Genomic DNA, 57671 nt, shown 5'->3' with positions numbered 1-57671 from the left:
GAACGTTGCAGCGACATAATTCCACTTGTATTTTTCGAGTGGATGATCGTTGACCCATACCTGAATCCACTGACCGCCGATCCCGACCTGCATCGACCATGCGCCATGCCTGTACATGCCAAGTGCGAACCCTTCTGCCTTATCCTGATCGGACTGGCTCACGATTCCAGAAAGCTTGTTTCCATCCCCCCATTCATAGCTGCGCGGTGCGACCCAAGCTTCAAGCGTTAACGCGTCACTGACTGGAACAGAATTCTTTGCATTGACCTTGATTTCATTTGAGTACCCATCGAACAGCAAGGCACCGCCTTTTACTCCGCGCGGAGTCCATCTCGGATCCTTCGAGGCCATGTATCTAGCGTTATTAAATACATAATTCACATCGTGTTCAAGATTGCTTAATTCCTCAAGCGCCTTTTTTCCGGCACCTTCATCAAGACTCATGTAGAAAATGGTGCCCGTACCCTGAGCTTGAAAAGCGTCAACAGCAATACTGGCTTGATTGGATTGATCGATAACCTTGATATAGAGCCTCTTATTGTAGTGCTCTTGCATTTTCCATGAAATTTTCTCATTCGCACTGACATCCCCAGTTTTCTCAAGCAACGTGTTAGTGCTTGCATCGTATAGTGCGACGTAGGCATTATCCGGATTGTCAATACCTAAGACGGTGAAGTTAATCGTCCCGGTTCCCTGAAGCGTGAAGGTACCCGAAGTCAAGGAGCCCTGTCCTCCTTCAGAGGACTTGGCATAGAAGCTTCCTTCTTTACCGACCATAGCTTCATCAGTCACCTGAAAAGCATCACCTTCAACGGTCCAGCCTTCAAAATCTCCGGTTTCAAAACTGCGATTCTGGATTTCAGTCGGTATTATGTTATCCGCCATGATCCCATCTTCCGGGACAAGTTCATTGAAGGTGTTGAAGGAGTCCGCAAATACCACTCCCCAATCCGAGAATCCATTATCAACGATCTCCAGATACATATTCTTGCCGATATACTTGGAAAGATCGGCTTTATATTGCTCCATATTCGCGAGTCTCAAGCCCTGTGCTGGATCAGGGAACCCAGACTCGTTAAATTCAGTGTTGCCGTACCTCGCAATCAAGTCTCCCGTATCCGCATCAATAACACTTAAATACACTTGATCTGTATGCTTGCCACCGCCCAACCTGAATGTAATCCAGCCTGTTCCTCCCAGCTCGAAGGTGCTGGAGCGAAGCTTACCTGTCGCTGTCTCGTTATACTTCCATCCGTTTAAATGATAATTTCCTTCCTGGTTGTACGGGATTTGTTCAACCCAATAGGTTGTTTCGTCCGACACGCTGTTCGGGCCGAACGCTTCACCTTCAACAACCGTCCAGCCTGTCATATCCCCGGTTTCAAAGCTTGGATTCTGGATTTGATAGCGTTCAAAATCGGGCTTGATATCTGTGGCAACAATGCCCTCCAATGGCTCTGATTCATGGTACATGAAAAACGCGTCAGCAAATACCACTCCCCAGTCCGTGGATGCATTATCCACGATTTCCACATACAGATCCTTGCCCAGATATTCGGAGAGGTTTGCCTTATATTGCTCCATATTAGCAAGGCGCATGCCCTGAGAAGGGTTTGGGAAGTTAACGTCTGCAAATGCGCTATTACCGTACCTAGCAATCACTTGACCCGAATTCGCTTCCACGATATTTACATATAACTTGCCAGAATTTTTTGCACCGCCAAGCTTAAAGCTGATCCAACCGCTGCCCTTTAATTCAAAGGTGCTGGACCGGAGTACTCCAGTAGCAGCCTCATCAAACTTCCAGCCGTTTAAATGATAAGCGCCTTCCTGGTTATACGGGATTTGTTCCGCCCACCAGGTGGATTCCCCTGATATGCTATTTGTACCAAATGCATTCCCCCTGATAACGGTCCAGCCCGTCATGTCACCCGTTTCAAAACCAGGATTCACAATTTGATAGACTGATTCCGTAACAGACAATCCCTTGTTTTCCTTGTGAAGAGGGGCATCTCCTGCGTTAGTCGCTGGATCAGCGCCTGCCGAAATTACGGGAGCAACAAGCTGGAGAAACATAACCAAAATCACTACTCTGGATATCCAAGGTTTTTTAGTCTTAATTTTTCTCATTCAAGAGCCTCCTACATAATTTTTCATTCGTGCAACTTTGACATCTAATTTCGAGAAGCTCTCCTTGTACAAGGATGAATTGTAACGAATCATGAAAGGAGAACAACTAATTAAAGCGCTTTCAATTAGTAGGATACAAATCTTTATGTCTGAACAAAGCGGTAAGAAGCGCAAAGCGCTTCTGTTACCAAATGGACTGCATATTCCATATTTCAACGGATTTAATCAGTGGTTCGCCATCTCCCCATATCTCTAAACCTAAAGCATCCATTCGGCTCGGATATACCCGGGTCGTTAGGCTTTTCAAACCATTGGCATAGGCTTCGACCATGGAACGATCCAAATAAATATGAAGCTTCAGATTCTCCCCTTGAAGTTCCAGCTTACCGCCTTGAATCCCTCTACACTTTTCACCCGGATTCAGTGTCGTTTTTGTTCGGTCTACCAAGAGCTTAGCTTCATTAAAATCATAATACAGCAGCGTTTCTTCTTCTCCATCCGACGTACACCGAACTTTAATTCCAAGTTGTGCAGAATTACAAGGTTCCAGTTCCACTTGAATCTCAAGCATGTCACCTCGAACATTCCTTAGCGATAAATTTGCTTCAGCCAAAGATTTGTCACGAATCGATAGCAGTTTAGTACCACGCAAAGACTCTAATTCCTGAATCGGCTCTATTCCCAACCGCCCGTCATCCCTCAGATACACACTTAACGGCAATCCACCATTATGGGCCCAGCCCGATTGGTATTCAAGCTCTGATGTCCGATCGCCTTGAGCTATCGTAAATATAATCTTTCTGCCTGTCTTCGGATCCACCATTCCACTCGGCCCTGTAAAATGGAAATCTCCGACATCAATCAGTTCTGGCTCTACTTGATCTGGAATAAATGAAAGATTGTGTTTATCGAGTTGTCCAATCCAATAGAATACTTCGACATCAGCTCCCTTTCCTACCGGACTGACCAATAGGAGATGTTTAATATGACCATGCTTATCGGTACCAAGAGGAAGAAGCACAGGAAGTTCCCAGATAGGCCCAAGATACGGGAATTTCTGAATATCTGCTTGATAAAATGGCCCTTTGTACGTCCAGGTCATCATATCCTTAGAGGCAAACCCAAGCGCTGCTCCACCTTCGCCTTCGATTCCAGACCCGACCAAGGCATACCAACCGTCATCGTCCTTCCAGACAAAAGGATCACGAAAATCTCCGAATGCGCCCATTCCTTTCTCCTGTACGATGAGCGGATCCGGATGTTTAACCCACTTAACCAAATCCGGCTCTTTATCTTGGGAATAAGTGCTCCGGGCAAGCGCCACACTCTGATTCGGTGAAGCACTGTCATTGCCCGCTGTAAAGAACAAGACAGGCAAGCCATCTGCATCATAAGTCGCGCTTCCCGACCAAATTCCGTCAGGTGCTAAGTGATCCTTTTCAGGGGCCAAGGCTACGGGAAGATCACGCCAATGTACCAAATCCTCACTTACCCAATGTCCCCAATGGATATGATAAAAGAACGGCCCCAATGGATTGTGCTGATAGAACAAATGATATTGCCCGTCAAAAAAGATCGGCGCATGAGGTTCATTCATCCAATGAGCAGGTGGGCTGACATGATATTGCGGTCTGTGCCGATCCAGCAACAGAGGTGACCGGTCCAGCTTGATCGTGTCATAATCCACATGCGGCTTGACGCCTCCGTGTGCGGAGTCCAGCACAAGCTGATACGAAGCCGCTACTTCTTCCCTGCTAAGGACTGTGTTATAAATCTTGAGCTCATCCATCATTCCGCTGAACATCTGAAGGCTGAACACGCCTGCCAGCATGCTGCTGTGATTATTCTTGCCAATGAGCAGTTCTGTCCCGACCGCCTCTGCCAACCGTGAACCGCGGGGTAAGCCCGTCGAAGCGATTTCATTACCGTTCAAATACAGCTTAAGTTCACCCCCGTTACCATCAAACACAGCATTCACATAAGACCACTGATTCTTGGGCAGTTCATAGCCGTCCGGCGACCAAATTTCCTTCCATTCCCCTCCTTCCAGCCCAACCTGAAAGGACCAGGCGCCGTGCCGGAACATACCCAGCAGATATCCCTGTTTGCGCTCCATATCATGGCGGTTCACAATGGCTGTCAGTTTGCCTTCATGACCCCAATCATAGAACCGGGGCGCCACCCATACTCCGATACTTAGTGCCGGAAGTGATACCGGCACGGGATTTCTCTCCTCTCCGTGCATGGGATGGGCAATGTATGTTGAGTAACCATCGAAGAGGAGACTGCTTCCCGCCACTCCCTGTGTCCACTGCGGATTGCGCGGTTCGGTAAATTCGGCTTGATTAAATACATATTGAATTTCATTTCGGACTTGGGATACGCTCTCTAGAGCACTTGCTCCGTTTCCTTCGTCAAAAGCCCAATGCATCATCAACCCCAGGTCGTCAGCTTTGCGGCTCATGCCTCATTCCCCCCTACAGTATGCGCCGGTGTGCCAGCCGGATTATGAATGGAGTCAAGAGTATGGATCTGAAGTGAATCTAATCCAATCTGCCCTGATTTCGTGCTAATCTCACACTTCTCAATTGGTGCGTCTGGGAATATCTGATCTGTCAGCACAACCTTCCCTTGATCCGCGTATACTTCCACCGAATTGCGGTCCAGCCAGATATGAAGCTTCAGTCTTCCATCCGCAGCAGCCACAACGGCACCGTGTTTACATCCAAATTGAGAGTGGAAGTCAGTTATGCCTGATTTTGAGCGGTCGATGAACAGCCACTGCTCAGCGGGGTCATATCCGATTATGATTTCGCTCTGACTAGAAGATTTCAGGTGAACTTGCACCTCGCCCCCCGACCGGACATCGATCTCAGCCTCAATCTCTAGCAGATCCATATTTGTCTGCTGCAAAAACGGGACATCCCGCGTAACGGTGACTGCCTGCCAACTCATGGAATCCTTGCGCAGCTGCGCTACTTCCCGCACAGGCATTTGGGTTAGAACTACCCCCTCGTCCATGCTGGTTAACGACAAGGTGCGGGGCAGGGTCATTGCACCTCTCCAGGAACCGGTAGGCGTCTCGTTGGCATACTTCCAATTACTCATCCACCCAATCATTACGCGCCGTCCATCTTGCTCAGGAATATCCGACCAAGTAACTCCCGCATAATTGTCTCTGCCATGATCCAGCCATAAGATTTTGTCAGCAGGATTGTCATTTATAAACGTATTTCCATCGAATTCTCCAATAAAATATTGTGTACGTGATCCTTCCGGACAATCAGGATGATCCCCGATACTTATAATAAGCACCCATTTAGATAGTCCAGTCTCATCAACTGGCAATGCAAACAGATCAGGACATTCCCAAACGCCGTCATGCGAGCCGTCACTACTGCCGAATTCGCCGGTCAGCGACCATTCAAGCAAATTTGTGGATCCGTAGAACCTGGCGTGGTCTCCTGCTACAATAACCATAACCCACCGCTCACTTTGCGGATGCCAGAATACCTTCGGATCCCGGAAGTCTATCAGATCATCCTCTGCTAGGACTGGATTCCCTTCATACTTGTGCCAGGTTTGGCCGTTATCGCGGCTGTAAGCCAAGCTTTGCCGCTGGCGAGGCTGACTCGTCACCGGGTTGATATCCGCATGGGTAAAGATCGCAACAAGTCCATGGGAATCTTCGAATAAACCGCTACTATTCTTCCAGTCCACTACACAGCATCCGGAAAAAATAGCCCCATGCTCATCCGGAAATAAAGCAATAGGTGCGTGCTCCCAGTGAACCAGGTCCTTACTTACAGCATGACCCCAGTGCATCGGCCCCCATTTATTACTGTAAGGATGATTTTGGTAAAAGAGATGATAGCTTCCCTCATAATAAACTAATCCATTCGGATCATTCGCCCAGTTGGAGGGAGGCGAGAAATGAAACCCTGGTCTGAAACGCTCGGCATTATTCTGTTGATCGGACTCTATTTTCTGGTTAATCTCATCTGTCGTCGGCATAGATCCAAGAGCCCCTTTTCGTGTTGTAACTAACGCTCCTCCAGCATTGGCAAAGGTCAGCATGCTAATCATTTGCTGGTCGGTTAGATCATGCAAAGAACTTTCGTTTTCCAGGATTTTATATAACAAGCAGCCAAGAAAAGCATCGCCTGCTCCTGTCGTGTCGATAACATTGACCTCAAACCCCTGTACATATCCATCCTGGCCACCCATACGGTAATAGCAGCCTTTTTCCGCTAGAGTGACGACAACAAGTTTAATATCAAATTGCTGCGCCAATTCCATTGAACCTTTTTCAACATCGCTGGTACCTGTGATAAAAGAAAGCTCTTCTTCCGATATTTTCAAAATATCGGCATAATTCATGCCCCAATAAATATTTTGTCTGGCTTCCTCCGTGCTCTCCCATAACGAAAAGCGGATATTCGGATCGAAAGAGAGCAACACTCCTGATTCCTTGGCTTTGAGAACTGCCGTTTTGGTTGCGCTGCGTGCCGGTTCATGTGTCATGGACAATGAGCCATAATGTAAAGCTTTGCAGGTTTCAATCCGGTCCAGCGGGACATCCGTAGGGTCCAAGAATGTATCTGCTCCCGGCTTACGGAAGAAGCTGAACGATCTGTCTCCTTTGTCATCCAGATGGACAAAGGCCAGCGTTGTGCTCACTTCATTTGTGAAGGATACTTCAGATACATCGACACCGCTGCTTTGCAGTGTTCGGTGCAGCAAGGAACCGAATTGATCCTCCCCGACCTTGCTGATTAATGCTGTTCTGGAGCCTAATCGGGATAGTGCAGCAACCACGTTAGCCGGAGCCCCTCCCGGATTGCATTCAAACTGCTCGTTCCCACCGGCTGAACGACCTGCCGGAGTAAAGTCTATCAATACTTCTCCTATGGCGATAACATCAAGCACAGTTTCTCCCCACCTATCATCTATTTATTTATTTTTTCAAATTTGCATTATAACGATCCAGACCGGTTTGATAGATTTCCAATAATTCTTTTAGGCCCATCTTGTCCAGTGTCTTCAGATAGTTGTCCCATTCCTTATCTGCGCCACCATCCACAATGAATCTTCCTCTTTGAGTATTTACGTACTTAATAAGTTCAGGCTCAATTTTGTTGATTTTATCCAGTTCCTCCGGCTCGAAGAAGATACCCGGATAGTTTTCCTTTTCCATATATGGATTGTAGTATTGCTCCAGATCCTCAGCTCGCTGCTGGGCACGAGGTTCCATATCTACAACTTTTCCGAAGTCTTCAAAAGCAATGACGCCAGGTGCGCCCGATCCCGGAGCAACCTTTTGACGGAATTCACCTGCAGATGTTCCCTCAGGAAGCGGCAGATTGACTAATTTCCCGTTTTGGTCCTTCTTGTACACGATATCCAGCGGACCCCAGTGGATTTGAGAAGCCATGTACGGTTCAAACTGCTGGTCGATCCAGCGCATCGTGATTTCCGGATTGCTGTTCCCTTTGGTAATTACAAAAGATCCGCGACCAGGGCCACCGCCATTGGCGCGTCCAATCGTTTGATCCCCATCCGGTCCTTTCAGCGGAGACAACAGAACATAATCCTTGGCGCGTTCGGTACCGACAACCTCTTCTACTTCCCACCAGACATAGGATCCGAGCGTTTCATCGGTAGTTTTACCTTTGGCCAGATACTGAGCTGCGTCCTGAGTGAAGGATTCTGGGTCAATCAAACCCTGCTTATACCATTTTTCGTGGAAATAGTTCACAGCTTCCTTATATTCAGGCTGTGTCGCGGTGAAAATAACTTTCCCGTCGCGGACGACCCTGTGTTCCAGATTATCCGGAAGTCCAAATGCTCCGAATAGTCCGGCAATATCCATACACCACTGCATATGCATGAAACTTAACGGGATTTCATCCTGCTTCCCATTACCGTTCGGATCCTGTGTTTTAAAAGCGAGCAGAGCTTCCGTGTATTCCTCCAGTGTCTGTGGCACCTTCAAGCCGAGCTTATCTAACCAAGCTTTATTTATAACGTGAAAGAAGGGATTTGTTCCAAGGTTATTTTCCTCCCATGAAGGCAGCCCGTAAATGTGCCCATCCGGTGCCGTGATCGATGATTTGATATCAGGCCGGCGATCGAGAAGCGCTTTCAAATTAGGAGCGTACTGATCAATTAAATTCTCAAGCGGAATAATGGTCCCATCTTTACCGTAATTGATTAACTCGTAATCAGTGAATCCTGCTGCATAAAAGGCATCCGGCAAATCACCACTGGCGAGCAGCAGATTTTTCTTTTCTGCATAATCGGTGTCAGGAATATTCTCCCAATTAACTTTTACATTGGTATCCTTCTCCAGACGCCTGAAAATTTCCATTTCCGAGAACTCTGGTGCCAATGCTGCTTTCGGGGATACCATTCTTAATGACACTGCTTCGTTAACTATCGGAAGACCGGTTTGATTAAAATTCGCTTCCTGATTCTTACTTTCAGCCTGATTATTTGCCCCGTTACCATTTCCTGAGCACCCGCTTACCGCAAGGGCTCCAGCTAGCATTACAATTCCAGCACCTTTGAATAAAGATTTCATTTGTACATAACCTCCCCTTATTTCGTTCCGCAAGCGTAAATCTTATATTCCTTTTCCTCCGTATTCATCTGCTCTTGTGCATCCCCCCCTTCAAGATCCTGCAAGCATCAGCCTTTGATCGAGCCGATCATTACACCTTTAACAAAATACTTCTGCAGGAAAGGATACAATATGAGCAGCGGCAAACTGGATACCATAATGACACCGTATTTGATCAGTTCTGTAACACGCATCTTGGCTGCGTAGGATTCCACATCGATCATCATGCCGGAGTTCACCTGATTCTGGACAAGGATGTTGCGAAGCACCAGTTGTAGCGGATACTTGCTCTCATCGTTCAGGTAAATTAAAGCATCGAAGAACCCATTCCAGAAGCCAACAACATGATACAACACCATTACCGCCAGGATGGACTTGGACAAGGGTAAGACGATACTCCAAAAGAATCTAGTGTTGGAACACCCGTCAATTGAGGCTGCTTCCCACATCTCATCCGGGATAGATGACTGAAAAAAGGTTCTTACAATGATGATATTGAATACACCGCCTGCTCCGGGTATGACAAGTGCCCACATCGTATTCAGCAAATGCAGATCCTTAATCAGTAAATAAGTTGGAATTAACCCGCCGCTAAAGAACATGGTGACCAGCAAGAACCACATAATCGCTGATTTTCCCGCCAGATTTCTACGGGCTAACGGGTAGGCCGCAAACACAGTCACGGTTACTCCAATTAATGTTCCCAGCGTTGCATATAAAATCGAATTGGCATATCCGATCCATATGGAGGAATCGCTGAAGATCCGCTCATAACCGTCTAGCGTGAAGCCTTTCGGAAACAGCCAAACCTCACCTGAGTAGATATAATTGGGATCACTAAGTGATGCAACCAGCACAAAGTACAACGGATATAATACGAGCAGCATAATGATGGTCAACAGAAAGTAATTGATGATGTCAAACCATGCGTCTCCTCTGCTCTTTCGCTTCAATAATGAATTCAAAAGTATTCCTCCTTACCAGAGACTGGTTTCTGTCATTTTTTTGGCAATCCGGTTTACGGTGAAAATCAGAATAATATTAATTAAAGAGTTGAATAGGCCAACTGCCGTAGAAAAACTGTATTGAGCCTTCTGAATTCCCATTTCATATACATAGGTTGGGATAATATTGGAGGTAGCATAATTCAAATCGCTCTGCATAAGGAACGCTTTCTCAAAGCCGATGCTCATAATGTTGCCAAGTGCGAGAATCAGCAGAATAACGATCGTCGGCAGAATGCTTGGAATATCCACATACCATACACGCTTCCATTTACTCGCTCCATCCATAATCGCCGCTTCATGTAGTTCTGGATTGACACCGGCAAGAGCAGCAAGGTAGATAATTGTGGCAAATCCTGTTTCCTGCCAGATACCTGATAGTATATACAGAGGACGAAACCAGCCTGCATCGGCCATAAACAGAATTGGATCTCCTCCGAACAAGGTGATGACGTGATTCACAATTCCGCTATTTGGAGACAAAAAAACTTTAAGCATGCCGATTAGCACAACGGTAGATATAAAGTGCGGTGCATAAATCACTGTCTGTACAAATTTCTTGTACGTCTTACCCAGCATCTGATTCAGCATAATCGCGATTATGATTGGAGCCGGGAAGCCAAACAACAACGAAAGGAAACTGAGTGAGAGCGTATTCGTGATAATGGTCCAGAAGTTATAAGAATTGAAAAAATCTATAAAGTGCTGGAATCCAACCCACTCACTTCCCCAGACCCCCCGACTTGGTGAGAAATCTTTAAAAGCAATTTGCACCCCATACATCGGATAATATTTAAATACGAGGTACAGAATAATGACCGGCAATAAAAACAGGTACAACTCATAGTCACGTTTTAACCTGCTCCACATGTTATGTTTTGGTTTGATCATTGGATGATCCCCCCTACTGGTTGTTGAATTCACGATTATTCTCCCTTTCTTTTATAAGTAATCATTTTTGAAACGTTTCCAATTTAGATTTAGAGAAACCTGGGTTGGTAAATCTATATCAAGAATCAACCGATTAAGCTGATTTTTTTCAATCATTTATAAGAGCTAGGTAATTTAAGTGTTTTTGAAACGTTTCCAATTTAGGGGGAAAAACTTCAGTAAGAATTTCATTACACAAATGCGCTGAAGTTTTCCAATCCAAATGGAATCCAAATGGAATCATGTAGTTTCACCTTGCTTGAAAATAACGGGGATATGATACACTTGCTTGTCTAAAGGTATACCTTCGATTTTGTTATAAAGTAGTCTGATTGTCATGCGTGCCATCTCTTCCACCGGCTGCCTGATCGTTGATAAGATAGGATGAAAATAAGGATTATCCTGAATTCCATCATAACCTACGACTTTTACATCTTCTGGAATGCGAATCCCCTGCCTTCGTGCTTTATCTATATAGTTGGCAGCCAGCATATCGGTAATCGCAAAAATACCATCTACATCGCCATGCTCGTTAAGGAACTCGTTAATAAAGGCATTCTCATCCACTATGGGATCTGGCTTCTCGTAGATGATATAATCAATCCCCAAAGCTTCCGCTTCGTGAATGAATCCTTGTCTACGGTTCATGGTTTCGCTAAAAACAGAAGTGACGCTTCCCATAAAAGCCGTCTTCCTTGCTCCCGCTTTCACAAGCTCCCTTAAAGCAAGACGTCCTCCCTCATAATTATCTGAAGTCACACAGGTAATACTTTTGTTAAAGTGTCTGTCGATGCTTACAATCGGAATGTCATTACTCACATTATTCTCAATATCGTTGTAAGTTATGCCAACAATGCCAGCCACTTTGTTCTGCCGAAGCATTTCCAGATAATACAGCTCCTTCTCAGGCTTCCCGCCGCTGTTGCATAACATAAGCTTAAAGCCTTCTCGGTCCAATTCATCCTCAATGTAATAAGCCAATTCAGAAAAGAATGGATTCCAGATGCTTGGAAGTAGCAGAGCTACCATCTTAGATTTCTGCATCTTGAAATTCCGAGCTACTTCATTTGGGAAATAATTCAGTTCTTGAATGGCTTCCTCTACTTTTTTGCGTGTCTTGGGTTTTACAGCGCCAGAGCTGTTAATGACTCTTGATACCGTTCCTACAGCAACGCCGGCTAAGTTTGCTACATCTTTAATACTTGTCATTTTATACCCCCAAACTCTCTAGCAAATCTATAATAACACCAAAGTGGAAACGTTTCAATAATAATTTTGGAAACGTTTCAATATTTGTAGGCGATAGTGGAATTCATCACAGAATTCCGATAGCTTAATGAAGCATCGTCAGTTAAAGCTCAAAATATCCGCTCGATAATAAATATCAAGCCTGCGCAGCGACAAGCAATAGAAACTTTAATTCAATAAAAAAGAGTGTTTGCATGAGAATAGGGACTGACCCCTGAACGTGAGACAAATCAAAGCACCTTCAAGAAAATGCAACCATGTCGTAAGATATGGAGACAACCTTGGAGGTGTTTTTACGTTGGCAACAAGAGTAAGTTATCCAGTGGAAATAAAGGCAAAAGCAATTGAAATGAGAATAGCAGGCATACCGGTCAAGGAGGTAATGGAGCAACTCAAAATACGAAATGAAACGCAAGTGAAAACTTGGATGCGATGGTATCGTAGCGGCGAGTTGAACCGTTTAGAGCAGCCTGTTGGCAAACAATACAGCTACGGTAAAGGACCTGAGCTGTATCGCTTCCCACTTCTCCCTCAATCTCGTCCGGCTCCGCCAACAAGTGTCGAAGTCCAGGGCTTCACTTATTGCCACGTTGCACCGCAAGAACAGCCAATTCGATCTTGTTAAGCATGAGCCCATATTCATTCGTAATTTCAAAAGAATGCGGCATTGGCAGCTTTTGAAAATAAGGCGAAATATCGGCAACGGACGTAAACCAATCTCCAGGCTCCGGCATTTCTATGGGCTGATCGTTCCACGCTGTACTAAGCTCTGGGCTGTAAAGCGGCTCAGCACCAGGCTTTAACCGTGCACCCAGCAGACGCTCCTTATAAATTGGCTGTGGAGGCTGCTGACGTACACGCGTAAACATATGCGGCGCGTAGTCGGCACGCGAGCCTGTATGCTTAACCGCAGCAGCGAAGGATCTAGCTCCTTCATTGACGCGCGGTACACCGAATAACATCGCATATAAACGTTTGCCGAATTCAATTCTCTCTTCTATATTTTCAAACCGCTCCAAAATAAGACCAGAGAGCCGCAGCGCAAACGCTCCTTCCCCTTTTCCCGGGCCATTGCCATAGGGGAAAATAACCCCGTTCAGCTGAAGCAGCGATTGCAGACCAAAAAATAACGTATGCAGCACCTTCTCTCGAAAAAAGGGAAGCTGTACAACACGCTGCTCGATATAATGCTGCTCATTAACGATTAATGCGATCGTTAGCGGCACCGCGTCGCGATCTCGCCAGTACTGCTTCCAGACCGGCGCCATAAACGAGGATACGCCAAAAGCAGGCAGCAGATGGAACAAGCTCCTCCCCTCGCGCCTGCTCCGTTCATACAAGAGCAGCTGCGGATAAGCATCTTGAAATATCAATGCATTCGCCTGCTCCAAAAAACGAAACACGGCCAACCGCTGTTCCGAGTTCAGCAGCCATGGAAGCCACTCGCCTTGCAAGTCAGTCATATTCCAGCCGCCATTACGGGACACCATATGCGCAAGCAGCGCCCAGTGCAGCTCCGGAGTGCGGAAATACAAAATACGATAGGCTTCCGTTCTCGTCACATTATTCCGATTGGCAGCAGCAGTCTCAGCGCGAATTCGTTCGATTAGCGCAAGCTCCTCTTCATTCCAGCTTGGCACCGCTGAAGCATCAGCAGATTCAAAATGCTTCGACCATGCATACTTCAATTTTGCAACGGAAGAAGCTGAAAGCTGCAGCGGTGTTGCTTCCGCAATCATCGCATCCGATGCGCTCATTGCCCCCCACTTGCCGACTGCATAGTCAAACGCAGCGCTGGGGAGCGCGAGCAGCTGCCCTAGCCAGTAACCGAATGTCCGGCGATAAGACCGTCCCTCATGCTTTTTGTCCATTGTCAGTGCTCCTCCTATCGCGTCGTTGACTATACATTGCTAAACCCTATAGTATCCAGTATCAGCCACAGAGCAGTTCGTCATACTGTGTATGCAACATATGCGATTCGAGCGCTCACGATGTATAATAAAAGCATTAGAAAGGAGATGACAGCCATGTGCGGAAGGTATACACTCACGGTTACGTTGGAAGAGCTGATGGTTAGGTATATGATCGAAGAAACGATGGTACCTTTTCACCGTCCGAAATATAATATAGCTCCGAGCCAGCAGGTGCTGACCATTATAAATGATGGCCAAAATAATCGGCTAGGCGAGCTGAAGTGGGGACTTGTGCCGCCATGGGCGGATGATCCAAAAATTGGTTTCCAGATGCTGAATGCTCGATCAGAGACAGCAGCGAGCAAACCTGCCTTTCAGGCCCCGCTGCAGCGCAAGCGCTGCCTCATCCCTGCCGATGGTTTCTATGAATGGAAAACGACAGCACAAGGCAAACAGCCGATGCGCTTCGTGCTTAAGAACCGCTCCTTATTCAGCATGGCCGGTCTGTACGAGACCTGGATTTCTCCTGAAGGGACCAAAATAAATAGCTGTACGATTCTAACAACTACGCCAAACGAGCTCGTTTCCGAGGTTCATGATCGCATGCCGGTCATTTTGCGGCCCGAGGCAGAGCAGCTGTGGCTGAACCGCGCGGTAACGGACGTTAAGATGATCACTCCACTCCTTAAGCCGTACTCATCGCATGAGCTTGAAGCTTACCCTGTCTCCCTTGCAGTCGGAAGCGTCCGTAACGACGACTCTTCTTTAATCGAGCGCATTGAAGTGGACGAGCAGCTCGAGCTATGGTAGCAGCAAACCAAGCGGAACGATATTCTCGTTGCCAAATAAAAAAAAATCGCTGACCAAAGCGGTCAGCGAAACATCCCCCACAGTTTCAGCAAATGAAACGTGTTGTTCGGGTCAATCTTTTGCGCCATAATGAAAGCAACAATCTGGTCTTCCTGTGTATCCGTAAGCTGCTCCTGCAAAATAACGGACGCCGCTTTCACAAGCCGTCTAACCTTTGGCCGGTCTTGCAAATCGTATTTGGTCACATTTCCTAGCAGGTCCTTAATCCGTTCCTTCACAGCAGGGTTTTTCATTTTGTATTTAACACGCTCGACCAGCTGAGGCTTAATCCCATAGTTTTGGTAACTCACTTCGTTGACACCTCCATCAGGCAATCCAGTCACATCGTTAAACTATATGCCGAAAGGAGGTGAATATTGCCTAGTCTAGCTGTTCTCCTTGAAAAAATTGATCCTGCTCCAGCAAGCTGCGCAATCTAACGAACGACTCATTCGTCCAAAAATCATCTCGTCCTGTTAATTCAGCGGCATCATCCCTAGCAAGCTCCAGCAGCTCATAGTCAGCGACCATGTCAGCCAAACGAAACTCTGGCAAGCCGCTTTGCTTCGTGCCAAAAAAATCGCCCGGACCACGAATCTCAAGATCCCGCTTAGACACTTCAAATCCGTCATCCGTGTCCGTCATGACCTTCATTCGCTCGCGTCCCGTTTCTGATTTCGGATCGGCTACTAATATACAATGCGATTGATGCTCTCCCCGCCCTACACGTCCTCGCAGCTGATGCAGCTGGGATAATCCGAATCTCTCCGAATCCATAATGATCATAAGTGTCGCATTAGGAACGTCGACGCCCACCTCAACGACCGTCGTCGCCACAATCACATGCGTTTCATTTGCGCCAAAAGCACCCATCACGCTTTCTTTCTCCGCAGCTGAAAGGCGTCCATGCAGCAGGCCCACCCGCAAATCAGGAAACGACTGCTGCGTTTGCACATACAGATCAATCGCATTTTGTACATCGAGCTTCTCCGACTCCTCGATCAGCGGGCAGATGATGTAAGCTTGACGCCCCTTGTTTACTTCTTTCCTTATAAAAGCGAGCACACGCTCCATCATGCTGTGCTTCACCCAATACGTCTTAATCGGCTTGCGCCCATGCGGCCGCTCGCGAATCGTCGACACGTCCATATCGCCGAATGCGGTAATCGCCATCGTTCTCGGAATCGGCGTTGCTGTCATCGTAAGCACATCGGGGTTCATCCCTTTGCGCCGCAGCACGCTCCGCTGATTGACACCGAAACGATGCTGTTCATCCACAACGACGAGCCCAAGGCTCCGAAAAAAAACATCGTCCTGAATTAGAGCATGCGTTCCAACGACGATATCAATCATGCCCATTTGAAGCCCCGCAAGCACATCCCTGCGTTTGCGCTCTGTTACACTTCCTGTTAGAAGAGCAACCTCAATTCCGAGCTCTGCGAACATTTTTGTAAGCGAGCGCATGTGCTGATCAGCCAGTATTTCTGTTGGCACCATCAAAGCCCCTTGATGACCTGATTTCACCGCAACATACAGTGCAATAGCTGCCACAACCGTTTTGCCGGAGCCAACGTCGCCTTGAAGCAGCCGATTCATACAGGACGGCCTTCTCATATCGACACAAATTTCATTAACGACCTTCTTCTGGGCATCTGTCAGCTCAAACGGAAGGGTTGCGGCAAATTGACGAATCGTCTCACTCTCAATTCGATGTGCGATGCCATCATTCCGCTTGCGATTAAGAGCCCGATAAGCTTGGAGCTTCAACTGAAACAGAAACAGCTCCTCGTATACCAATCGTTTGCGCGCCTGCAGTCCTTCCTTCGTATCATCCGGCAAATGAATGCGATGCACCGCGTCGCGTCTGGGCATCAAATGATGCTGCTCCACAAGCTCAAACGGCAAAATCTCTTCAATCATCGACCCATATTGCGTCAACGCTTGACGCACGGTCTTCCGCATCCAAGGCTGTGTGATGCTTCCGCCTACCGAATAAACCGGCTGCAGCGTTCCCGATTTGGCCGGTCCGCCGCTGCCAGGAAACTCTGAGTCCGATATCGTCATTTGCAAGCGCTGTTGCTCCCACTTGCCCGTAAGCATAATCTCACGGCCAATGACAAGCTGGTCCTGCAGAAAATGCCGATTAAACCAGACTGCCGTCACGAGCCACTGCCCAACCTCAACCTTGCATGTTAATCTTGATTTGCTTTTTCCATATCGCTGCAGCATAGGAATGCCTCGGACATGTCCTAGAACCGTCACCTTCTCGCCTTCCTTTACATCCGTCAGCTCACGAATGCGATAATCCTCATAGCGAAATGGAAAATAATCAAGTATATCCGCCACTGTTCTCACGCCAAAGGCGTGAAGCTCCAATTCCTTGGGAGCACTCACGCCTTTGATTTGCCGAACAGAAATTTGATCAAGTGTCATTTTACGATCACATCCTGTACATAAACACGGCCGATGTGCCAGGTCCCGTATGCGTGCCGATAACAGCACCTACCGTCGTCCAGTTCATTTCTTGTACATTGAACTGGGCTTTCAATAGCTCACACAAATCCTCAGCTGTGTCTTTACTGAAAGAATAAGCCATAGTCATACCGACCGGCTCATCGCCATACGTTTGTTTCAATAGTTCAATAATACGAGCCATCGCCTTCTTAGAGCCGCGCACTTTATCTACAGCTAGCACAACACCATCTTTGTCCAAAGATAAGATTGGCTTTATGTTAAGAATCGAACCGATCAGCGCTGATGCTTTGCCAATTCGACCGCCCTTTTGCAAATATTCCAGCGTGTCGACTAGAAAGTATAAATTAGTACTGCGCTCAAGACGCTCAATCTCTTCGATAATCCGTTCTTTCGATTCGCCTGCTTGTGCCATTTCGGCAGCTCTCACAACACGTAGTCCGAAACCGTATGAAGCAGATTTAGAATCGATTATCGTAATATCCGCTTCTTGCTCGAGCATGGATTGAGCAATGACAGCCGATTGATACGTACCGCTGAGCGCGGCCGACAAATGAATAGAAATAATAGGTGAATCAGCGTCCTCCGCAATCAAGCGCTCATATACTTCTGAGAACTCGTTTGGTGATGGCTGAGATGTTGTAGGAAGAACAGATGACTGCGCAAGCTTCTCGTAGAATTGTTCGGACGTAATCGTCACGGCATCTAGAAACGTCTCCTCGCCAAACAGCACCTTAAGGGGAACTACCGATATCCCCAAGCGCTTCTTGACCTCTTCCGGAATATCAGATGTGCTATCCGTTACTATTCGGACCTTTCCCATGGCCATTTCCTCCCATTGTTAGAACGATTACATTTACTCCAAAGCAAAAACATACGGATACAGCGGTTGTCCGCCTTTTTGCAATTCAAGCTCCAGATCAGGATACTGCTCTCCGATCCATTCGCATAACGACGCCGTTTCTGTCGCTTCCGCATCCTCACCTGACAAAATCGTCAGCAAATCTCCACCTGCATCGAGCATGTTAGCAATGAGCGATTGGCAGGCTTCGAGCAAGCTTGCTTTGGATACAACTATCGTCTTTTCTTTAATGCCGATGTAATCACCCTCGCGAATATCCACACCTTCAATGGTCGTATCTCGCACAGCCTTTGTTACTTGTCCCGATATAACCTGCTCAGCAGCGTTTTTCATCCATGCGCTATTTCGTTCAGCCGTCTCGTCTTCCTTAAAAGCAAGTACAGCGGCTAAACCCTGAGGTATCGTGCGAGTTGGGATAATCGTAACATTCCGCTCGCTAAGCTCAGCAGCTTGTTCAGCTGCCAAAATAATATTTCCGTTATTCGGTAATATATAGATATGCTCTGCTGACAGAGCCTCGATCGCCTTCACAAAATCTTCTGTGCTCGGATTCATCGTCTGACCGCCAGACAACACCGTATCCACTTCATTTTCGAGGAAAATGTTCGTAATCCCCTCGCCTAGAGCAACAGCAATAATTCCAAACGGCGCCCATTCAAATACTTGACCAGGCGGAACTCCCTGTACGGCCTGCCCTGCAAGCAGTTCTGCTGCAGAATAGTCAACAACGGCTGAATCCTCTGCCTCATGCTCAAGCAAATCACGATGCTGCTCGCGCATATTAAGAATATGAATATCGGTTAATTCTCCGTAAGGAAGCGATAGGTTCAGTACGTCTCCCGGTTTGCGAGAGTGTACATGAACTTTAATAATATCGTCTTCTGTTATGACCAATATAGAGTCTCCATCTTTCCCAAGAGCACGTTTGTAAGCGGATTCATCAAAAAACGCTCCCGCTTGTCCGCTTAGCTTGCGATTGATAAAAAATTCCATATCGTATAAAAATTCAATAGCTTCCGTCGCTAAGCGTGCTTGTGCCGAGATCGGCTCTTGCTTGCGAATTGGTGGCACGATAATAGGAACAGCCACTTCTTCAGGTGGAGCTGCTTCTGACGGCATCGAATAAGTATCAAGCTGGCCATCGATTTCTGCTAGGCTGCGTACGAAACCCTCATAAATAAACACGAGACCTTGTCCGCCAGAATCGACTACGCCAACCTGCTTTAGTACAGGCAATAAATCAGGCGTACGCTGCAAAGCTTCATATGCCTTCTGATGCACCTCGTGCATCAACTCAGCCACGTCACTCGTTCTACGGGCGTACTGAACGGCATGCTTCGCAGCTTCCTTGGCAACGGTAAGAATCGTTCCTTCTACAGGCTTTACGACAGCTTTATAAGCGAGGTCAACACCGTATTGCAAAGCAGCGGCTATTTGCACCGTTCCCGCTTCTTCAAGACCGGCAAGCGACCTGGAGAAACCTCTGAACAGCTGTGACAAGATAACGCCGGAATTGCCCCGAGCCCCCATCAGCAGCCCCTTAGATAAGGCTTCTGTCGTTTTTCCAATGCTGCTTGACGGCTTGCTGCGCAGCTCGCGAACGCCTGAGGACATCGTTAAGTTCATGTTTGTTCCCGTGTCGCCATCCGGCACTGGGAATACATTTAATGCATTAACGTGCTCTGCGTTTCGCTGTAAATAATCCGCGCCGAGCAGTGCCATTGCGGTAAAATCAGATCCGTTTATAAAGCGCTTACTCAACGAAATTTCCCTCCCTGTTACTTAAGTACCCTGACATCCTGCACAATTATATGGACTTCTTCCACTTGTAGACCGATTACGTCGTTCAGCACATATTTTACCTTGGATTGAATGTTATGCGCTACCTCGGAAATTTTTGTTCCATAGCTTACGATGATGTAGAGATCAATATGCAATTCTTCATTTACTCGTCTAACTTCAACGCCGCGAGTCAAATTGTCTCGTCCGAGCAACTCGGCAATTCCGTCCTTTAGCTGTTTGCGTGAAGCCATCCCGACAAGTCCATAACAATCCATGGCCGCAGAGCCCGCAATAATGGCTATGCAATGGTCTGAGACATGTATGGAACCTAATTCTGTGCTTAGCTGCATTGGCATGGAAATACACTCCCTTACTGTATGTATTATGGACTAAGTATTATTGTACTATAAACGGCTCCTTTATAGAAGTCTGTTCAATAAATCCAGTTATTCTGCATGGTTGCTCGCTTTAAAAGCGATAAAGAACATCCTTGTCCTTATATTTAGGTTGAACAGAACCAATGTTTGTGATACGATATTCAAGTGTGTTTAAATGTTATTTCGCTTACGAATGAATTTTTCCTCACGCATAACGAAGCCATATTAATGGAATCCGTTTTGTTCAAGCAAGATTTAAAGGAGGTGTAGTCATGTCCCGCAAATGTTTTCTTACAGGTAAAGCACCTGGTAAAGGTAACAACGTTTCCCACGCAAACAACAAAACTCGTCGTTCTTGGGGCGTAAACGTGCAAAAGGTTCGCATTTTGGTTGATGGTAAACCGAAACGTGTTTATGTTAGCACACGCGCACTTAAAGCTGGTAAAGTTACACGCGTATAATGATGGCAATGGCCATAGACAAAAGCACCTGAGCGCTCAGGTGCTTTTTTTTTTGCTTTTCTACGATCACGGCCGAAGGGTGTCCTGCAGCATCTAGACCTAATTTTTTTGGAAGGTATTCAAAATCGCCTTTACGAACCCGCCCAAAAATTTAGGCAGTTTGATTGTATAAAATTTCATGCCTCATCCCTCCTCAGACACGCTCATCGAATTTATCCGTGACAACATTACTACGCTCATGTAAACATCCTATGCGTCGTCAGTTTGTCCTATTCCATAGTGCGTCTGAGGGAAAAGCCTATTATGCGCCCGTTATTGGCATTGGATTATCTCTTATATATATAATAGCCGCTCCAACGACAGCAATTAGTAAATAAAATACGATCGATAGCGCGAAAAAAGCGATTCGTATTCCCAGCTTTTCAAATCTCCGGAAAAACCGAATGCCCACGTACAATGCGAGCAGCGAGAAGAGATACCGATAAAAATCCGATATCATCGAGAATAGCGCTAGCAGCAGTCCGGCAAGAAATGTATACATCAACAGCCAGAGTGTTGTTTTCAACCGTTCATTCATCGCAGTACCTCCTAGCGCAATACCGCGATTGCCGCGGCTCGGTCTACCTCTGAGAACACGGCGCTTCCTGCCACAAGCACATTAGCGCCAGCTTCACGAATGACTGCTGCCGTTGTTTGATTAACACCACCGTCAACCTGGACATGAACATCATCTAGTCCTTGCTCCTCCAGCATCGCACGAAGCTGGCGCAGCTTCACTAGCGAATAAGGAATGAACTTCTGTCCCCCGAATCCAGGGTTAACCGTCATAATAAGCACAAGATCAAGATCATGCAAAATAGGCTCCAGCACAGAAACAGGTGTTGCCGGATTAATCGCTACGCCAACAGGCAGCCCTTTTTCTCTTATGTAATGAACGGTTCTATGCAAATGCACGCAAGCTTCAGCATGAATAGTAATGCGGTCCGCGCCTGCTGCAATATAATCCTCAATTGAAAGTTCCGGACGTTCAATCATCAGATGCACATCAAAAGGAAGCTTCGTCACAGGCCTGATAGCTGAAATGACCGGCGGTCCAAAAGTTAGATTGGGGACAAAATGACCGTCCATCACGTCGATGTGAATCCAATCTGCTCCTGCCGCTTCGACAGCTTGAACTTCCTCTCCTAGCCTTGCAAAGTTGGCCGATAATATGGAAGGGGCAATAATCGTCATAATTGTTAGTACCTCCGTTTTTTCTCTCTCATCTCCGTCAAAAACAGCAAGTAGTGGTCATGCCTGCTTTTTTCTATTTTCCCGCTCTCAACCGCAGCAAGCACGGCGCAGCCTGGTTCGCTTACATGCGTGCACCCACGGAATTTACAATCGGGAGACAGCTCGCGCATTTCTACAAAACAATAACCTAAATCTTCGATTCCCAGCTCCTGAAAGTCCAGCTGGCTGAAACCTGGTGTATCAGCGACTAAGCCGCCTCCAATTTCAATAAGCTCCACATGCCTCGTTGTATGCTTGCCTCGTCCAAGACGATTGCTGATTTCATTTGTCTCCAGCTTAAGACCAGGAACAATCGCATTAAGCAGTGATGACTTGCCTACGCCTGATTGTCCGGCAAATACAGCCATATGGCCTTTCAGCTTTTCTTGAAATGGAGCAATGCCTTCTCCCAAACGAGAGCTTGTCCCGAACACTTCATATCCAAGTGCTCTGTATATACGATTAACGGAGGCAGCCGCAGCTTGCGCCTCCTCCGTTTCCAAACCGTCTTTCTCTAAGTCCTGCTTGCTTAAGCATAATACTGCTGGTATGCCAGCATGCTCGATATGCACAAGGAACTTATCCAGCAATTGCAAATTGAGAGCAGGCTCTGTAACCGAAAACACAAGAATCGCAAGATCGATATTCGCAACTGGCGGTCGAATAAGCTCTGATGTACGAGGCAGCAGCTCCTCGACGGTTCCTTCACCGTTCTCCGTCAAGCTATACATCACTGCATCGCCTACAAGCGGCGTTAAGCCCTTATTCTTAAAGACGCCTCTAGCGCGGCATTGGACTGTTGCCGAGTCCGACGCCGCATTCTCCGCTCTTACGTAGTAATAACCGCTGAGCGCTTTTACTATCGTGCCTTTGAGATGACCCTCTTTGCTATTATGGCTGTTGCTGCTCTTGCTGCTGCTCTTCTTCAATTGGCTCATCATTGTTTTGGGTAACCTCCGTTTGTGTCGGCGCTTCTGTTTCCTTCACTTCATTACCCGGAATAGTCAAATTGGATGAATTCGTGCCATTGACTATTTCTTTGTACGTAATTGTTTTGATATCAATAAACTGATTGTCTCGGAATACCGTTACTCTGGCTTCCGTATCCGGTGAGACAAGAACGGTAACTACGAAGGTTTCCATTCCTGTAATTTTACGTTTCTCTGATACAATATTTTCACCGCGTGCATCGGAGTATTCAATTCGAACTTCACTTGCTTTGCCTGCTTCCGCCGGTGAAATCATAATATTAAACTTATGCTCTTTCGCATCGGCTGGCGGCCCTGAGCTGACAGTGATTGTAATTTTTTCCCCTTTGGTTACTTTCTCATTAGGTTGGAATGGACTTTGGCTAATGACATGATCCTTCTCATGCAAATAACTCGGAGCATACAAAATATCAGCTTTGTCTAATGTAAGCTCGTATGCTTTGATCAAATCCTTGGCTACGTCAAGCGGCTTGTTAATTAAGTTAGGCATCTCAACGGTCTCGCGGCCTTTGCTGACTACGAATTTAAATTCAACCGATTCAGGATTGTAGGATTCACCCGGTTTTGGCGACTGCTGAATGATCGTATCTGGAGCTTCCTCACTGAAAACAGGATCTTCAATAACGATTTGATCCTCTGTTATCCCAAGTGCAATAAGCTCATCAATAGCGGTCTGCAGCGCTTTCCCAACATAATTATCAATTTCCTCTAGCTCAGGTCCGTCACTCACCGTTAATTGAATAAGGGAGCCTTCCTTCACTCGCATATTCATCTTTGATTGACTTATAACCTGATCCTTCGGAATTTCCTTGTTATGCTCGCGAATGGTTGGATCCTCTATCTTAAGCCCCGCGCCCTCAATCATTTGACGCGCTTCAATTTCGGTTTTGCCTACGACAGTAGGCACGTCTACTTCTGCAACATCAAGCACCCCAAGAAGTTTGATGAAGCCAAATATAATAATCGCCAGTATGAGCAGTGTAACACCTACGACAGTAAGCGGTTTTTTCCAGCTCTTGGACTTTGGCTGCAATTCAACTTCTTTTTGCTGCTCATCATTTGCCGAGCTGACAGGCCGCGCGATCTCTTGTGTTGTTTCTGCTGGCCGAATATCGCCGCGAATAGCAGGCATCACTCGCGTCTCTTCCAAATCATTAACATGTGCGAATGTGATTTTGGGTTCCTTCAACCGATCGGGACGAAGGCAGGTATCCAAATCCAGCAGCATTTCATGTGCTGAATTATAACGTTCACTTGGATTTTTACGCATCGCTTTGAGAATAACATTCTCAACGCTTTGCGGAATATGCGGATTAACGATTCGCGGCTCCTCGAAATTTTCTTGCAAATGCTTCAAAGCTACGCTGATTGGGCTCTCGCCAAGAAACGGCAGCTTAGCTGTCAGCATTTGATAGAGCACGATGCCAAGCGAATATAAGTCAGACTTTTCTCCGGTATTGATTCCTTTGGCATGCTCAGGGGAAAAATAGTGAACCGATCCGATAACCGAGCCTGTCTGTGTAATCGTGGATGAAGTAACCGCCCTTGCGATACCAAAATCCGTAACCTTTACACGACCATTTTTGCCAATTAATATATTATGCGGCTTAATATCACGATGAATAATGTGATTTTGATGCGCGTGATCAAGCGCATCTGCAATTTGCATAGCAATGCGCACCGCTTCATCTGGCTGCAACGGCGCTCGTTCTTGTATAATTTCATTCAAATTATGGCCTTCAATATATTCCATAACGATATAATGCGTATCTTCTTCTTGTCCTACATCATAAATGCTGACGACATTCGGATGAGATAGCGCAGCTGCTGACTGTGCTTCACGACGGAATCGGCGAATAAATTCTTCATCATGCACAAATTGCTGCCGCAGCACCTTCACTGCGACTTTTCTATTTAGCAGCACATCATGCGCTTTATACACAAGCGCCATCCCGCCGCCGCCTATGCGAGTCAATATTTCATAACGTCCGCCTAAATCCTGTCCAATCATCCTTGTCACCCCTCTCGATTCGTGCCAGCTGCTTCTTGGAGAAGTACGACAGTTATATTGTCGTCCCCGCCTGCTTGCAGCGCAAGCGAAATGAGATGATCAGCTTTTGCATCCAGCTCAAGTTGATCCGTCGTGACCGTTTGCAGCATTTCCTGATCGCTCACCATATTTGATAATCCATCGCTGCACAGCAGCAGCACGTCCTGTGCGGACCATTCTACCGCTTGAACATCGATTTCAACTTGAGAATCCGTACCAACTGCACGAGTCAGTACGTTGCGCCTTGGGTGGTGAGCAGCCTCCTCTGCGCTAAGCTGGCCAGACTTGACCAATTCATTCACAAGTGTATGATCATTCGTTAATTGTGTAATGACGCCCTCGGTAATCTTGTAAGCGCGACTGTCTCCCACATGGCCAATAATAGCGTTGTCCTGTTTCACTAAAGCGGCCACGATCGTAGTACCCATATTCCGATACTGCTCGTTCTGGGAAGCAAGCTCAAAGACAGCGTCATTCGCCTGCGAAATCGCTTGTCTTATGAGCATTTTTCCTTCTTGCAGAGACAAGTCCTCTTTAGCGGCGCTTTTCTCCAGCATGCTTCGGAAAGCGTCAACTGCCCTTTGGCTTGCAACGTCTCCAGCCTGATGGCCGCCCATGCCATCAGCTACGATGGCAAGCGTTACTCCATTATTCAGTTGACTTACCCATGATTGGTCTTCATTGACATGACGAACCCGTCCAATATCACTGCGGTTTGCCGTTAACAATCAATCATCACCTCGCCTGAGACTCCATATGTTTTGCTCTTAATTGGCCGCATGCAGCTGCAATGTCATGCCCTTGTTCCCTGCGGATCGTTACACTCACTTTATTTTTCTCAAGTACACGCTGGAATTCAAAGATGTCCTCGCGCGGAGTCCGAACATAATTGCGTTCAGGAACATGGTTTACAGGAATCAAGTTAACATGGCACAACATTCCTTGCAGCACATCTGCCAGCTCCTGCGCATGCTCAGCTTGATCATTAACACCGCCGATCAAGGCGTATTCAAATGTTATTCTCCGGCCAGTCTTCGCAATATAGTTATGGCAAGCTGCCATTACATCAGCAAAAGGAAAACGACGGTTAACCGGCATGAGCTTTGAGCGAAGCGCATCATTTGGCGCATGGATCGATAGCGCCAAGTTGATTTGTGTATTCTCCTCGGCAAACTTGTACATGCTCGGCACGATGCCGCTAGTCGAAACCGTAATGTGGCGCTGACCGATGTTAAGGCCTTTCTCGTGGATCATAATACGCAAGAAAGCCATCGTTGCATCATAGTTCTCGAACGGCTCCCCAGAACCCATAATAACGATGCTAGATACGCGTTCTCCGGTAGCATCAAGCATCATCTGAGCTGTAACAACCTGCGCTACGATCTCGCCCGCAGTCAAGTTGCGTTTCAAGCCGCCAAGCGTCGAAGCACAAAACGTACAGCCGATTCGGCAGCCGACCTGTGTCGTTACACAAATACTGTTGCCGTAGTTATGGCGCATAATAACAGTCTCAATCGCGTGGGCATCATGGAGTCCGAATAGAAACTTCACGGTTCCGTCCTTTGATTCAAACTTTGTAATCTCATTAAGCGTAATAATTTGGAAGTTCTCCTCCAGCTTATCGCGAAGGGCTTTCGATAGGTTGGACATATCTTCAAAGCTCTTTACCCGCTTCACATATAACCAATCAAACAGCTGTCCGCCGCGAAATGCCGGCTCACCATTATCTGTCATCCATTGTTGAAGCTGTTCGAGCGTGTAGTCATATATGCATGGTTTCATTTCATCACACCTGTACCTTTATAGTAGGACGGCTCATAGAAGCTGAACACCGCCATCGATTTATTTTACCACAAACGCCCATGTTCAGCCATAAGCAGCGATTATGGACGCTTTACCATCCTTGCTATGAAAAATCCGTCACTGTCAAAATGCTGCGGAAGCAACTGAGCTTGACCATTAAAATGCTCATCGATGGCTCCAGCTTTCATCAGCTGATCGACAATAGCCTCTGGCCAATTGCGATCCAATTCAAATTCAGGATGCTCCTGCAGAAACCGAGCTACTTGCTGCTCATTTTCTTCCTTCTCTATCGTACATGTACTATAAACAAGCACACCGCCAGGGCGCACTAAATCACATACTGAATGCAATAAACGCTGTTGAATGGCAGCGATATCCGATACATCACCTGCGGTTTTGGTCCATTTGATTTCCGGCTTGCGTCTAATAACGCCGAATCCAGAGCATGGTGCGTCAAGCAGCACGGCATCCATCGATTGCGGTTTGAAGCGCTCGCCTAATTTGAGAGCATCTTCGGTAATCGCTTCAACATTGCGCAGCTTCAAGCGCTCGGTTTGCGTCACGATTAAATCACGTTTATGCGCATGCAAATCATTCGCCCACACCTTGCCTTTGCCGCCCATCAGTTCTGCCAAATGCGCGCTCTTTCCACCTGGTGCCGCGCAGCAATCCAGCACTTGCATGCCGGCTTTTGGCGCTACAACTTCAGCTACCAGCATGGAGCTTTCATCCTGTACCGACCATACTCCCTCGCGGAATCCGTCAGTATCGGCCAGATTGCCTCCGCGATTAATCGTAATACCTGCAGGAGCAATGACAGAAGGCTCAGCTTCATATCCAGCTGCTTTTAGAAGCTCGATCGCCTCTTCACGATTGCCTCTTAGCGTATTAGCGCGAACGCTTGTATGCGGATGCTCATTGCCCGCTGCGCAAATAGCTTCTGCCTGCTCATAACCGTATGCCTTAGCCCAGCGGCTTACTAGCCATTCTGGATAGGAATGCCGCAGCGCAATTTGCATAATTGGATCTTTATGTTTAATTTCAGATGGCTGCAGCTCAGCTCGTCCGCGATCGATACTGCGGAGCACGCCGTTAACCATACCTGAAATACCGGAATGTCCGCGTTTCTTTGCAATCGTAACCGCTTCATTCACAGCAGCATGTGCCGGAATGCGATCTAAGTACAATAGCTGATAAGCACTCATTCGAAGCAGCTGATGCACCCAAGGCTCAAGCTTATTCAGCCCTTTGGATACAAAGCGGCTAAGCCAGTAATCAAGCGTCACTTGTCGCTGAATCGTGCCGTAAACAAGCTCGGTAACAAGCCCGGCGTCCGCTCGCTGCAAACCTGCATCCTGCAATGTGCGATTAAGCTGCAAATTGCTGTATGCACCGGTTTGTGCGACCTTTACTAATGTATCCATTGCCAGCTCACGCGGAGATTTCACCTTGCGCGGCCCCGGCTGCTGTTGTCCATTTTGAGCAGACTGCCCGCCGGCAGCAGGTCGTTTATGACCTGCTTTCGCTCCGGATTTTCCTTTTGCCCGGTTGCTGCTATTGCGATTTGGACTTGGTTTTTGTGTACTTTCCGTCATGCTGCTCCACCATCTCCTAATCGTGTGCCCGCTTCTAATCGTGCACCCTTAAGCCAATCTGCTGCGGTCATCGTTCTTTTTCCAGCGGGCTGAATTTCTTTCAGCACTAGTACGCCTTCACCCGTTTGAACATGAATGCCGCTGCTGTCTGCTGCAACTACGGTCCCTGGCTCAGCAGCAGCATTAGCCGCTGTGGCTGCCGAAGGCACTCCGCAATTCCACACTTTGAACACTTCTCCGTTTAAGTACGTAAAGGCGCCGGCCATTGGCGACAAACCTCGCACCTGATTAAAGATGGCACGCGCAGGTCTTGTCCAATCAATTCGTTCATCATCGCGGGTCAAATTCGGTGCATAGGTTGCTTGCTCATGCTGCTGCGGCTCGGCTTTTACTTCTCCCGCAACGATAGCAGGAAGCGTCTTGCCGAGCAGCTCAGCACCTGCGATGCTCAGCTTCTCAAACATCGTGCCCGATGTATCCTCATCGGTAATTGGAAGCTCCACGACGCTAATCATATCGCCGGTGTCCAGTCCTTCTGCCATATACATAATCGTCACGCCAGTTGAACTCTCGCCATTTATGATCGACCGCTGTATAGGTGCGCCGCCGCGATATTTCGGCAGCAGCGAGCCATGCACGTTGATACATCCAAGTCGAGGGATTTCCAGCAGCGCCTTAGGCAATATTTGGCCGTAGGCTGCCGTTACGATAAGATCCGGCTGCATCTCAGCAACCATTGCAACCGCCTCCGCACTTCGCATGCGCTCAGGCTGGAGCACTGGCAGTCCAAGCGACAACGCCGCTTCCTTTACAGGCGGCGGCGTCAGCGTTTTTTTGCGGCCCTTCGGCCGATCAGGCTGTGTAACAACAGCGACAACATTATATTGCTGCTCAAGGAGCAGCTTCAAAGAGGGAACGGCAAATTCTGGCGTCCCCATAAATACGATACGCATGAAGCTATTCGCCGCCTTTTCTAGCTCTTTCCGAAATGTCGTAGATGCTCTCCGCCAAATCGGTAAACAAAATGCCGTTCAAATGATCAACTTCATGCTGGAACGCGCGAGCGAAGTAACCAGATGCTTGAACGGTAAACGTCTGTCCGCTGCTGTCTTGTCCGGTTACCACAATGCGATCAGCACGCAGCACGTCGCCATTAAGATTCGGAATGCTAAGGCAGCCCTCAGGACCAAGCTGCTCTCCTTCTTGCTCTACGATGACGGGATTAACCATCTCGACCAAACCATTCTCATCGCCTACATCTACTACAATAACACGCTTCGAAATGCCGATTTGAGGAGCTGCAAGACCTACTCCCTCTGCATCGTACATCGTCTCAGCCATATCTTTTAACAGCTTTTGCAAGTTAGCATTAAATTTCGTTACTTCCTTCGCCACTTCCCGCAATACCGGATCTGGCTCTTTTACAATTATACGGATACTCATAGTATTCCCTTCCTTTACGTTCATTAAAATAGTAATAGCTATTTATAATATAACTTGTGGATCTACGTCAATACTGAATTGCACCTGGCGCTGCGGCGGTCCATCCGTAAACGGGACGAGTGCCTTGCGAACAAGGGCCGATGCATCGATACTCCCACGATATTTTATCACACATTGAAAACGGTAGCGATCTTTCATTCTAGAAATCGGCGAAGCTACTGGCCCAAGCACCTCCAGCGCTCGACCAAAACCGCTGCTGAGCGAAATAAGGACGCCTTCATTTTCCGCTAATTCTCGCAGATCAGAAGCAAACCGTTCACTAATGGAAGATAGCAGCGGCAGCTGCTCATGAGACATCGTAACGAGAATCAGTCTGCAATAAGGCGGATAGCCCATTGCACTGCGATGACGCAGCTCTTCACTCACAAAAGCAGTATAGTCATGCTGCTGAGCGGTTACTACAGCATAATGCTCGGGAGCATAGGTTTGAATGACGACTTCGCCTGGCAAATGATGCCTGCCTGCACGTCCCGCAACCTGTGTAAGCAATTGAAACGTTCGCTCCGCTGCGCGAAAATCAGGCAAATTAAGCGATGTATCGGCAGCAATTACGCCAACTAGAGTAACAAAAGGAAAATCAAGACCTTTCGCTACCATTTGCGTACCGAGCAGTACATCCGCTTTACGCTCGCCAAACTGCTTCAGAAGCTTTTCATGCGAATTCTTTTCTGTAGTTGTATCCACATCCATGCGAATAACACGAATGCCCGGGAACAGCTTTGAGAGCTCTTCCTCAACCCGCTGCGTTCCCGTTCCAAAATAACGAATATGCTCGCTTTGACAAGAAGGACATGTGGTTGGGGCCTGCTCGGCATGCCCGCAATAGTGGCAGCGCAGCGCCCGTGATTTCTGATGATAGGTCAATGAAATATCGCAGTGGGGACAAGCTGCAGTATAGCCGCAAGACCTACACATCACAAATGTTGAGTAACCGCGTCTATTTAGAAGCAGTACGGATTGCTCTCCGCGCTCGAGCCTATCAGCAAGCGAGCTGTGCAGCAAGCGGCTGAACATCGAGCGGTTGCCTTCCTTCAGCTCCTCGCGCATGTCGATAACGGCAACCGGCGGAAGCGGTCTGTCGCCTACACGGCTAGGCATTGGCAGCAATGCCGGCTCGCGGCCTTCGTCACGGGCAGACAGCGGCCGGCTAGCCGCTGCAAAGGATTCCAGCGATGGCGTTGCCGAACCGAGAACGACTGCCGCTCCATGCTGCTTCGCTCTTCTGACCGCCACATCGCGAGCATGATACTTCGGACTTTCCTCCTGTTTATAGGAGGATTCATGTTCTTCATCAATTATAATAAGCCCAATTCGTTCAAATGGTGCAAAAATAGCGGAACGTGCGCCAATGGCTACCTGAACTTGGCGGCTGCGAATTTTTCGCCACTCATCGTATCGCTCGCCATTCGAAAGCCGGCTATGCAGCACAGCAACTGCGTCGCCAAACCGTCCTTTAAACCGCTCAACCATTTGGGGAGTCAGCGAAATTTCAGGAACGAGTACAATGGCCTGCTTCTCCTGCTCCAAGCAAAATTGAATCGACTGCAAATAAACTTCCGTTTTCCCGCTTCCCGTTACGCCATGCAGCAGCATCGTCTGAGGCTCGCCCGCATCAACAGCTCTAACGATACGGTCATAAACATCTTTCTGGCCTTCTGTCAGCTCTAGCGGAGTCGTACGTTCAAATTCTCTACCCGCGTAAGGATCGCGCTGCTGCTCTACCTCTCTAAGCTCAAGCAGTCCTTTCTCTGCGAGTGAACGAACACTTGCCGCAGAGCCCCCTGCCAAAGTGAGCAGCTGCTGCAGCGCCAGTGGTCCGCCATGCTCCAGCATAAAGGCAAGAACTTCACGCTGCTTAGCCGCACGAGAAGGCAAGGCTTCCATCTGTTCGCGTACAGCCTCCACATTATCTGGCACATATACGGTCAGCACCTTGCGTACAGCAAGTCGATCGCGAATTGAAGTTTGTTCGACCAGCACACCTTCGCGAAGAGCAGCCTTGACGGCCTTTGCATGCTCAGGAAAACGCTCCTGCAGCACTTCAAGTTTAACAAGCTGTCCACTGCCACCTAGCCACTCCAGCATAGCTGGCGGCAGATCCACTATTGCAGCTTCTTCGTCTTGAATGCCAACCAGCCGTTCTGCCTTTCCCTTCAAGGCTGCCGGAATCATAGCCTGAAGCGCTGTCGTCCATGAGCAACAATATTTATCGCTCATCCATTTCGCAAGTTCAATAAGATCCGGCAATAAAGGCGGAACATGATCGAGCAGCTCTGAAATCGATTTTAATCGATTTATAGCAACATCTGTCGTCTCCGATAATTCCGTGACAAATCCTTGCAGGACGCGGCCGCCAAAAGGAACGCCAACGCGGCTGCCGACCTCAATCCAATCTTCAAAGGCTGCAGGCACTTCATAGTCAAACGGCCGATCCGTCTGGCGGCTCGGCACATCAACAATTACTTTAGCAATCATTAGCCGTTCCCTCCAGAAGACACTAGCCGCCCTGCAATCAACTCCAGCAAGCGATTCGCAACCTCACGCTTAGACAATAGCGGCATCTTCTCCACAAGTCCTTCTGCGCCATATACTTGCACAATATTGGTATCTCCGTTAAAGCCTGCTCCGTCCTTGCTTACATCATTAGCAACGATGAGGTCGCAATGCTTGCGGCGCAGCTTGTCCATCGCATAATGCTCGATCTGCTCCGTTTCTGCCGCAAAACCAACAAGAAACTGCTTCTGCTTGCGCTGTCCCAATGTCTCCAAAATATCCGTTGTACGCTCTAGCTCGAGTACGAGCTTCTCGCCTTTTTTCTTCATCTTCTGATCGCTCACATGTGCCGCTCGATAATCGGCTACCGCTGCCGATTTCACGACAATATCCATATCGTCATAGATGCTCGTAACAGCTTCAAGCATTTGCTGCGCGGACTCCACATGAATGACCTTCACACCTGCAGGAGGCTCTGCTGAGGTACGGCCCGCAACTAAAGTTACATCAGCGCCCATCATCAGCCCCGCCTCAGCAATTGCAAAGCCCATCTTGCCTGACGAGTCATTGGTCAAATATCTTACTGGGTCCAGTCGCTCAATCGTTCCACCCGCGGTAACAAGCAATTTTTTCCCTTTTAGCTTTCCGTTTTTGCTAAACCACGAGTCGATTGCAGCTACGATATCTTCCGGTTCAGCAAGGCGTCCTTTGGCAACATAGCCGCATGCGAGCTGCCCGGTGCCAGGCTCAACAAACATCACGCCGCGCGACGCCAGCAGCTCCAAATTATGGACAACGGCTGGATGCTCATACATATGTACATTCATCGCTGGCGCTATGAGTACCGGACAAGTAGCAGCAAGCAGCGTTGTGCTAAGCATATCATCAGCGTGACCTCCGGCTAGCTTTGCTATTGCATTAGCAGTAGCCGGAGCAATGACGATTAAATCCGCATGATCTGCCAAATGAATATGAGAAACTACCGCAGGATCTCTCTCATCAAACGTATCGATATATACGGGATTGCGAGATAACGTTTGCAACGTGAGCGGCGTTATAAATTTTGTTGCCGATTCAGTCATGATGACGTTCACATTAACGCCCGCCTGCACCAGCTTGCTGCAAAGCGCTGCGCCTTTATAGGCTGCAATTCCGCCTGTGATGCCGAGTATAATTGTTTTTCCTTTTAGCATGGTGTATCTCCCGTCAAGCGTAAACAGCAAAACTCATCCTTTGGCGGCAATAGCCCGTTTCATGATGAAATATAAACTGCTTTCACAATATGTTAACATCAAATTTTATGTTTCAAATGCAAACGGCAGAAGCCGCCCAATGGCAGATAAGCTCGTTACGCGATAAAATGATAAGCCGCATAATAAGTATCTAGCTTATCATGTTATATTATTTGAAATGTGTAACTTTATTTGTCAATGATAATTRCGAATTGTGCTACCAATCCTTGCGTTCCCTTAAGCTTGTAATTTGGGCAACATGATGTTTGCCATGCCAAGCTACAAATCCAAGAAAATAAGCTAATCCAATTTGACTGCCCTTCTCTGGATGATAGAACATTTTTTCGAAATCTGAAGCATTCATTGAACGAAGCAGCAATACCCAGCGTGCATAAATACCCTCTACAATCGCTAAGCTGATATCTGTCGATGCTTGCAGGCTGTCAGCGGTTTCTGCCCAGCGTTCCCCGTTAAAGGGCTTAATCGTCGGATTGAACTCCGTCAGGGCTAGCTTGAATCGTGTGAAACTATTCATCGATGCATCTGCCAAATGATGAACGACCTGGCGCAAGCTCCATCCGCCGCTTCGATAAGACGTATTCAACATGTCTTCATCCAAATCTGCCAAAGCTGCTCTTAGCTGTCCTGGGAGCTTCTCAATCTCTACAATCCATTGTTCACGCTGCTTAACCGTCATTCCCTCGAACGAGTACCTGCCAATTGGATAACGTAATTTGTCCATTCCGTTCCCTCCTGTTCATTCGTCCTGCACCTGCAAACACTGCTTCTATCATATCATATGCGGCAGAAAATTCTAAGTAATCCATTCACATTTCAAGCTGTAATTTATGTTTTATTTCCCTTGATTAAGCGCTGCTTTTCTTAACTGATGAGCAAGCTTGTACAGCTCGGCAATATCATATCTGCCTATTTGCTCGAACCTACCTACTGCCTCATCAATATCCACGACATCAACGGCAATGACTTGCTCGCCGTCTGGCGGATTAAGCGGTGCCTCCACCAGATTAACCTCGCCATAGCCGACTAGCCGCACAAAATGCGGATGCGGAATATGCGGCCTATATGGCTCAGCAGCAAACGAGCGGCATTGAAAGCAGCCAAACAACGTATAAGAAACCAATTCTGCACCAAGTTCTTCTTTCACTTCACGAACAAGGGCGTCCATATGGTGCTCGTTAGGCTCTAAAGTCCCTCCGGCAAGTTCCCATCTTCCGTCATCTAGCTTCATTACTACATATTGGTCGCCAACCGTAGGTATGATGCTAATATTGCTAACAGATTTTTCTGCCACTTCGTAATCAAGAGAGAAACAGTTTTCAACCAAACCCCATACTATACCTTTAGATAATGTTGGAAAAGATTGCAGGCTTATATTCATTTTGATGTACGTCCTTATCGACTATTATTGGTTATTCAYCATTTTCAGAAATTCRAAGATTCCAACTGACATGCCAATCCCTACAAGCACAATAAGAAAGCCAATAACATAGTTCATCCATCCTGAGCGTTTGCGTCTTGGCTTAGCAACGAGCCGCTTGACCTGTTGATCGAGCTTGTCTAATGTCTCTTTTATTTCGCGGAGTTCCTGTTCATCTGCCATCATTCTCGCACTCACAGCCTCTCTTTGAAACGATATGGCCTGCTCAAACTCGCTTATCAACAATATGTTTGTTCTCTTTGATTTCTTTCCTCAGCATTTGGATCTCTGTATTAAGCATTTCCACTTGCTTGGTCAATTTAGACGAGTTTATTGAATCTCGGATAATAAATGACAATAGAAACAAGAAAACAACCATAATTATAATCGTAAAAAGAATGGGATCCACAGGATTGCTCCTTTCAAAAATTGTGAGCATTAAAAAAGAAAAAGGAGTGTAATACTGTCTCCAGTATACACTCCGCTGTTCTGTTTACTATAATAAAACAGATCTTAATCCTCTTTTGTTGCTAGGTTTTCCACTTGGAGAATGTCACCGTAAATTTCTTCTAGCGCCACACCAACATACTTGCGGGAGCGCGGGTTTTTAAGCTCCGACTTGTCTCCGTTGCGAAGCATGCGTGCGCGTCTTGAAGCTGCTACGACAAGCGTGTATTTACTGTCAACTTTTTTCACCATTTCATCAATGGACGGATATAACATCGTTCATTCTCCTCACTCATGCTTTCTCAATTGCGGCAACCATTCCCGAAACGTAAGGTAAATATCTTTCTCTGCGGCAATGCTCTGCAATCATGATGCTGCGAATACGATCGCATGCAGCATCTATCTCATCATTCAATACCGCATAGTCGTAGTGACCGAGCAAATTCATTTCTTCAACGGCCACAGACATGCGATTATTGATCGTATCCAATGTTTCAGTACCACGTCCGGTAATTCGCTGCTTCAGCTCATCCAAAGATGGTGGCAACAGAAATACAAAAATACCTTCGGGAAACTTTTGTTTCACCTTAAGCGCTCCCTGTACCTCGATCTCCAAAATAACATCCTTGCCGCTTTCTAAGGTGCGTTCAACGAAATCACGCGGTGTACCGTAGTAATTACCAACATATTCAGCATGCTCCAAAAGTGCGTCACGCGCAATCATATCTTGGAACTGCTCTCTGCTTTTGAAAAAATAATTCACGCCATCCACTTCACCCTGACGCGGTAGCCTGGTCGTCGCCGACACAGAATAAACCAGCTCAGGAACCTTGTTGCGAAGAACCGAACAAACCGTTCCTTTGCCAACCCCTGAAGGGCCGGACAATACAATTAACAATCCCTTATCCATATTACTCCCCGTACTATTCGTCGTTATCGTCGTCCTTAGTGGATAATCGGTGCGCAACTGTTTCTGGCTGAACCGCCGATAAAATCACATGATCACTATCCGTAATAATTACAGCCCGTGTGCGACGACCATATGTAGCATCGATAAGCATATGTCGGTCACGCGCTTCTTGAATGATCCTTTTAATCGGAGCCGATTCAGGGCTTACGATTGATATAATGCGATTTGCAGATACAATATTACCAAATCCGATATTAATAAGTTTAATAGCCAAGCCTCGTTCCTCCTCCGCCTACGGTCTTCCCTTGTGCATCTGTCTACAAATGTTCAAATACCTTTTATATTTTATAAATGTGAATACGACAAGTTCGCGTTCTTGCCAAATACCGACAGAACTACTGCACTATTGTTGACGAAAAAAGTGTCGGACATACTTCCGTTACAGGCTTTATAAGCCATTATAAACGATTTTAGGCAGCCTGTCCTTACCACGCTGAACATGTGCGGCATCTGTATCCATGATTCATTTTAATTGATTTTTCACGAACGAACAAGCGAAAATGCGAAAACAAGCAAAAAAAGGCTGTTTTCGCATCTATTTTATCGATTTAGTTGTGTACGCTCAGTCTTCTCCCAAACGTATTTGGTAAGCTGAACACCCATATCATAGAACATAAACGGTGTGATTAAATATATGCCATTAAAATGCGGCAAAGCAACGTCGAGCAGCTCCTTTGCAATTTGCACGCCTTCCGCTCGGCCCGCTTCCCCTTCAAGACCCGCCATGCGCTGGCGAACCTCATCAGATAGCTGGATACCAGGCACCTCGTTATGCAAATATTCGGCATTCCGTCCGCTGGCCAGCGGCATAATTCCGATAAATACAGGTACTGACAAATGCTTCGTTGATTCTGCGATTCTCTCAATTAAGCTTGGGTCATAGACAGGCTGTGTCATAATGTAATCTGCACCCGAAGTAATTTTACGCTCAAGCCGTTGGACCGCTTTGTCTAAATGCTTCACATTAGGATTAAATGCGGCGCCTACAACAAACTTCGCTTTTTGCTTAAGCGGCTTGCCTGAGAAGGCTGTTCCATCATTCAACTGCTTAATCATACGAATCATCTCGAAGGAAGTAAGGTCATAAACGGAGCTCGAATCCGGCAAATCGCCAAATCGGGCAGGATCTCCAGTTACAGCGAGCACATGATCGATATCGAGTGCATCAAGACCCATCATATGTGACTGCGTACCAATCAAGTTGCGATCTCGGCAAGCGATATGCACGAGCGGACGAATGCCTACTTTCTCCTGGACAAGCGCTGCTAGTGCAATGTTGCTCATTCGCGTAACAGCTAGTGAGTTGTCAGCCATCGTAACCGCATCCGCCTTTGCTTCCTTCAACGCAGCAGCACCAGCCATAAATTTGCGAATATCCAAATCACGCGGCGGGTCAAGCTCAACAATAACGGTGTGGCGCTTCTGAACCAAATCTACAATGTTAGGCTCCTGCACCGTTTGTTTCAATGGCGCAGCATCTGCTGTATCAGCTGATTTCTCAACTGGCTTTACAACAATTCTCTCTGCTGCAGCCGAATGAACAGCTGCTTGTCCGAGTTGTGGAACGTAGCCATCTAGCGCCTCGGCAATTGCCTTAATGTGCTCAGGAGTCGTACCGCAGCAGCCGCCAATCAAGCGCGCGCCGCGATCTGCAAAGCGCAAAGCTGTTTCTGCAAAATATTCAGGTCCTGCGGGATACGTATATTTGCCATCAATATAGTCGGGTATACCTGCGTTCGGATATACCGATAATGGCAAGCCAACTGGCCCCGTTATCGAGTCGATCGCTCTCATAATCCCATTCGGGCCGCTGCGGCAATTAAATCCAACCATATCAGCGCCCTCTTCTTGCAGCAAATCGAAGGCTCCCTTCATGCCATTCCCGTCCTGCGTGCGGCCAACATCCTCGACTGCAAACTGGCAAATAACTGGAACATTTGACGCTGCTCTAGCAATCTTAAGGGCAAGCAGCATTTCATCAAGATCATAGAAGGTTTCCAGCAAAAGACCATCCACGCCCTCATCAAGCAGCGCATGCATTTGCCGCTGATAGGCTTCAATTACTTTAGCTGTTCGTAAATTTTTCAGCTTGCCGTCTCGAATGGAGCCAACCGCGCCTACAACATAAGCATCATTGCCAATCGCTGCACGAGCTGCACGTACACCAGCACGGTTAATTGCATCCATTTCGTCTTCTAAGCCATATTTCGAGAGCTTCTCAAGATTGGCTGAGAACGTGTTTGTCTCAATTACGCGTGCGCCGGCTTCATAGTAGCGACGGTGAATATTCTCGATTACATCGGGACGGTTCGTATTGATTTCCTCATAAGAAACGCCGACAGGGAACCCCATCTGATATAGATAGGTTCCCATCGCGCCGTCCCCGGTTAAGATACGCTGCTGGAGCGCTTCCCTCAAATCCGGTTTCATTATATTCATACCACCCATCTTACTTTGCTCTTAAAACTCGCCGCAGAATGATACTGCAGCTGGTCCAGACATATATACATGATTATCGGATTCATTCCACTCAATCAATAGGTCGCCGCCTTTGAGTGAAACCGTTGCTGTCCGATCTGTTGCGCCAGTGAGTACAGAAGCAACTACAGTTGCGCAAGCGCCTGTACCGCAAGCTAGCGTTGGTCCTGCACCGCGCTCCCAGACGCGCATATCGGTATGCGTACGGGAGTTCACCGTAACGAACTCAACATTTATTTTGCGTGGAAATAACGGATGTGTCTCAAGTTTGGGACCCCAAGTGCCTAGATCAAAATTCACAGCATCATCAACATAGATGACACAATGAGGGTTGCCCATCGATACAGCTGTAAAACGGAATTCACGACCGTCCACCTCTATCGGATGTTCAACGACTTGCTCCGCATCGATTGTTGTTGGTACGCGTTGGCCATTTAGAATCGGCTCTCCCATATCTACGCGCACAGATGACACTTTGCCATCTTGAACGGTGAGCTGCACTTTTTGAGCGCCTGCGCCAAGTGTTTCGATTGTAATCTCTTCTTTATCGGTTAAGCCATTATCATACACATATTTAGCGACGCAGCGAATGGCGTTGCCGCATTGCTCAGCTTCTGAGCCATCAGAATTAATAATGCGCATACGGAAATCCGCGATTTCTGAAGGCAAAATATAAACGAGACCATCTGCCCCGATTCCAAAAAACCGGTTGCAAAGCTGTATCGCTAATTCCGCAACATTTTCTGGAAGCTGCTGCTCGCCTGCAATCACCACAAAGTCATTTCCCAAACCGTTCATTTTTGTAAAATTCATCTGAATGCCCTCTCCTTGCTACATCTCTAGGTATGATAAAACTATGATTAATTGCTAATAGCATACCGCAAAGCAAGGAGAAAGGCTATTCATAATTTGTATCAAGATTTGTATTTTTTCGTTATCTTGCCGCGGTTTGAGGGCCTAACGGCCATTTCGTTTTACCTTTATTTTTCTTGGAAGTGCCGAATACACTGCCAATTCCCATTAAGAAAGTAGGAATTCCCGCAGCTACAAAGACGAGACACCATTCACGGAAGTTAAGTGGAACGGTTTTGAAGATAGGCTGCAATGCATCGATATAAAGCACTCCGACCATCAACACTAGCGAAGACAATACGGCAAGCACCAAATATTTATTTTGGAACGGATTACGGTGAAAAATGGAACGCGAGCTTCGGCAGTCAAATACATGGATGAGCTGTGCCATAACGAGAGTAGCGAAAGCTACCGTTTGCGCCTTCATCAGGTGAGCAGCATTGTTTGGACCGTCTTGAAGCGTAATCCAGAAAGCGCCAAGCGTACATACACCTATCAGAATGCCTCGGCTTATAATTTTCCAGCCCAGCCTGCGGGAGAAGATGCTCTCCTTTGCCGAACGAGGCTTTTGCTGCATTAAATCCTTTTCTGCCTGATCTACGCCAAGCGCCATTGCCGGCAGCCCGTCCGTGACCAGATTGACCCACAAAATTTGAATCGGAACGAGCGGAAGCGGCAATCCTGCCATCATCGCAAGAAACATGACGAGTATCTCACCAACGTTTGATGCTAATAAATAACGGATAAATTTTCGGATATTTTCATATATGCCTCTTCCTTCTTCTATAGCAGCTACAATTGTCGAGAAGTTGTCATCACTCAGAACGAGCGCGGACGCTTCCTTCGATACATCCGTTCCGGTAATGCCCATCGAAATTCCGATATCCGCTGCTTTGATCGCTGGAGCATCATTTACGCCGTCTCCTGTCATCGCAACAACATGTCCTTGGCGCTGCAGCGCTTTGACGATACGCAGTTTATGCTCTGGCGATACACGCGCGTATACATAAATATTGTCTACGAGCCGGTCGAGCTGTTCATCGGACATCGCCTCCAGCTGCTTGCCGCTCATTGCGATGCCTCCGCGCGGCATAATGCCTAGTTGACCTGCAATTGCTTCTGCTGTCAGCTGATGATCTCCAGTAATCATAACGGTTTTAATTCCCGCACGCCTGCAGTTCGTAATCGCTTCTTTCACTTCGCGGCGAGGCGGATCGATCATCCCAGTCAAGCCAACGAATACAAGCTGACTCTCTACGTCTTCTTCGGTCTCACAAGCGTCGGATGCGCGCAAATCCCGGTATGCAAGTCCCAATACACGAAGCGCTGACTGCGCCATAACCTCGCCTGCTTCAGCGCATTTTCGCTTCAGCGTTGCAGTAAACGGAACGACCTTCCCTTCCCAAAGAACATAAGAGCAATGATCCATCAGTAAATCAGGGGCGCCCTTGGTGCAAATAAGCCGCCCGCCTTGGTGCGATACAACAACTGACATCCGTTTGCGCTCCGAGTCAAATGGAAATTCCTTCTCCCGTTTATAAAGCGGCTCCAATGATTTGGCAGAGGAGCCCAGCTTAGCTGAAAGTACAGCAAGCGCACCTTCAGTCGGATCTCCCTTAAGTATCCACTCTTCATGCTGCTCCTTGTTTCTGCGCTTGCCCGTATCTACAGCTTCTACCTTCGACAGCTGTGCGTTATTGCACAAGGCGCTGACTTGAAGGAGACGTTTAATTGATAAATCATGCTTAATGTCAAGCGCATTGCCAGCTTCATAAATTGCACCATTTGGAACGTAGCCCTCACCGCTCACTTCAAGCTGTCTGCCGCCAATCCAGACATGGGTAACCGTCATTTTGTTTTGTGTCAGCGTCCCTGTTTTGTCCGAGCATATAACGGATGCGCAGCCTAATGTTTCAACCGAAGGCAACTTGCGAACGATTGCCTTCCGTTTAATCATCCGCTGAACGCCAAGAGCTAAAGCGATGGTCACGATTGCTGGAAGCCCCTCTGGAATAGCTGCTACCGCCAAGCTAACACCTGCAAGGAACATGCCGTACGCTGGCTGGCCGTGCAAAATACCTGCAATGACTACCATAATCGTCAAGCCGATCGCCACAACGATTAATATTTTGCCTAACTGCTCTAAACGATGCTGCAGCGGCGTTTCCATCGATTCAGTCTGTTGAATAAGTCCAGCTATTTTGCCCATTTCCGTATCCATGCCTGTACGAATGACGACTGCGCGAGCAGTCCCCCTTGTGAGCATCGTTCCCATGAAGCCCATATTGCGCTGATCACCCAAAGGCAAGTCTTCCTCTGCAATCGTTGCAGCGTGCTTACCAACGGGGACAGACTCCCCTGTCAAAGCGGACTCTTCCACATAGCAGCTATTGGCTTCAAGCAGCCGCACATCAGCCGGAATGCGGTCTCCGCTTTCCAAATAAATAAGATCGCCCGCCACAAGCTCCTTCGCTGGAACGGTCAGTAGTTCCCCTCCGCGAATAACCTTGGCTGTCGGAGCGGATAATTCCTTAAGCGCCCGCAATGAGCGCTCGGCTCGAAATTCCTGCACGAATCCAAGTACGGCGTTGAGAGCGATGATCGCAACAATCGTAATTGCATCTAAATATTCGCCCAGCAAGCCAGAAATCAACGTTGCACCCATTAAAACGAGTACCATAAAATCCTTAAATTGATTAAGGAACAACAAAATCGGTGAGACACGCTTGCCCTCAGACAATTCGTTTTTTCCATTTTCTTCTAGACGTTGCGCCGCTGCCGACGTAGTCAGTCCTTGATCTGGGGAGCTGACTAATGCGTCAATCAGCTCAATTGTCCCCATTTGATGCCATTTCATTTGTTCCATGGTTTAACTCCCTCCTGTATTATGCCGAGCCAAGCAGCTAAGTTGTCGGCCCTTCGGACAGCCTTTATAGGGTAAATGTATTCGGACAGCCCTTAAAATATCCCATAAAAGACTTAAGTTTTTGGCTCAACTATGGCATGATAGAGAAAGACTTACAAAGGAAGCGAGGAACAACACCATGGCATTAGACGGCATCGTCACCCATGCAATTACGCAAGACCTACAGCGCTGTGTCGGAGCGCGTATACATAAGATTCACCAGCCTACCAATCATGAGCTTGTTTTCAGCATTCGCGGAGCCGGCATGCAGGGCAAATTGCTCTTGTCCGCCAACCCAACCTATCCAAGGGTGCACTGGACAACCGGTACGTACGTCAACCCTATGGAAGCGCCTATGTTTTGCATGCTGCTTCGGAAGCATTGCGAAGGCGGACTGATTGAATCCGTTCGTCAGGTTGGTCGGGAGCGTATCATTCATATTGAGGTTAAACATCGGGACGAGCTCGGCGATTTATCGAATAAAACGATTGTTGTGGAAATTATGGGGCGTCATAGCAACATTATTTTGATGGACCCTTCAACCGGCCTCATTCACGATGGCATCCATCATGTAACGCCAGCCATAAGCAGTCACCGCATCGTATTGCCAGGCAGCACCTATACCTCTCCGCCTGAGCAAGGCAAACTTGATCCGCTTTCGATTGTGAACAAGCAGCAGTTTTTGGACGCTTTAAGCGATACGGATGAAGCCGCTCCTCTTTACAAAAGACTAGTCGACAAGCTAAGCGGCTTTAGCCCTTTGCTCGCCAAAGAGCTGGTTCATCGGGCAGGTGCAGATGTGCTACCAGAGGCTGAACAAGGTTCTGAGGAAAGCGTAGTGGCGGTTTGGAAGAGCTTCGCAACCTTTATGGAACAAGTAAAGCAAGACATTTATAAACCTACAATTAAAACCAACGCAGATACCGGCAAGTCCTTTTTCTCTGTCACTGAGCTTACGCATATCGATGGAGAAGAAACGGTATTTCCAGACATTAGTGCCTGCCTTGAAGGTTTCTACGGCAATAAGGCTGAACGCGATACCGTTAAGCAGCGTGCTGCTGACCTTATCCGATTCGTTCAAAATGAAAAAGCCAAAAATATTACAAAAATCAAAAAGCTTGAGGATACGCTCGTTGAAGCAAAGGATGCTGAAAAATATCGGGTGCTGGGCGAGCTTCTTACTGCCTATATGCATCAGATGAAGCGCGGCGACACAACGATTGAGCTCGTCAACTTCTACGATGAGGAGCAAGCTGTAATAAAGATTGATCTTGATCCGCATCTCACTCCTTCTGACAACGCTCAGCGTTATTTCCGGCGTTACACGAAGCACAAAAACAGTCTATCCATCGTGGCCGAGCAAATGGAGCTCGCTCGTACAGAAATTCAATATTTTGAAACCTTGCTTCAGCAGGTCGATAACGCCTCGCTTGGCGATATAAGCGAAATTCGTGACGAGCTCGTGGAACAAGGCTATATGAAGGAACGTGGACGCCGCGGTCCAAAGAAGAAAAAAACGCTTAAACCAACCTTGCTTTGTTATACCTCTTCCGAGGGGGTAACGATGTATGTCGGCAAAAACAACACACAAAACGAATACTTGACGAACCGCCTTGCTTCACCTTCTGACACATGGCTGCACACAAAGGATATTCCTGGTTCTCATGTCGTTATAAAAGGCGGAGACTTTGGCAATGCAACACTTGAAGAAGCCGCTATGCTCTCTGCGCATTATAGTCAGGCTCGCGACTCCAGCTCGATTCCAGTAGACTACACAACGATACGTCATGTACGTAAGCCAAGCGGTGCTAAGCCAGGGTTTGTTATCTATGACAATCAGAAAACATTGTTTATTACACCGGACAAGCGACGTATCAAATCGCTGGCATGTCAGCTGAAATAAACAGCTCTAGCGTTACTGCAACATACTCCGTTGCTGCCTGCATTCTCTTAATTTGCAGCATCCGGAAATTTTCATCAAACAAAAGAGAAAAGGGAACTTCCTTGGATAAGAAGTTCCCTTTTGCTGTATTTCAATAAAGCTTCCTGGCCTCGCTTATTCCTCTATCTAATCCTCAGTGCCTAGCTCCTTGTTCAAGTTATCTGACAAGTATTGAATAATTCCATTCTCTGCATCCTGTGCATATTCCCATACCATTGAACCTGCTAGATCTTTTTGCTTGATGTATTTGACCTTTTCTCGCAAAGCTTCCTTGTCTTCATAACTAATGAAGGTACTGCCGTTAAATAGGTAAGCTGCTTTTGCTTGATCGTCAAAATAACGCCTAAATCCATTTTTATCCAAATATTTATCCTCAATATTTCGATAATGAATATTTACTTTCTCGATATCGATTGGCTTACCCTTGGCAAAAAAAACATCTTCATCACTGTTCACATCTGTCCAGCCATATGAATAAGCTGGGATGCCAAGCAGCAGTTTCTTGCTATCAACTCCGTGATCCAGAAAAGCTCGCACGATCTGATCCACGCTTAGAGTCGCTTTATTCCCTTTATCTTTGTAAAGATTAGCATTAAATCCTGTCGTTTCGGACCATCTGCCGGTGAGATCGTAGCTCATGACATTGATGAAGTCGACATACTTTTCCACGGCTTTCACTTCTACATTTTTAAAATACCAATCTTGTGTACCTGCTGCAAAAGTAAGAATATACTTTTTGTTTCCTTTATGCGGCAGCAGGTTTAACTGTTCTCTTAGCTCTCGCATTAAGCTTGTGAAGTTTTTTGTATCCTTTGGACTCGCCTTTACGGTTCCCCATGCGTCAAAAGCCGGAAACTCCCAGTCAATATCGACACCATCGAGATCGAGCTCCTTGACCAAATCAATAATATTTTTCGTAAATACATATCGATTGCCGTCGAGTGAAGCGTCTGAGAAGCCATCTACGCCGTAACCCCCAACGGCAAGAACAAATTTTGTCTTCGGATTATTGGCTTTGAGCTGCATAATGTTTTGTTTGATCTGCTTGTTCCCTTCTTCTTTTTCATGAAAGAACAAACCAGTACCGGAGATTTTGGCGAAGGCAACAAAGGCGATATCTACGCCCTGCTCCGATAATCTTACATCCTTTGGGTCGCGCCATGCTTCGATATATACCGTTGACAACTTCCGATCCTCTGCGTTTACGCTTTGGTAGAAGTAAATGCCCATACCAACAAGAAGCACAGCCACAAGCGCTTTGGTCAAAAAATTTACTTTTAGCGCTTTCGTTCCTTTTCGCGCAGTTATCGTTTTTTTCCCTTTTACCGTCTTCTTCACATTCACCCCGCTACCCCCTTCCGCCGAATAAAATATGCGTTACCCACCGATTCAAATTAAACACTTTGACAACGATATAACTAATCGAGAAAATCGCAACGATATTAAACAAAAGGCTTAATGTCGTCTCAAGGAATGTTGCATCGATAGCCACATCCCTTGAAACCATCGTATCCACCAAGAGATGGATTAAATAAATGCTGAAGCTTGCCGTAGAGACGGAGCCTATTACTTTTTTAACCTTATAATTTGTTTTCCGGCTAATCATCGTATCTTTTTCCTTAAAAAACAGAAACACGCCGACCGCCATTAAGAAGCTTGTAATGGAATAGTTGCCGTAAAACATCTCGTCCAGCACCCCGCCGTATGAGGACACTACATAAGTCAATATTGGGGTTAGGAAAAAGGACAAGATGCCAAGATTAAACAATGTGTGCTTAACAACGGGACGAAGCTCGACATTAAAGAGATAGTAGCCAAGCACAAAATAACCTAAATTGCCCATAAAAAACGGAATATTCATACTAGGTACATATAGGTGCTGATCGGTTAGGCGTAAGAAGATGTCGGATACTAACCGGTACAAGATACTGACGATAAACCATAAGATTAGAAAATATCTCAGATCCTTCTCACTGCATGAGCGTACGAGCTTCCCGATTAGCGGAACGGTCATATAAATGGCAATAATAGCGTACAAAAACCACAAATGAACGTAGTTTCCGTCTGTTACTAATTTCTTGCCAAAATCGAGAATGAACTCGTACGCGCTCATTTGGCTTTTGAGTATGTAATACTCCTTGTAATAGCCATAAATTAATGACCATGTAAGCAAAGGAATGATCAGAGGCAGTATTCTTTTCTTATAAAATCCTTTATAGGACTTCACTTCGATTCTCAAAATCATGGCACCGCTGATCATAAAAAATACTGGAACTGCAAAACGGCAAATTGAGTTGAACACATTGCTGACCCACCATGAGGTTGTCGTAAAATCATTCGTTCGGGTCAGCAGGGATGCAGTAATATGAAGCACGATAACGGCTACTATGGAGAGAATCCTTAATAAATCAATATACATAATTCGATTATTTTGAACATGGGCTGTGTTGCTCATAATGTCCCTCCAATATTATCTCGAACTTGCCACTGTATTTTGGCTAATGGATGCGACGCCCTTGCGTTCGACAAAACCCCATCCTTCATCATTGTCGAAATATTTGAATGTTCCAATGATGTTAATGTAGAGGAGCACAAATCGGTAAGTGAACAATTCCAACTGACTAAATCCGAACATTTTAATATAATCCAACAACGAATAATTACTGCCATATTTTTTGCACAAATAGAGCGATATCACGATTTGAATTGCATTCACTAACATCGTGACAAGGAATAGTACAATCGCTGCCCATATGCCGCTGCCCGATGTAATGGCGTGCGCCATGTGGAAAATCGTCGTAAATGCGGTTAACGTACCAAGTACGAAGCCGTCTATTGCAAAAAACAAGCTGACGCCGATGCTGAAGCTCCGAGATAATTTCGACCAATAAATGAGGATACAATCCACAAACGCTTTCTGCCAACGAATACGCTGCTTGTAGAAGTTTTTCATATTTTCCGGACATTCGGTGTAGCATACCGCCTCCGGCGCGTAGACCAGTCTTTTTTTGAGTTTATTTGCTTTCATGTACTCGTGGATTTTTAAAGTGATGTCGATATCCTCGCCAACCGTGCTTCTGAACCCGTTCACATCAAACATGAGTTCTTTGTAGAAGGCTCCGAATGCGCCTGAGATAACGACGATGGAGTTAAATAGCGATTGTGTTAATTTGCGGACGTAGAAGCTGTGGATATAACTAATGACTTGGCTCTTTATAATGCCTTTTCCTATAAATTTCTCCATAATGACGCCGTCTTGACGTTCTGCGCCTTGTACGATTTTGACGGTTCCCCCAAGGGCAATAATGTCGCTGTCGTGAAAATATTGATTTACGTATTTCAAGGAATTTACTTCAAGCATACTGTCAGCATCAAGCGTAATAACAATTTCGCCATTCGCATAATCGATGCCAGCATTAAGTGAATCGGCTTTGCCGCCATTCATTTTGTCCATGACGTAGATGTTGGGAAATTTGCTTGAACGGTAAAAACCTCTAATTCTTTTATATTTCAGTTTTTGACTAGCCTTTCTGTAATCATTCCGAAGGTCCAATAGTTCTTGCAGCTTGTTAAAGGTTCGATCTTTAGAGCCGTCATTTACGATAATGATCTCATGATTCTGATAATGCAGACCCTGCATCGCATCGATGCAATTTTTGATCGTAAGCTCCTCGTTATACGCAGGAACCAGGACCGATAACGACTTCTCATCAAGCTCGTTATTGAGCTTTCGCACCTTGCTGAAGAACAACGGAATAACCGTATACAGCAGTTGAAAGATGAGAAAAACAACGGTTGTCGCATACAGCATGTACTGAATAACTATCCACTCCTTCATTTAACAATGGCGATTACGAACCATTGCTACGTTTCTTTTTCTAGTTTCAACCTATCTCATCATTATCAGAATTGTAAAATCTCACCAGTTTTCAATAAAACGAATACATCTGCTATTATCTATCGTTTTCTATCATTTCCTTCGGTTTACTTGCTAAAAGCCAAATGTTTAACTTCCAATCATTTGCAGATTTTGTCGAATTAAGGGTGTTTCTAGTGGAATGAACTGATAGTCCATTTTTTTGAAAGCGTATAACCAACCTCCCTAGTGGGTTTTTTCTTTGCAGCTTCTATTAAATAAAAATCGACAAAATCTATAATTTTCACTTTGTAAATGATTTATGAAATTTATGTTTGCTCGTTCTCGTCACAATTTTGTCATATTTATATTTAATTATGGAGTTAAAAACCATATTTATGATTTATTAATTCAAAAATTGCATAACAACTACAAATATCTATACCGCCATTTTCCAGATGCAAAAAATTCGCCCGAAACCGCAAAAAAGAGGCAATCCAAAGGTTATAAGCCCTTAAGATTGCCTCTTTCATTAACAATTCGTTTCATTGCATAGTAAAGCGTTCGCTTCAAGTCCTCAGATTGGTAAAGTCATCATCCTGAAGGCTGAAGCTGCTTTAGCACGCTTGCATTTACGGTACGGCTGCCCACCTCGCCATGAAATACAACGCCTTGACGCGATCCATGGAAATCCGATCCACCTGTAACGATCAGGTTGAAGTCCGCTGCAAGCTGCCCGTATCTTTGCTCTTCTTCCGGTCCATGATCGGAATGGAACACCTCGATGCCCTGCACGCCATAGCGAACCAGTTCTTCGACTAAAGAATCATTGTTGTATAAACCAGGATGTGCAATAACACTTGTGCCTCCCGCTTCTCTAATCCAGTCAATCGCCTCAAATGGAGTCAATCTCGGTGGATTGACATACGCCGCGGCGCCGGCAGCCAAATAACGATCGAAAGCTTCCTTCATATTTTGAACGAAACCCTTTTGAATAAGTGCAGCAGCAATATGCGGGCGACCAATACTTACTTCGGCTGCTTGGAGCTCTTCCTTCGAGCTTTCACCATGAGCCGCAGCGATAACATCATCCATAGACAGCACAACGCCAAGCTCATTTAATTTAGTTATAATCATTTCATTCCGTTGATCTCTTAGCCCGCGCAGACTCGAAAGACGCGATAACCACTTCTCGTCGTCATTATTCGTGTAATAACCGAGAATATGAATATCCGTTCCTTCTGCCACCGTGCTCACCTCAACACCGGGAACCACCGTAATGTTTAATCGTTCGCCTTCAAGCAATGCTTCAGCTACACCAGCCACCGTATCGTGATCTGTAATAGCAATCGCAGCAAGCCCTGCTTCTTTGGCTAGACGAACATTATCCGCGGGGCTTTGCATGCCATCAGAAGCCGTCGTGTGCGTATGCAAATCAGCAAGTCCGTTCATTAGAGCCATTGCTGCAAATCCCTCTCTCTCAAAAAACTTAGAAAAGTAACAGCTGATATCGGCAATATAGCCGATTTTAAGTATATCGAATAAAACTGTCGTTGGAACTTGGAATCCGACACTTTAATCATTCGAATTAAATCAAGCGCAACTTCATGTTTGACAGAGGAAGATGAAATAAAAGATATGCCAAGGCCTGCTTCAACTGCAGATTTGACAGCGCCAGTGCTGCCCAGCTCCATTACGATTTTCATCGATGCAGGATCTATATTTTTTTTCCTCAGCTGCTCCTCCATGACAAGTCTTGTCCCCGAGCCTTGCTCACGCAGAACAAACGGATATTCCATCGCTTCTTCCAATGTAACCGATTCTCGATCGGCTAATGGATGCGATTGCGATACGATCAATCTAAGCTCATCGCTCATTACCGCCTCCATATGCATATCGGGATGATTGACAGGAGCTTCAATTAATCCGAAATTAAGCTGATGATTCAAAATATCCTCCATAATTTGCGATGTATTCATAACTTTCATACTAATCGAAATATGCGGATATTCCTGTCCAAAAGGACCAAGCAAGCGCGGCAAAATATATTCACCTATCGTTAAGCTCGAACCGAGCTGCAATCTTCCCTTAAGCTGCTTCGTGAATGCTGACATCGCCTGATCTGTATCTCGTATAAGATCGATGCTCCTCTGCGCATAAGGCATAAGAGCCCGTCCAGCTTCTGTAAGCTCGATTCGCTTCGTTGATCGCTGAAGCAGCTTCGTGCCAAAATAATCTTCCAGTGACTGCACTTGCATCGTAACGGCTGGCTGAGTCATATGTAATGATTGCGCTGCAGCTGAAAAACTGCCGCGTTCCGCAACCGTGCAAAATATGTGCAGTTGATGAAAATTAAGCGCCATCGTTCAATCATCCTTTCTTCTGGTGCTTATTATACTATAAACCTTGTACAGAATCTTACAACACGCACAAAAAAAGCGTGCAATCTGTTTTAGGATTGGACGCTCCACTCTTTGATATATAGGTACAAAGTCTCATTTTCTTTTTCTGCTGCTTTTGACGAGAGTCATGCGCCGTGAATGGCGAAGCCACGAATAGTAGGACTTTAGATCCCTTAGCTCGATTGTTTCTGACATGCGCCCAAGGAAAGTTACTATGATCATTTTATGTAGCGGAGTTCCGGTTATATCCGTTTCTGTCATCGAGTCCGCAAATTCAGCAACAAATACGAGATCGTCGTCAATTAAATAAACGTCCTGCTCATTGCGGTAATAAGGCTCGATGCGGCCTTGTTTCAAGCATTCCCATAAATATTCAGCTATATCTTCATAACCGGTTTTCTCGCTTTCTATCCGGTCAAGCCAACGACTTTTGGCATGGTTTGTAATAACGATATCCGCTACTTTTTTGTCACCTAGATCAATATAAAACGACTCATATGTGTTCCATCTTCTCGTCATTCTATCTTTCACTTCGCAACCTACTCCTTCCAAAGAACCAGGGCTTTTATACTATGAATTTAATTCCATTCTATCACGATTGTCCGAGATTACAACAAAAAATTAAAGTCCGACCATATTTGTAAGTTTTTGGCTATTATAATAAAAAAAAGACGTTTCTCAGTGTTATTGCACACCGTGAAACGTCTTTTAGTGCATGTTTTGAAGTTTTTACCAATATTTCCTTCGTTATGCGATTGATTAACTTTACGAACAACGTCATCAGACGAGTGTTTTCGACTAAACCTTTACAAACTATAAAATCTAGTTTTATCTTCGCTGTCTTTGCTGTACTCTGTCTTAATCTCGTTTCGATACGATCGTTCAATCTTCCGTACGTACGAGAGCTTCCCCATCTGCCGCACAGCCTCTTCAGAGCGTTCCGCATTCATATACATCACAACGTAATGCATCTTCCGCGACATATAATGAACCGTCCCGAACCTCTCCAGTGATCTTGCCGCTTTCAAATCACTTACCCAAACGATATAACCTGTTCGATCCGGTAGCATCTTTTCCCTCCTAAAAGGTTTGCGTAGCAAACCTCACTTCGTAAGCATTTACCTAGGTTTGCGTAGCAAACCTCACTTCGTAAGCATTTACCTAGGTTTGCGTAGCAAACCTCACTTCGTAAGCATTTACCTAGGTTTGCGTAGCAAACCTCACTTCGTAAGCTTATGCTTCTTCCTTATTCGCTCTTATGGCTTCTAACTTAACCGCAACCGCCGCTTCCACAGCTGCATGAGCCGCCGCTTCCACAGCTACCGCCTCCGGCAGCTTTTTCATTGCCAGGGACTTTAATATTGTCTGAAACGGACTCCGCTATCGTGCGGGATACATCATAAAGCATTTCATCGACAATCTGCTCGGCCAGCTTGAAGCGGCGAACGCTTTCAATTTCGCTTAGCTCTCGTTCGATTTGCTTCACTTTGTCTTTCGCTTCGTTGTAGTCAGGATGAAAGCGCCCGAATCGTTGGCATTCCTCAAACAGTATCTTCGCTTTATCGAACCGTTTGGTAATTTGCTTCACTTCTTCATCTTCATTCACAGCAGACTTCCAATATAAATATTCGGCAACTTCAGCCGATTGATTAATCGAATCACCTAAATCATAGGCGCAAAGCAGCAGCGACGCCATATCGAGAGAAGAAACGCCGCCTTGCGGTTGCTCCAACTGAATAGCCGTTAAACCTTCAGCAGTTGGCATTTATCCACCTCTTTCCCATTCGCTAAATTCTACACTATCATATCATATTTAATTAGCCAATAGATAGAGATTATATTGGGCTGCCCTGACCTGGTATCACTAAGCACATCTCTTCCCACATATCAGGAGTCAGCCTGATCAGCTCTCGCTGCGGGTCATCACGCAGCAGCCCGACGACGGCCCAGTCGTCGCCTTGCTGCTCAAGCTTCTCAGGCACAAACGAACGAAGCTCTCTTTCCATGCGAAGCTGTACAGGCGTTTGCCATTGCAATGCCTTCTCGATTAATTCTTTTCTTGTTGAATGATGGTATGCACGCAGCTGCTTTGTCCACATGGAAGGCACAAGCTCCATTTCAGAGAACAAAAGCGGTTTTTTCCTAGCCTCTAAATCACTGAGTTCATAATGATGAAGCGGAAAAGCTTCATAAATATAAGAAGGAGCGGGTATTTTTGATTCCTCCTTCGGCAGAAGCTCAAGTAAGCGCGATCCCTCTATATCGATACTAACGAATGGATAATTATATTCGTCATTCGCAAATTCTGTCTGAACCATTTTGCGTGCGGGATATCCTGCTTTTTGCAAACATGCTCGAATCTCACTTATACGAGACTTTTCAACAATGAAATCCAAGTGACCAAGCTTCTCCATCAATAAAGGGGCTACTCCGGAATCATTTTCCACTATTGCCGCCATCTCTTCACTATCGCAGCGCAGCAGCGCAACTTCGGCGAAGAAAGTACGGCTAGCACGGCTCGTCCATACTTCCAACAAAGCGATTACCGTAGTAGGCAAATGATCTCCGCCTGATGCCTGCTCAAGAAAGCTTTGAATGGAGGCTCTTGATCTTCCTTGCTCCAGCGCCCTTGTAATTGATGCTGTTTCAAGACGGTAAACAGAAACCTGCTCATCTGATTTGCGTTCAGCTATAAGCTCCAGCTCCCACCTTATCCAGAAGGGACATTCTGGTTGTACAATCAATTCCCCATTCGGTTGAACGGTAACAACTGCATCAAGCTCCTGTACCTGCATCGGAGGCTCTTTACGTAATGGAGCAGCTGCTTTCCATCTGAAAAAAAACTCATTGTCTACTGCTTGCTGACAATCTACCAGCTCCATCCAGCCTAGATTATGCCATAAACCAAACCAGCTTGGCCTTGGTTGATTTCTATTTATGTTTTGCTCCTGGACTGTATCAGCAACGATCCGATTCTCATGAAGCCACGTATCCACACGCTGATTAGAATACCATTCACCTGCTTGAAGGCTCGTCAACGAGGCAGCCAAATGGGCGTTTCCACCTGCGGCTGGAAGCAGCAGCGCCAAGCACCAATTCATTAATTGATATTCTCTCACAGCCTCATCAAGCATTAGCCATTTTCTAAGCTGGTCATCATTCCATTTCAATGCCCCATTCACTGCTGTTAACAGCCCAAACGCAAAACCCGCTTCCAAAATGAAGGCAACCTGTACAGGATAAATATCTGAGTAGGACCATTTCAGTTCAAATGATTTAAGCCAGCACTCCTCCAAATCCGCAGCCTGCAGCAGCTTAGCAATCGTCTTTTTGGGAAGCGTGCCGTTTGTCGTAAGAGATAAGCCGCTTCGCCCCAATAACGAAAAGGCACTGAGCAGCTGTCTGCCAAGCGGCCTGCAATATGGTCGCATGACACCATTCATTAGTCTTTCCCTCTGATGCTCAGTCAGCGCCTCAGCTTTGTATGGGAATAACATCCTCTGCCATACTGCGAAACATTCTACAGGCATAAAATACAAACTCTCTCCCCATACTTTATGTACCGTGAATAATACGCCCCATTCCTCAAGCTCTGCCAATGCGAGCTGACATTCCGCCCCTGAGAGGCTTGTGTTGTTCCGAAGAACTTTAAGGAGCCGTTCTCCGTCTGCGGGAGCAGCTGCAAAATAACGCAGCATTTCCGTCAATACTTCCGCTGCATGCGGCGAGAGCATAGATACAGCTTCTCGAATTGTCTCATCGTCTACCGCTGCTTCTCCCCATGACAGGCCTCTTTGACCAGCTGTCTTCCATAGCGGTCCCTGCATCATATGATCCAAGCGCTCAGCAGATAACTTGCCTAGCAGCTGTTTCATTTTCATAGAGCAGCAGCCTCCTCAAGCTTATCCTCAACATGCGGCAAACTAAGTCTCTCGTAGTGATACCCTTGCTCCAGCATAAAAAGCTGTCTTTTCATCGCAAATTCCGTTTCCTTCGTCTGATCCGTTACAATGGTATAAAACCATGCGCAATTGTTAATCGCTTTTGGGCGCAGCAATCTCCCAATCCGCTGAGCTTCCTCTTGCCGTGAGCCAAAGCTGCCGGATAATTGAATGGCTACGGATGCATCAGGCAAATCCACTGCAAAATTAGCTACCTTGGATACGATTAACACCGATATGTCGCCTGCTTTAAAGCTGTCATAAAGCATTTGTCGCTCCAATTGCGGCACCTCTCCCGTCAGCAAGGGAGCGCCAATAACTGCGGACAGCTCATGCAGCTGGTGCAAATACTGGCCAATAATTAAAGTCGGTTTGCCTGCATGCTCCCGCAATAGCTGCTCTACAACTTTGATTTTTGCGGGATTTTCCGCAGCCAATCTGAGCTTGGAACGCGCAGAGGCCTGTGCATACAAAGCCGCTTTACTTATATGTAGTGGAACCCTAATCTCCGTGCAAGCTACTGTCGCTATATACTCGCCAGCCTCGGCTGTCTTCCATTGCATGTCGAACTGCTTTGGACCTATTAATGAATATACATCCTCAGCACAGCCATCCTCACGTACGAGTGTCGCAGTTAATCCAAGCCGTCTTGTCGCTTGTATATCTGCAGTCATCCGGAAGACTGGAGCTGGCAGCAAATGCACCTCATCGTAAATAATTAGCCCCCAATCCCGTTCGGAGAACAGCTTCATATGGGTAAAAGGAGACTCCTTGGATTTGCGATGCGTCAAAATATTGTAAGTTGCTATCGTAACAGGGCGTACCTGCTTCAATGTGCCGCAATATTGACCTACATCCGCATCCAACAGCGACGTTTTATCCAGCAGCTCGTCTTTCCATTGTTTTACGGAGGTAGAATTAGAGGTAAGAATAAGCGTTGCTCTACCCAAACGAGCCAATGCGGCTATGCCCACAATGGTTTTTCCCGCTCCGCAAGGCAATACGATTACGCCGCTTCCGCCCTCCACTTTGCCTTCCTTATAAAAAAGCTCAACAGCAGCTTGCTGATACTCCCTTAAGTCAAACAAACGATTACGCAGCGTATGCTTCCTCAGCTCTACCGTAAGCTCCTCGCCCACATGATAGCCTGCTAAATCAATGACAGGATATCCAAGCCGTGTCAGCTCCTGCTTCAAGGCGCCTCTACAGCCTTCATCAAGCTCCCAAGCGGCATTAAGCCGTGCTTTTACCCAGCTTGTTATTGACGGTTGTTCCGAAAGCTCATCCAAAATAGCTTGTTCTCCGTGCAGCATCAGTTTGTTCGATTCCGTAGACAACCACAGCTTGCCATATCTGCTAATCAGTTTGCGAATCATTACCTCCGCTTGAAATGGCAGCTCGTATCTGCTGTATTCTGTTAGCCAACCTATGATTTCTTCCCCAGTAATCCCAGCTGCTGCTGCATTCCAGAGAGTCAAAGGTGTCATTCGATAAGTATGGATCGCTCCAGCTCTTCTAATTGCATCCATGAAGAGAACGAGCTTATCTCTAGCTTGCTGTGCATGTGGCTTGCGTTCATCAAGCAGAACCATTAAGTCTGATTGCACAATTAATGGCCGATCGTTTGGATGCTGCATCATTCTCCTCCTTCAAAAATTCATCAAAACGGCCTTTCAAAAAAACAGCCTAGATCTTGCTCTTCCTCACAGTATGAAGAAATTAACACCATTTTATGCTTTAAGTATCTGGACAACTGCGCGATTTTTATGTTCAAGATGTGTTATAGTAATAAGAAGATTGTATATAAACTGCAAATTGGGGTGGAGGTACCGCATCTATGAAAAGAATTATAATCATTCTCCTCATGCTCATTTGCATGCCGCTTGCCGGCTGTACGGCCATTTCCGAGCTTTCTTCGAACGTTATACAAACCAACCAATGGTATCCGGTAGCTGGCTTTATAGATGGTGATACTTTCAAAATCAAAACAGGTTCTAGTGAAACGACGATTCGACTACTTTATGTAGATACGCCGGAGACCAAGAAACAAGATAGTCCAGCCGATCCATTCGGACCCGAAGCCGCTGCCTTCACTGAGACGCTTCTGACAGAGTCGCAAGAGGTTAGGCTTACCTTCGATAAGGAGCTTAAAGATCGCTACGATCGAACGCTCGCAATCGTGGAGCTGAAGGATGGACGAATATTAAACGAGGCGCTTATCGAGGAAGGTCTTGCGAAGGTACTCATCATAGAGCCTAACGTCAAGATGGAAAACGCATACAAGCAGCTGGAGCAGCAAGCTGAACAAGCTAAGCAAGGTTTATGGAGCAATGACGCCGAAATTAATCACACAAGCTTCCCTGTAAAAAAAGCGGCGCGAAGCGGCATTACGATTGAGGTGGACAAACAAGCCGAGCTTGTCACCATAACGAATACGACGGATGATGCCATTCAAATGAAAGGCTGGAAGCTGGTCAGCGTTCGAGGCAATCAAACCTATCCGTTTAGCCAATATGTCCTGAATGCACAGAAAAGAGTAGTCATTTCCTCAGCAGACGAGGTGCGTTCATCAGATGATGACCTGCTCCTTTGGGGAGCAACAAATATTTGGAACAACAAAGAATCGGACCCTGCAGAGCTCTATAACGAATACAATGAATTAGTAGCCGTATGGGAAGACTAATAACAAACAAGGCTGTCCAAGTGAACTGCACCCCGTCAAGTAGACAATATTAATAATAAAACCTGTTAAACGGCCTTAGTCCTAAACTCCATTGGACTGAGGCCGTTTAGTTTTGCCTGTAATCGTTCGTTATTGTAAAAGTGGATGTAGGCTTCAATGTCCCGTTCAAG

Annotated in this window: 49 protein-coding genes and 1 pseudogene (1 of these 50 running past the window's edge); 5 read left to right on the top strand and 45 right to left on the bottom strand. The window is 46.5% G+C overall.

Annotated features, from left to right (window positions below; genetic code table 11):
* From AB4Z45_RS24795 to AB4Z45_RS24765, 7 genes are all read right to left on the bottom strand, one after another.
* Window positions 1-2130 carry the start of an S-layer homology domain-containing protein gene (locus AB4Z45_RS24795; protein ID WP_441912289.1) on the bottom strand. 3483 nt of this gene lie to the left of the window's left edge, so the window shows 2130 of its 5613 coding nt (coding positions 1-2130); its start codon is at window positions 2128-2130; its stop codon lies off the left edge, out of view.
* 184 nt (window positions 2131-2314) lie between these two features.
* Window positions 2315-4594 (bottom strand): GH32 C-terminal domain-containing protein, encoded by a 2280-nt coding sequence (locus tag AB4Z45_RS24790; protein WP_441912288.1) that lies wholly within the window; start codon window positions 4592-4594, stop codon window positions 2315-2317.
* Window positions 4591-7059, bottom strand: coding sequence for a PfkB family carbohydrate kinase (locus AB4Z45_RS24785; protein WP_441912287.1), 2469 nt, complete (start codon window positions 7057-7059; stop codon window positions 4591-4593). Before AB4Z45_RS24785 ends, AB4Z45_RS24790 begins: the two co-directional genes overlap by 4 nt.
* A 28-nt stretch (window positions 7060-7087) precedes the next feature.
* Window positions 7088-8713, bottom strand: a complete 1626-nt coding sequence (locus AB4Z45_RS24780) for an ABC transporter substrate-binding protein (protein WP_441912286.1) — start codon at window positions 8711-8713, stop codon at window positions 7088-7090.
* 107 nt (window positions 8714-8820) lie between these two features.
* On the bottom strand, window positions 8821-9717 hold the full coding sequence (locus AB4Z45_RS24775; protein ID WP_141501059.1) for a carbohydrate ABC transporter permease: 897 nt from the start codon (window positions 9715-9717) through the stop codon (window positions 8821-8823).
* A gap of 12 nt (window positions 9718-9729) precedes the next feature.
* On the bottom strand, window positions 9730-10647 hold the full coding sequence (locus AB4Z45_RS24770) for an ABC transporter permease (RefSeq protein WP_441912285.1): 918 nt from the start codon (window positions 10645-10647) through the stop codon (window positions 9730-9732).
* 279 nt (window positions 10648-10926) lie between these two features.
* Window positions 10927-11895: a LacI family DNA-binding transcriptional regulator gene (locus tag AB4Z45_RS24765; protein WP_441912284.1), complete on the bottom strand. Its 969-nt coding sequence runs from the start codon at window positions 11893-11895 to the stop codon at window positions 10927-10929.
* Window positions 11896-12232: 337 nt separating this feature from the next.
* Here AB4Z45_RS24765 and AB4Z45_RS24760 point away from each other — a divergent pair.
* Window positions 12233-12442: pseudogene (locus AB4Z45_RS24760) on the top strand (helix-turn-helix domain-containing protein); the annotation flags it as partial.
* A gap of 67 nt (window positions 12443-12509) precedes the next feature.
* Here AB4Z45_RS24760 and AB4Z45_RS24755 read toward each other — a convergent pair.
* Window positions 12510-13805 carry a DUF2515 domain-containing protein gene (locus AB4Z45_RS24755; protein WP_441912283.1) on the bottom strand — a complete coding sequence of 432 codons (1296 nt, stop codon included), beginning with the start codon at window positions 13803-13805 and terminating at the stop codon, window positions 12510-12512.
* Window positions 13806-13961: 156 nt separating this feature from the next.
* Here AB4Z45_RS24755 and AB4Z45_RS24750 point away from each other — a divergent pair, with 156 nt between their 5' ends.
* Complete coding sequence (locus tag AB4Z45_RS24750) at window positions 13962-14657, top strand: SOS response-associated peptidase (RefSeq protein WP_076268280.1); 696 nt, start codon at window positions 13962-13964, stop codon at window positions 14655-14657.
* A gap of 62 nt (window positions 14658-14719) precedes the next feature.
* Here the strand turns inward: AB4Z45_RS24750 and AB4Z45_RS24745 are convergent, their stop codons facing one another.
* From AB4Z45_RS24745 to AB4Z45_RS24725, 5 genes are all read right to left on the bottom strand, one after another.
* Window positions 14720-15007: a stage VI sporulation protein F gene (locus AB4Z45_RS24745; RefSeq protein ID WP_441912282.1), complete on the bottom strand. Its 288-nt coding sequence runs from the start codon at window positions 15005-15007 to the stop codon at window positions 14720-14722.
* 70 nt (window positions 15008-15077) lie between these two features.
* Window positions 15078-17129 (bottom strand): ATP-dependent DNA helicase RecG, encoded by a 2052-nt coding sequence (gene recG, locus AB4Z45_RS24740; RefSeq protein ID WP_441912281.1) that lies wholly within the window; start codon window positions 17127-17129, stop codon window positions 15078-15080.
* Between the two features lie 7 nt (window positions 17130-17136).
* Entirely contained in the window at window positions 17137-17991 is an 855-nt protein-coding gene (locus AB4Z45_RS24735; protein WP_441912278.1) for a DegV family protein, read from the bottom strand.
* A 33-nt stretch (window positions 17992-18024) separates the two neighbouring features.
* Window positions 18025-19752 carry a DAK2 domain-containing protein gene (locus AB4Z45_RS24730; protein WP_441912313.1) on the bottom strand — a complete coding sequence of 576 codons (1728 nt, stop codon included), beginning with the start codon at window positions 19750-19752 and terminating at the stop codon, window positions 18025-18027.
* Between the two features lie 56 nt (window positions 19753-19808).
* Window positions 19809-20168, bottom strand: a complete 360-nt coding sequence (locus AB4Z45_RS24725) for an Asp23/Gls24 family envelope stress response protein (protein ID WP_076268275.1) — start codon at window positions 20166-20168, stop codon at window positions 19809-19811.
* A gap of 293 nt (window positions 20169-20461) precedes the next feature.
* On the opposite strand from AB4Z45_RS24725, the gene rpmB reads away from it, so the two are divergent.
* Window positions 20462-20650 carry a 50S ribosomal protein L28 gene (rpmB, locus tag AB4Z45_RS24720; RefSeq protein ID WP_053375639.1) on the top strand — a complete coding sequence of 63 codons (189 nt, stop codon included), beginning with the start codon at window positions 20462-20464 and terminating at the stop codon, window positions 20648-20650.
* A gap of 99 nt (window positions 20651-20749) precedes the next feature.
* On the opposite strand, the gene spoVM is transcribed toward rpmB, so the two are convergent.
* From spoVM to AB4Z45_RS24615, 21 genes are all read right to left on the bottom strand, one after another.
* Window positions 20750-20830: a stage V sporulation protein SpoVM gene (gene spoVM, locus AB4Z45_RS24715; RefSeq protein ID WP_010345573.1), complete on the bottom strand. Its 81-nt coding sequence runs from the start codon at window positions 20828-20830 to the stop codon at window positions 20750-20752.
* A gap of 121 nt (window positions 20831-20951) precedes the next feature.
* Window positions 20952-21227: a hypothetical protein gene (locus AB4Z45_RS24710; protein WP_441912277.1), complete on the bottom strand. Its 276-nt coding sequence runs from the start codon at window positions 21225-21227 to the stop codon at window positions 20952-20954.
* Window positions 21228-21238: 11 nt separating this feature from the next.
* Complete coding sequence (gene rpe / locus AB4Z45_RS24705; protein ID WP_430055067.1) at window positions 21239-21883, bottom strand: ribulose-phosphate 3-epimerase; 645 nt, start codon at window positions 21881-21883, stop codon at window positions 21239-21241.
* 5 nt (window positions 21884-21888) lie between these two features.
* Window positions 21889-22863, bottom strand: coding sequence for a ribosome small subunit-dependent GTPase A (gene rsgA / locus AB4Z45_RS24700; protein WP_256710896.1), 975 nt, complete (start codon window positions 22861-22863; stop codon window positions 21889-21891).
* Window positions 22814-24922, bottom strand: coding sequence for a Stk1 family PASTA domain-containing Ser/Thr kinase (gene pknB, locus AB4Z45_RS24695; RefSeq protein WP_441912274.1), 2109 nt, complete (start codon window positions 24920-24922; stop codon window positions 22814-22816). The genes rsgA and pknB overlap by 50 nt, the downstream gene beginning before the upstream one ends.
* Before the next feature lie 5 nt (window positions 24923-24927).
* Complete coding sequence (locus AB4Z45_RS24690; RefSeq protein WP_076268271.1) at window positions 24928-25689, bottom strand: Stp1/IreP family PP2C-type Ser/Thr phosphatase; 762 nt, start codon at window positions 25687-25689, stop codon at window positions 24928-24930.
* Between the two features lie 7 nt (window positions 25690-25696).
* A complete protein-coding gene (rlmN, locus tag AB4Z45_RS24685) occupies window positions 25697-26743 on the bottom strand; it encodes a 23S rRNA (adenine(2503)-C(2))-methyltransferase RlmN (protein ID WP_076268270.1) in 1047 nt (348 codons plus the stop codon).
* A 101-nt stretch (window positions 26744-26844) separates the two neighbouring features.
* Complete coding sequence (gene rsmB / locus AB4Z45_RS24680; protein WP_441912273.1) at window positions 26845-28359, bottom strand: 16S rRNA (cytosine(967)-C(5))-methyltransferase RsmB; 1515 nt, start codon at window positions 28357-28359, stop codon at window positions 26845-26847.
* Entirely contained in the window at window positions 28356-29312 is a 957-nt protein-coding gene (fmt, locus tag AB4Z45_RS24675; protein ID WP_339208835.1) for a methionyl-tRNA formyltransferase, read from the bottom strand. The genes rsmB and fmt overlap by 4 nt, the downstream gene beginning before the upstream one ends.
* 4 nt (window positions 29313-29316) lie before the next feature.
* Window positions 29317-29802 carry a peptide deformylase gene (gene def / locus AB4Z45_RS24670; RefSeq protein WP_218639590.1) on the bottom strand — a complete coding sequence of 162 codons (486 nt, stop codon included), beginning with the start codon at window positions 29800-29802 and terminating at the stop codon, window positions 29317-29319.
* Between the two features lie 42 nt (window positions 29803-29844).
* Window positions 29845-32337, bottom strand: a complete 2493-nt coding sequence (priA, locus tag AB4Z45_RS24665; RefSeq protein ID WP_441912272.1) for a primosomal protein N' — start codon at window positions 32335-32337, stop codon at window positions 29845-29847.
* The gene (coaBC, locus tag AB4Z45_RS24660) at window positions 32337-33548 is read right to left on the bottom strand and encodes a bifunctional phosphopantothenoylcysteine decarboxylase/phosphopantothenate--cysteine ligase CoaBC (RefSeq protein WP_441912271.1); all 1212 of its coding nucleotides are present in this window, start codon (window positions 33546-33548) and stop codon (window positions 32337-32339) included. The genes priA and coaBC overlap by 1 nt, the downstream gene beginning before the upstream one ends.
* 256 nt (window positions 33549-33804) lie before the next feature.
* Window positions 33805-34329: a YfiT family bacillithiol transferase gene (locus AB4Z45_RS24655; RefSeq protein ID WP_441912269.1), complete on the bottom strand. Its 525-nt coding sequence runs from the start codon at window positions 34327-34329 to the stop codon at window positions 33805-33807.
* 111 nt (window positions 34330-34440) lie between these two features.
* Window positions 34441-34986 carry an NUDIX hydrolase gene (locus AB4Z45_RS24650; protein ID WP_441912267.1) on the bottom strand — a complete coding sequence of 182 codons (546 nt, stop codon included), beginning with the start codon at window positions 34984-34986 and terminating at the stop codon, window positions 34441-34443.
* 24 nt (window positions 34987-35010) lie between these two features.
* On the bottom strand, window positions 35011-35271 hold the full coding sequence (locus AB4Z45_RS24645) for a hypothetical protein (RefSeq protein WP_441912266.1): 261 nt from the start codon (window positions 35269-35271) through the stop codon (window positions 35011-35013).
* Between the two features lie 267 nt (window positions 35272-35538).
* Window positions 35539-35748 carry a DNA-directed RNA polymerase subunit omega gene (gene rpoZ / locus AB4Z45_RS24640; RefSeq protein WP_053375625.1) on the bottom strand — a complete coding sequence of 70 codons (210 nt, stop codon included), beginning with the start codon at window positions 35746-35748 and terminating at the stop codon, window positions 35539-35541.
* A gap of 16 nt (window positions 35749-35764) precedes the next feature.
* On the bottom strand, window positions 35765-36382 hold the full coding sequence (gene gmk, locus AB4Z45_RS24635) for a guanylate kinase (protein WP_441886903.1): 618 nt from the start codon (window positions 36380-36382) through the stop codon (window positions 35765-35767).
* A gap of 13 nt (window positions 36383-36395) precedes the next feature.
* Window positions 36396-36656 (bottom strand): extracellular matrix/biofilm regulator RemA, encoded by a 261-nt coding sequence (remA, locus tag AB4Z45_RS24630; RefSeq protein WP_005548256.1) that lies wholly within the window; start codon window positions 36654-36656, stop codon window positions 36396-36398.
* A 326-nt stretch (window positions 36657-36982) separates the two neighbouring features.
* Window positions 36983-38872, bottom strand: coding sequence for a bifunctional homocysteine S-methyltransferase/methylenetetrahydrofolate reductase (locus AB4Z45_RS24625; RefSeq protein WP_441912265.1), 1890 nt, complete (start codon window positions 38870-38872; stop codon window positions 36983-36985).
* Between the two features lie 30 nt (window positions 38873-38902).
* Window positions 38903-39733, bottom strand: coding sequence for a diaminopimelate epimerase (dapF, locus tag AB4Z45_RS24620; RefSeq protein WP_441912263.1), 831 nt, complete (start codon window positions 39731-39733; stop codon window positions 38903-38905).
* 121 nt (window positions 39734-39854) lie between these two features.
* Window positions 39855-42638 carry a calcium-translocating P-type ATPase, SERCA-type gene (locus tag AB4Z45_RS24615; protein ID WP_441912262.1) on the bottom strand — a complete coding sequence of 928 codons (2784 nt, stop codon included), beginning with the start codon at window positions 42636-42638 and terminating at the stop codon, window positions 39855-39857.
* Between the two features lie 178 nt (window positions 42639-42816).
* Between AB4Z45_RS24615 and AB4Z45_RS24610 the strand changes: the two genes are divergently transcribed.
* Window positions 42817-44580 carry an Rqc2 family fibronectin-binding protein gene (locus AB4Z45_RS24610; protein WP_441912260.1) on the top strand — a complete coding sequence of 588 codons (1764 nt, stop codon included), beginning with the start codon at window positions 42817-42819 and terminating at the stop codon, window positions 44578-44580.
* Between the two features lie 165 nt (window positions 44581-44745).
* Here the strand turns inward: AB4Z45_RS24610 and AB4Z45_RS24605 are convergent, their stop codons facing one another.
* From AB4Z45_RS24605 to AB4Z45_RS24560, 10 genes are all read right to left on the bottom strand, one after another.
* A complete protein-coding gene (locus AB4Z45_RS24605) occupies window positions 44746-45849 on the bottom strand; it encodes a glycoside hydrolase family 18 protein (RefSeq protein ID WP_441912312.1) in 1104 nt (367 codons plus the stop codon).
* A 118-nt stretch (window positions 45850-45967) separates the two neighbouring features.
* Window positions 45968-47074, bottom strand: coding sequence for an acyltransferase (locus tag AB4Z45_RS24600; protein ID WP_441912259.1), 1107 nt, complete (start codon window positions 47072-47074; stop codon window positions 45968-45970).
* A gap of 15 nt (window positions 47075-47089) precedes the next feature.
* Complete coding sequence (locus AB4Z45_RS24595; RefSeq protein WP_441912311.1) at window positions 47090-48439, bottom strand: glycosyltransferase family 2 protein; 1350 nt, start codon at window positions 48437-48439, stop codon at window positions 47090-47092.
* 630 nt (window positions 48440-49069) lie between these two features.
* The gene (locus tag AB4Z45_RS24590; RefSeq protein WP_441912258.1) at window positions 49070-49936 is read right to left on the bottom strand and encodes a PHP domain-containing protein; all 867 of its coding nucleotides are present in this window, start codon (window positions 49934-49936) and stop codon (window positions 49070-49072) included.
* The gene (locus AB4Z45_RS24585) at window positions 49927-50838 is read right to left on the bottom strand and encodes a selenium metabolism-associated LysR family transcriptional regulator (protein WP_076268257.1); all 912 of its coding nucleotides are present in this window, start codon (window positions 50836-50838) and stop codon (window positions 49927-49929) included. Before AB4Z45_RS24585 ends, AB4Z45_RS24590 begins: the two co-directional genes overlap by 10 nt.
* Window positions 50839-50970: 132 nt before the next feature.
* Window positions 50971-51396 (bottom strand): hypothetical protein, encoded by a 426-nt coding sequence (locus AB4Z45_RS24580; protein WP_372238996.1) that lies wholly within the window; start codon window positions 51394-51396, stop codon window positions 50971-50973.
* Window positions 51397-51683: 287 nt separating this feature from the next.
* Window positions 51684-51947 carry a YlbG family protein gene (locus AB4Z45_RS24575; protein WP_053375618.1) on the bottom strand — a complete coding sequence of 88 codons (264 nt, stop codon included), beginning with the start codon at window positions 51945-51947 and terminating at the stop codon, window positions 51684-51686.
* Between the two features lie 200 nt (window positions 51948-52147).
* A complete protein-coding gene (locus AB4Z45_RS24570) occupies window positions 52148-52642 on the bottom strand; it encodes a YlbF family regulator (RefSeq protein ID WP_076268255.1) in 495 nt (164 codons plus the stop codon).
* Window positions 52643-52712: 70 nt separating this feature from the next.
* Entirely contained in the window at window positions 52713-54758 is a 2046-nt protein-coding gene (locus AB4Z45_RS24565; RefSeq protein ID WP_441912256.1) for a helicase-associated domain-containing protein, read from the bottom strand.
* Complete coding sequence (locus tag AB4Z45_RS24560) at window positions 54755-56458, bottom strand: DNA repair helicase XPB (protein ID WP_441912254.1); 1704 nt, start codon at window positions 56456-56458, stop codon at window positions 54755-54757. Before AB4Z45_RS24560 ends, AB4Z45_RS24565 begins: the two co-directional genes overlap by 4 nt.
* A 197-nt stretch (window positions 56459-56655) precedes the next feature.
* Here AB4Z45_RS24560 and AB4Z45_RS24555 point away from each other — a divergent pair, with 197 nt between their 5' ends.
* Window positions 56656-57501: a thermonuclease family protein gene (locus AB4Z45_RS24555; protein WP_441912252.1), complete on the top strand. Its 846-nt coding sequence runs from the start codon at window positions 56656-56658 to the stop codon at window positions 57499-57501.
* A 65-nt stretch (window positions 57502-57566) separates the two neighbouring features.
* Here the strand turns inward: AB4Z45_RS24555 and AB4Z45_RS24550 are convergent, their stop codons facing one another.
* Window positions 57567-57659 (bottom strand): IS3 family transposase, encoded by a 93-nt coding sequence (locus tag AB4Z45_RS24550; protein WP_441880815.1) that lies wholly within the window; start codon window positions 57657-57659, stop codon window positions 57567-57569.
* Window positions 57660-57671 lie beyond the last annotated feature (12 nt).

The sequence above is a fragment of the Paenibacillus sp. MCAF9 genome, assembly GCF_052114265.1.
Lineage (GTDB): Bacteria > Bacillota > Bacilli > Paenibacillales > Paenibacillaceae > Pristimantibacillus.
This window is presented reverse-complemented; position numbering and strand designations above follow the sequence as displayed.

What these genes read in the sequence shown, in the direction of transcription:
- AB4Z45_RS24790 (WP_441912288.1), bottom strand. Translation starts at nt 4,594, where the DNA reads ATGAGCCGCAAAGCTGACGACCTGGGGTTGATGATGCATTGGGCTTTT.
- AB4Z45_RS24780 (WP_441912286.1), bottom strand. Translation starts at nt 8,713, where the DNA reads ATGAAATCTTTATTCAAAGGTGCTGGAATTGTAATGCTAGCTGGAGCC.
- AB4Z45_RS24770 (WP_441912285.1), bottom strand. Translation starts at nt 10,647, where the DNA reads ATGATCAAACCAAAACATAACATGTGGAGCAGGTTAAAACGTGACTAT.
- AB4Z45_RS24765 (WP_441912284.1), bottom strand. Translation starts at nt 11,895, where the DNA reads ATGACAAGTATTAAAGATGTAGCAAACTTAGCCGGCGTTGCTGTAGGA.
- AB4Z45_RS24755 (WP_441912283.1), bottom strand. Translation starts at nt 13,805, where the DNA reads ATGGACAAAAAGCATGAGGGACGGTCTTATCGCCGGACATTCGGTTAC.
- AB4Z45_RS24750 (WP_076268280.1), top strand. Translation starts at nt 13,962, where the DNA reads ATGTGCGGAAGGTATACACTCACGGTTACGTTGGAAGAGCTGATGGTT.
- recG (WP_441912281.1), bottom strand. Translation starts at nt 17,129, where the DNA reads ATGACACTTGATCAAATTTCTGTTCGGCAAATCAAAGGCGTGAGTGCT.
- AB4Z45_RS24735 (WP_441912278.1), bottom strand. Translation starts at nt 17,991, where the DNA reads ATGGGAAAGGTCCGAATAGTAACGGATAGCACATCTGATATTCCGGAA.
- AB4Z45_RS24730 (WP_441912313.1), bottom strand. Translation starts at nt 19,752, where the DNA reads ATGGCACTGCTCGGCGCGGATTATTTACAGCGAAACGCAGAGCACGTT.
- AB4Z45_RS24725 (WP_076268275.1), bottom strand. Translation starts at nt 20,168, where the DNA reads ATGCCAATGCAGCTAAGCACAGAATTAGGTTCCATACATGTCTCAGAC.
- rpmB (WP_053375639.1), top strand. Translation starts at nt 20,462, where the DNA reads ATGTCCCGCAAATGTTTTCTTACAGGTAAAGCACCTGGTAAAGGTAAC.
- spoVM (WP_010345573.1), bottom strand. Translation starts at nt 20,830, where the DNA reads ATGAAATTTTATACAATCAAACTGCCTAAATTTTTGGGCGGGTTCGTA.
- AB4Z45_RS24710 (WP_441912277.1), bottom strand. Translation starts at nt 21,227, where the DNA reads ATGAATGAACGGTTGAAAACAACACTCTGGCTGTTGATGTATACATTT.
- rpe (WP_430055067.1), bottom strand. Translation starts at nt 21,883, where the DNA reads ATGACGATTATTGCCCCTTCCATATTATCGGCCAACTTTGCAAGGCTA.
- rsgA (WP_256710896.1), bottom strand. Translation starts at nt 22,863, where the DNA reads ATGATGAGCCAATTGAAGAAGAGCAGCAGCAAGAGCAGCAACAGCCAT.
- pknB (WP_441912274.1), bottom strand. Translation starts at nt 24,922, where the DNA reads ATGATTGGACAGGATTTAGGCGGACGTTATGAAATATTGACTCGCATA.
- rlmN (WP_076268270.1), bottom strand. Translation starts at nt 26,743, where the DNA reads ATGAAACCATGCATATATGACTACACGCTCGAACAGCTTCAACAATGG.
- rsmB (WP_441912273.1), bottom strand. Translation starts at nt 28,359, where the DNA reads ATGACGGAAAGTACACAAAAACCAAGTCCAAATCGCAATAGCAGCAAC.
- fmt (WP_339208835.1), bottom strand. Translation starts at nt 29,312, where the DNA reads ATGCGTATCGTATTTATGGGGACGCCAGAATTTGCCGTTCCCTCTTTG.
- def (WP_218639590.1), bottom strand. Translation starts at nt 29,802, where the DNA reads ATGAGTATCCGTATAATTGTAAAAGAGCCAGATCCGGTATTGCGGGAA.
- priA (WP_441912272.1), bottom strand. Translation starts at nt 32,337, where the DNA reads ATGATTGCTAAAGTAATTGTTGATGTGCCGAGCCGCCAGACGGATCGG.
- coaBC (WP_441912271.1), bottom strand. Translation starts at nt 33,548, where the DNA reads ATGCTAAAAGGAAAAACAATTATACTCGGCATCACAGGCGGAATTGCA.
- AB4Z45_RS24655 (WP_441912269.1), bottom strand. Translation starts at nt 34,329, where the DNA reads ATGGACAAATTACGTTATCCAATTGGCAGGTACTCGTTCGAGGGAATG.
- AB4Z45_RS24650 (WP_441912267.1), bottom strand. Translation starts at nt 34,986, where the DNA reads ATGAATATAAGCCTGCAATCTTTTCCAACATTATCTAAAGGTATAGTA.
- rpoZ (WP_053375625.1), bottom strand. Translation starts at nt 35,748, where the DNA reads ATGTTATATCCGTCCATTGATGAAATGGTGAAAAAAGTTGACAGTAAA.
- gmk (WP_441886903.1), bottom strand. Translation starts at nt 36,382, where the DNA reads ATGGATAAGGGATTGTTAATTGTATTGTCCGGCCCTTCAGGGGTTGGC.
- AB4Z45_RS24625 (WP_441912265.1), bottom strand. Translation starts at nt 38,872, where the DNA reads ATGAAACCGGATTTGAGGGAAGCGCTCCAGCAGCGTATCTTAACCGGG.
- dapF (WP_441912263.1), bottom strand. Translation starts at nt 39,733, where the DNA reads ATGAATTTTACAAAAATGAACGGTTTGGGAAATGACTTTGTGGTGATT.
- AB4Z45_RS24615 (WP_441912262.1), bottom strand. Translation starts at nt 42,638, where the DNA reads ATGGAACAAATGAAATGGCATCAAATGGGGACAATTGAGCTGATTGAC.
- AB4Z45_RS24610 (WP_441912260.1), top strand. Translation starts at nt 42,817, where the DNA reads ATGGCATTAGACGGCATCGTCACCCATGCAATTACGCAAGACCTACAG.
- AB4Z45_RS24605 (WP_441912312.1), bottom strand. Translation starts at nt 45,849, where the DNA reads ATGGGCATTTACTTCTACCAAAGCGTAAACGCAGAGGATCGGAAGTTG.
- AB4Z45_RS24600 (WP_441912259.1), bottom strand. Translation starts at nt 47,074, where the DNA reads ATGAGCAACACAGCCCATGTTCAAAATAATCGAATTATGTATATTGAT.
- AB4Z45_RS24590 (WP_441912258.1), bottom strand. Translation starts at nt 49,936, where the DNA reads ATGGCTCTAATGAACGGACTTGCTGATTTGCATACGCACACGACGGCT.
- AB4Z45_RS24585 (WP_076268257.1), bottom strand. Translation starts at nt 50,838, where the DNA reads ATGGCGCTTAATTTTCATCAACTGCACATATTTTGCACGGTTGCGGAA.
- AB4Z45_RS24580 (WP_372238996.1), bottom strand. Translation starts at nt 51,396, where the DNA reads ATGACGAGAAGATGGAACACATATGAGTCGTTTTATATTGATCTAGGT.
- AB4Z45_RS24575 (WP_053375618.1), bottom strand. Translation starts at nt 51,947, where the DNA reads ATGCTACCGGATCGAACAGGTTATATCGTTTGGGTAAGTGATTTGAAA.
- AB4Z45_RS24570 (WP_076268255.1), bottom strand. Translation starts at nt 52,642, where the DNA reads ATGCCAACTGCTGAAGGTTTAACGGCTATTCAGTTGGAGCAACCGCAA.
- AB4Z45_RS24565 (WP_441912256.1), bottom strand. Translation starts at nt 54,758, where the DNA reads ATGAAAATGAAACAGCTGCTAGGCAAGTTATCTGCTGAGCGCTTGGAT.
- AB4Z45_RS24560 (WP_441912254.1), bottom strand. Translation starts at nt 56,458, where the DNA reads ATGATGCAGCATCCAAACGATCGGCCATTAATTGTGCAATCAGACTTA.
- AB4Z45_RS24555 (WP_441912252.1), top strand. Translation starts at nt 56,656, where the DNA reads ATGAAAAGAATTATAATCATTCTCCTCATGCTCATTTGCATGCCGCTT.